This window comes from Actinoplanes philippinensis (genome assembly GCF_900113015.1).
GTDB classification, from domain to species: Bacteria; Actinomycetota; Actinomycetes; order Mycobacteriales; family Micromonosporaceae; genus Actinoplanes; species Actinoplanes philippinensis.
Genome location: NZ_FONV01000002.1, coordinates 225,442 through 281,703, shown reverse-complemented (window position 1 = coordinate 281,703; position 56,262 = coordinate 225,442). Strand labels below are relative to the sequence as shown.

At 71.5% G+C, this 56,262-nt stretch carries 52 protein-coding genes and 2 pseudogenes (1 of these 54 only partly in view); 32 read left to right on the top strand and 22 right to left on the bottom strand.

The window, feature by feature from the left end; all coding sequences use genetic code 11:
* Positions 1 to 168: 168 nt before the first annotated feature.
* The gene (locus BM290_RS04850) at positions 169 to 1,158 is read right to left on the bottom strand and encodes a COX15/CtaA family protein (RefSeq protein WP_093610413.1); all 990 of its coding nucleotides are present in this window, start codon (positions 1,156 to 1,158) and stop codon (positions 169 to 171) included.
* A gap of 105 nt (positions 1,159 to 1,263) precedes the next feature.
* On the opposite strand from BM290_RS04850, the gene BM290_RS04845 reads away from it, so the two are divergent.
* From BM290_RS04845 to BM290_RS04775, 15 genes are all read left to right on the top strand, one after another.
* Entirely contained in the window at positions 1,264 to 1,989 is a 726-nt protein-coding gene (locus BM290_RS04845) for a helix-turn-helix transcriptional regulator (RefSeq protein WP_093610411.1), read from the top strand.
* Positions 1,986 to 3,407 carry a Fe-S cluster assembly protein SufB gene (gene sufB, locus BM290_RS04840; protein WP_093610409.1) on the top strand — a complete coding sequence of 474 codons (1,422 nt, stop codon included), beginning with the start codon at positions 1,986 to 1,988 and terminating at the stop codon, positions 3,405 to 3,407. The genes BM290_RS04845 and sufB overlap by 4 nt, the downstream gene beginning before the upstream one ends.
* Positions 3,408 to 3,457: 50 nt before the next feature.
* Positions 3,458 to 4,585, top strand: a complete 1,128-nt coding sequence (sufD, locus tag BM290_RS04835) for a Fe-S cluster assembly protein SufD (protein WP_093610407.1) — start codon at positions 3,458 to 3,460, stop codon at positions 4,583 to 4,585.
* The gene (locus tag BM290_RS04830) at positions 4,585 to 4,917 is read left to right on the top strand and encodes a Rieske (2Fe-2S) protein (protein WP_093610405.1); all 333 of its coding nucleotides are present in this window, start codon (positions 4,585 to 4,587) and stop codon (positions 4,915 to 4,917) included. Before sufD ends, BM290_RS04830 begins: the two co-directional genes overlap by 1 nt.
* Positions 4,914 to 5,672 (top strand): Fe-S cluster assembly ATPase SufC, encoded by a 759-nt coding sequence (sufC, locus tag BM290_RS04825; protein ID WP_093610403.1) that lies wholly within the window; start codon positions 4,914 to 4,916, stop codon positions 5,670 to 5,672. Before BM290_RS04830 ends, sufC begins: the two co-directional genes overlap by 4 nt.
* A gap of 10 nt (positions 5,673 to 5,682) precedes the next feature.
* On the top strand, positions 5,683 to 6,912 hold the full coding sequence (locus BM290_RS04820; protein WP_093610402.1) for a cysteine desulfurase: 1,230 nt from the start codon (positions 5,683 to 5,685) through the stop codon (positions 6,910 to 6,912).
* Positions 6,912 to 7,367: a Fe-S cluster assembly sulfur transfer protein SufU gene (gene sufU, locus BM290_RS04815; protein ID WP_093610400.1), complete on the top strand. Its 456-nt coding sequence runs from the start codon at positions 6,912 to 6,914 to the stop codon at positions 7,365 to 7,367. Before BM290_RS04820 ends, sufU begins: the two co-directional genes overlap by 1 nt.
* 292 nt (positions 7,368 to 7,659) lie before the next feature.
* Positions 7,660 to 8,103 carry a metal-sulfur cluster assembly factor gene (locus BM290_RS04810; protein WP_373871029.1) on the top strand — a complete coding sequence of 148 codons (444 nt, stop codon included), beginning with the start codon at positions 7,660 to 7,662 and terminating at the stop codon, positions 8,101 to 8,103.
* 78 nt (positions 8,104 to 8,181) lie between these two features.
* Entirely contained in the window at positions 8,182 to 8,937 is a 756-nt protein-coding gene (locus BM290_RS04805) for a maleylpyruvate isomerase family mycothiol-dependent enzyme (RefSeq protein ID WP_093610398.1), read from the top strand.
* Positions 8,938 to 9,203: 266 nt separating this feature from the next.
* Positions 9,204 to 10,457: an aspartate aminotransferase family protein gene (locus tag BM290_RS04800; RefSeq protein WP_093610396.1), complete on the top strand. Its 1,254-nt coding sequence runs from the start codon at positions 9,204 to 9,206 to the stop codon at positions 10,455 to 10,457.
* The gene (locus BM290_RS04795) at positions 10,454 to 11,518 is read left to right on the top strand and encodes a zinc-dependent alcohol dehydrogenase (protein ID WP_093610394.1); all 1,065 of its coding nucleotides are present in this window, start codon (positions 10,454 to 10,456) and stop codon (positions 11,516 to 11,518) included. Before BM290_RS04800 ends, BM290_RS04795 begins: the two co-directional genes overlap by 4 nt.
* Positions 11,511 to 12,584: a glycosyltransferase family 2 protein gene (locus tag BM290_RS04790; RefSeq protein ID WP_093610392.1), complete on the top strand. Its 1,074-nt coding sequence runs from the start codon at positions 11,511 to 11,513 to the stop codon at positions 12,582 to 12,584. The genes BM290_RS04795 and BM290_RS04790 overlap by 8 nt, the downstream gene beginning before the upstream one ends.
* On the top strand, positions 12,581 to 13,360 hold the full coding sequence (locus BM290_RS04785; RefSeq protein ID WP_177319579.1) for an inositol monophosphatase family protein: 780 nt from the start codon (positions 12,581 to 12,583) through the stop codon (positions 13,358 to 13,360). Before BM290_RS04790 ends, BM290_RS04785 begins: the two co-directional genes overlap by 4 nt.
* Positions 13,341 to 14,915: a glycosyltransferase family 2 protein gene (locus BM290_RS04780; protein WP_093610388.1), complete on the top strand. Its 1,575-nt coding sequence runs from the start codon at positions 13,341 to 13,343 to the stop codon at positions 14,913 to 14,915. Before BM290_RS04785 ends, BM290_RS04780 begins: the two co-directional genes overlap by 20 nt.
* A complete protein-coding gene (locus tag BM290_RS04775; RefSeq protein WP_093610386.1) occupies positions 14,912 to 15,769 on the top strand; it encodes an LLM class flavin-dependent oxidoreductase in 858 nt (285 codons plus the stop codon). Before BM290_RS04780 ends, BM290_RS04775 begins: the two co-directional genes overlap by 4 nt.
* Here the strand turns inward: BM290_RS04775 and BM290_RS04770 are convergent.
* The 3 genes from BM290_RS04770 to BM290_RS04760 all read right to left on the bottom strand — a co-directional run bounded on the left by BM290_RS04770 (position 15,735) and on the right by BM290_RS04760 (position 18,580).
* Positions 15,735 to 16,487 carry an alpha/beta fold hydrolase gene (locus tag BM290_RS04770; protein ID WP_093610384.1) on the bottom strand — a complete coding sequence of 251 codons (753 nt, stop codon included), beginning with the start codon at positions 16,485 to 16,487 and terminating at the stop codon, positions 15,735 to 15,737. The two genes, BM290_RS04775 and BM290_RS04770, sit on opposite strands and share 35 nt — an antisense overlap.
* A 52-nt stretch (positions 16,488 to 16,539) precedes the next feature.
* Positions 16,540 to 17,835, bottom strand: coding sequence for an MFS transporter (locus tag BM290_RS04765; RefSeq protein ID WP_239143381.1), 1,296 nt, complete (start codon positions 17,833 to 17,835; stop codon positions 16,540 to 16,542).
* A gap of 61 nt (positions 17,836 to 17,896) precedes the next feature.
* Positions 17,897 to 18,580, bottom strand: coding sequence for a histidine phosphatase family protein (locus BM290_RS04760; protein ID WP_093610382.1), 684 nt, complete (start codon positions 18,578 to 18,580; stop codon positions 17,897 to 17,899).
* A gap of 274 nt (positions 18,581 to 18,854) precedes the next feature.
* On the opposite strand from BM290_RS04760, the gene BM290_RS04755 reads away from it, so the two are divergent.
* Positions 18,855 to 19,454, top strand: coding sequence for a LysE family transporter (locus tag BM290_RS04755; RefSeq protein ID WP_093610380.1), 600 nt, complete (start codon positions 18,855 to 18,857; stop codon positions 19,452 to 19,454).
* Between the two features lie 93 nt (positions 19,455 to 19,547).
* On the opposite strand, the gene BM290_RS04750 is transcribed toward BM290_RS04755, so the two are convergent.
* Positions 19,548 to 20,228: a DNA alkylation repair protein gene (locus BM290_RS04750; RefSeq protein ID WP_093610378.1), complete on the bottom strand. Its 681-nt coding sequence runs from the start codon at positions 20,226 to 20,228 to the stop codon at positions 19,548 to 19,550.
* A gap of 86 nt (positions 20,229 to 20,314) precedes the next feature.
* Between BM290_RS04750 and BM290_RS04745 the strand changes: the two genes are divergently transcribed.
* Positions 20,315 to 20,947, top strand: a complete 633-nt coding sequence (locus BM290_RS04745) for an acVLRF1 family peptidyl-tRNA hydrolase (RefSeq protein ID WP_093611189.1) — start codon at positions 20,315 to 20,317, stop codon at positions 20,945 to 20,947.
* Between the two features lie 13 nt (positions 20,948 to 20,960).
* Here BM290_RS04745 and ypfJ read toward each other — a convergent pair whose 3' ends face one another.
* Positions 20,961 to 21,863 carry a KPN_02809 family neutral zinc metallopeptidase gene (gene ypfJ / locus BM290_RS04740; protein ID WP_093610376.1) on the bottom strand — a complete coding sequence of 301 codons (903 nt, stop codon included), beginning with the start codon at positions 21,861 to 21,863 and terminating at the stop codon, positions 20,961 to 20,963.
* 202 nt (positions 21,864 to 22,065) lie between these two features.
* Between ypfJ and BM290_RS04735 the strand changes: the two genes are divergently transcribed.
* The 5 genes from BM290_RS04735 to BM290_RS04715 all read left to right on the top strand — a co-directional run bounded on the left by BM290_RS04735 (position 22,066) and on the right by BM290_RS04715 (position 27,254).
* A complete protein-coding gene (locus tag BM290_RS04735; protein WP_093610374.1) occupies positions 22,066 to 23,670 on the top strand; it encodes an ABC-F family ATP-binding cassette domain-containing protein in 1,605 nt (534 codons plus the stop codon).
* A 405-nt stretch (positions 23,671 to 24,075) separates the two neighbouring features.
* The gene (locus BM290_RS04730) at positions 24,076 to 24,303 is read left to right on the top strand and encodes a helix-turn-helix domain-containing protein (RefSeq protein ID WP_020510159.1); all 228 of its coding nucleotides are present in this window, start codon (positions 24,076 to 24,078) and stop codon (positions 24,301 to 24,303) included.
* Complete coding sequence (locus BM290_RS04725) at positions 24,300 to 25,091, top strand: enoyl-CoA hydratase/isomerase family protein (protein ID WP_093610372.1); 792 nt, start codon at positions 24,300 to 24,302, stop codon at positions 25,089 to 25,091. Before BM290_RS04730 ends, BM290_RS04725 begins: the two co-directional genes overlap by 4 nt.
* Positions 25,092 to 25,163: 72 nt before the next feature.
* Positions 25,164 to 27,032: an ABC transporter ATP-binding protein gene (locus BM290_RS04720; RefSeq protein WP_093610370.1), complete on the top strand. Its 1,869-nt coding sequence runs from the start codon at positions 25,164 to 25,166 to the stop codon at positions 27,030 to 27,032.
* Positions 27,033 to 27,254: a hypothetical protein gene (locus BM290_RS04715; RefSeq protein WP_093610368.1), complete on the top strand. Its 222-nt coding sequence runs from the start codon at positions 27,033 to 27,035 to the stop codon at positions 27,252 to 27,254. It abuts the gene before it with no gap.
* Between the two features lie 25 nt (positions 27,255 to 27,279).
* On the opposite strand, the gene mug is transcribed toward BM290_RS04715, so the two are convergent.
* From mug to BM290_RS04690, 5 genes are all read right to left on the bottom strand, one after another.
* Positions 27,280 to 27,768, bottom strand: a complete 489-nt coding sequence (gene mug / locus BM290_RS04710; RefSeq protein ID WP_373871026.1) for a G/U mismatch-specific DNA glycosylase — start codon at positions 27,766 to 27,768, stop codon at positions 27,280 to 27,282.
* A 431-nt stretch (positions 27,769 to 28,199) separates the two neighbouring features.
* Complete coding sequence (locus BM290_RS04705; RefSeq protein WP_093610366.1) at positions 28,200 to 28,961, bottom strand: SDR family oxidoreductase; 762 nt, start codon at positions 28,959 to 28,961, stop codon at positions 28,200 to 28,202.
* Positions 28,942 to 29,721 (bottom strand): helix-turn-helix domain-containing protein, encoded by a 780-nt coding sequence (locus BM290_RS04700; protein WP_093610364.1) that lies wholly within the window; start codon positions 29,719 to 29,721, stop codon positions 28,942 to 28,944. The genes BM290_RS04705 and BM290_RS04700 overlap by 20 nt, the downstream gene beginning before the upstream one ends.
* Before the next feature lie 160 nt (positions 29,722 to 29,881).
* Positions 29,882 to 30,610 carry an SDR family oxidoreductase gene (locus BM290_RS04695; protein ID WP_239143380.1) on the bottom strand — a complete coding sequence of 243 codons (729 nt, stop codon included), beginning with the start codon at positions 30,608 to 30,610 and terminating at the stop codon, positions 29,882 to 29,884.
* Positions 30,611 to 30,650: 40 nt separating this feature from the next.
* On the bottom strand, positions 30,651 to 31,229 hold the full coding sequence (locus BM290_RS04690) for a TetR/AcrR family transcriptional regulator (RefSeq protein ID WP_093610360.1): 579 nt from the start codon (positions 31,227 to 31,229) through the stop codon (positions 30,651 to 30,653).
* 164 nt (positions 31,230 to 31,393) lie between these two features.
* Between BM290_RS04690 and BM290_RS04685 the strand changes: the two genes are divergently transcribed.
* A complete protein-coding gene (locus BM290_RS04685; RefSeq protein WP_093610358.1) occupies positions 31,394 to 32,047 on the top strand; it encodes an HAD family hydrolase in 654 nt (217 codons plus the stop codon).
* Between the two features lie 149 nt (positions 32,048 to 32,196).
* The gene (locus BM290_RS04680) at positions 32,197 to 33,114 is read left to right on the top strand and encodes a serine protein kinase RIO (protein ID WP_373871025.1); all 918 of its coding nucleotides are present in this window, start codon (positions 32,197 to 32,199) and stop codon (positions 33,112 to 33,114) included.
* 39 nt (positions 33,115 to 33,153) lie between these two features.
* Here BM290_RS04680 and BM290_RS04675 read toward each other — a convergent pair whose 3' ends face one another.
* Positions 33,154 to 33,399: a DUF2630 family protein gene (locus BM290_RS04675; RefSeq protein ID WP_093610356.1), complete on the bottom strand. Its 246-nt coding sequence runs from the start codon at positions 33,397 to 33,399 to the stop codon at positions 33,154 to 33,156.
* A 13-nt stretch (positions 33,400 to 33,412) separates the two neighbouring features.
* A complete protein-coding gene (locus tag BM290_RS04670) occupies positions 33,413 to 34,126 on the bottom strand; it encodes a hypothetical protein (protein WP_143133618.1) in 714 nt (237 codons plus the stop codon).
* A gap of 31 nt (positions 34,127 to 34,157) precedes the next feature.
* Here BM290_RS04670 and BM290_RS04665 point away from each other — a divergent pair, with 31 nt between their 5' ends.
* Positions 34,158 to 34,748: a sugar O-acetyltransferase gene (locus BM290_RS04665; RefSeq protein ID WP_093610352.1), complete on the top strand. Its 591-nt coding sequence runs from the start codon at positions 34,158 to 34,160 to the stop codon at positions 34,746 to 34,748.
* Entirely contained in the window at positions 34,745 to 35,113 is a 369-nt protein-coding gene (locus tag BM290_RS04660; protein WP_093610350.1) for a hypothetical protein, read from the top strand. The genes BM290_RS04665 and BM290_RS04660 overlap by 4 nt, the downstream gene beginning before the upstream one ends.
* 92 nt (positions 35,114 to 35,205) lie before the next feature.
* On the opposite strand, the gene acnA is transcribed toward BM290_RS04660, so the two are convergent.
* On the bottom strand, positions 35,206 to 37,983 hold the full coding sequence (acnA, locus tag BM290_RS04655; protein WP_177319612.1) for an aconitate hydratase AcnA: 2,778 nt from the start codon (positions 37,981 to 37,983) through the stop codon (positions 35,206 to 35,208).
* A gap of 207 nt (positions 37,984 to 38,190) precedes the next feature.
* On the opposite strand from acnA, the gene pulA reads away from it, so the two are divergent.
* Entirely contained in the window at positions 38,191 to 41,376 is a 3,186-nt protein-coding gene (gene pulA, locus BM290_RS04650; RefSeq protein ID WP_093611181.1) for a pullulanase-type alpha-1,6-glucosidase, read from the top strand.
* Positions 41,377 to 41,501: 125 nt separating this feature from the next.
* Positions 41,502 to 42,026 carry a DUF6174 domain-containing protein gene (locus tag BM290_RS04645; RefSeq protein ID WP_239143379.1) on the top strand — a complete coding sequence of 175 codons (525 nt, stop codon included), beginning with the start codon at positions 41,502 to 41,504 and terminating at the stop codon, positions 42,024 to 42,026.
* Positions 42,027 to 42,161: 135 nt separating this feature from the next.
* Here the strand turns inward: BM290_RS04645 and BM290_RS04640 are convergent, their stop codons facing one another.
* The 4 genes from BM290_RS04640 to BM290_RS04625 form a co-directional block, all read right to left on the bottom strand.
* Positions 42,162 to 43,121, bottom strand: coding sequence for an alpha/beta hydrolase (locus BM290_RS04640; protein ID WP_093610346.1), 960 nt, complete (start codon positions 43,119 to 43,121; stop codon positions 42,162 to 42,164).
* 53 nt (positions 43,122 to 43,174) lie between these two features.
* Positions 43,175 to 45,895, bottom strand: coding sequence for an ATP-binding protein (locus BM290_RS04635; RefSeq protein WP_093610344.1), 2,721 nt, complete (start codon positions 45,893 to 45,895; stop codon positions 43,175 to 43,177).
* Between the two features lie 20 nt (positions 45,896 to 45,915).
* A complete protein-coding gene (locus BM290_RS04630; RefSeq protein ID WP_093610342.1) occupies positions 45,916 to 47,385 on the bottom strand; it encodes an aminopeptidase P family protein in 1,470 nt (489 codons plus the stop codon).
* An 81-nt stretch (positions 47,386 to 47,466) separates the two neighbouring features.
* Positions 47,467 to 48,000, bottom strand: coding sequence for a superoxide dismutase family protein (locus BM290_RS04625; RefSeq protein WP_093610340.1), 534 nt, complete (start codon positions 47,998 to 48,000; stop codon positions 47,467 to 47,469).
* Between the two features lie 93 nt (positions 48,001 to 48,093).
* Here BM290_RS04625 and BM290_RS04620 point away from each other — a divergent pair, with 93 nt between their 5' ends.
* Positions 48,094 to 49,035 carry a carbohydrate kinase family protein gene (locus tag BM290_RS04620; RefSeq protein ID WP_093610338.1) on the top strand — a complete coding sequence of 314 codons (942 nt, stop codon included), beginning with the start codon at positions 48,094 to 48,096 and terminating at the stop codon, positions 49,033 to 49,035.
* Positions 49,036 to 49,322: 287 nt separating this feature from the next.
* Here the strand turns inward: BM290_RS04620 and BM290_RS04615 are convergent, their stop codons facing one another.
* The 4 genes and pseudogenes from BM290_RS04615 to BM290_RS04600 form a co-directional block, all read right to left on the bottom strand.
* Positions 49,323 to 49,715 carry a thioesterase family protein gene (locus tag BM290_RS04615; protein WP_093610336.1) on the bottom strand — a complete coding sequence of 131 codons (393 nt, stop codon included), beginning with the start codon at positions 49,713 to 49,715 and terminating at the stop codon, positions 49,323 to 49,325.
* 267 nt (positions 49,716 to 49,982) lie between these two features.
* Positions 49,983 to 51,371, bottom strand: a pseudogene (locus BM290_RS04610) (PH domain-containing protein); the annotation flags it as partial.
* A gap of 260 nt (positions 51,372 to 51,631) precedes the next feature.
* Positions 51,632 to 52,147, bottom strand: a complete 516-nt coding sequence (locus BM290_RS04605; RefSeq protein ID WP_093610334.1) for a PH domain-containing protein — start codon at positions 52,145 to 52,147, stop codon at positions 51,632 to 51,634.
* 9 nt (positions 52,148 to 52,156) lie between these two features.
* The gene (locus BM290_RS04600; RefSeq protein ID WP_093610332.1) at positions 52,157 to 52,378 is read right to left on the bottom strand and encodes a hypothetical protein; all 222 of its coding nucleotides are present in this window, start codon (positions 52,376 to 52,378) and stop codon (positions 52,157 to 52,159) included.
* 356 nt (positions 52,379 to 52,734) lie between these two features.
* On the opposite strand from BM290_RS04600, the pseudogene BM290_RS04595 reads away from it, so the two are divergent.
* The 3 genes and pseudogenes from BM290_RS04595 to BM290_RS04585 form a co-directional block, all read left to right on the top strand.
* Positions 52,735 to 53,841: pseudogene (locus BM290_RS04595) on the top strand (AAA family ATPase); the annotation flags it as partial.
* 497 nt (positions 53,842 to 54,338) lie between these two features.
* The gene (locus BM290_RS04590; RefSeq protein WP_093610330.1) at positions 54,339 to 55,352 is read left to right on the top strand and encodes a DUF58 domain-containing protein; all 1,014 of its coding nucleotides are present in this window, start codon (positions 54,339 to 54,341) and stop codon (positions 55,350 to 55,352) included.
* Positions 55,349 to 56,262, top strand: partial view of a VWA domain-containing protein gene (locus BM290_RS04585; protein WP_093610328.1) — the 5' portion only. The gene runs 37 nt beyond the window's last position; the window shows 914 of its 951 coding nt (coding positions 1-914); its start codon is at positions 55,349 to 55,351; the stop codon falls past the right edge of the window. Before BM290_RS04590 ends, BM290_RS04585 begins: the two co-directional genes overlap by 4 nt.

Genomic DNA, 56,262 nt, shown 5'->3' with positions numbered 1-56,262 from the left:
GGGAGTGGGCCGTGGCCGGGGCTGGTTTGTGCGGGGAACTGGGGCCGTGCCTGTGTCGGGACTGGGGCCGGGGTCGAGGGCTGAGGACGGGTAGGGGTGGGGCCTCTGGGGCGGGGAGCGGGGGTGGGGAGCGGGGGCGGGGAGCGGGGAGCGGGGAGCGGGCGCGTGTCAGGAAGCGGGGACCGGCTCGGCCGTGCCGGCTGGGGTGGGCGTGGGCGTGGCGGGAGCCACCGCCGGCCGGGTGCGCAGTGACCACAGCACCGACAGGGTGGCGACCCACACCAGGCCGGAGCCGAGCATGTGGGCGGCGACCAGGGCGACCGGCAGGTGGGTGAAGTACTGCACGAAGCCGATCAATCCCTGGCCCATCTCGACCCAGAACAGCGTCGCCGCGGCGCGGACGGCGGAGGGTGGGGCGTCGACGGCGCGGAGGGCGAACCACAGGGCCACGGTCAGGCCGATCAGCAGGAAGACCAGGTCGGCGTGGACCTGGGAGATCTGCTGGGGGTCGAGGTTGTTGCGCTTGGCGCCCTGATCGCCGGAGTGGGGGCCGCTGCCGGTCACCACCACGCCGGCCGCGATCACCGCGAGGCCGGCCGCCGTGGTCACCCATGCGAGCTGTCGCAGCGGGGCCGGGACCAGCAGGATCGGCTCGCCGTCGCCCTCGTCGACCCGGCGCCACAGCGCGAACGCCCCGGCGATCAGCGCGATGGAGAGGATGAAGTGCAGGCCGACCACCCACGGGTTGAGGTTGGTGAGCACGGTGATGCCGCCGATGACGCCCTGCCCGGGGATGCCGAGCGCGACCGCGACCGACAGCCTGACCAGGGAGCGCCGGCGGCGGGCCAGGGCGCCGAGGAAGCAGGCCACGGCGATCGCCACGAGGACGAACGTGAGCAGCCGGTTGCCGAACTCGATGGCCCCGTTGATCCCCATCTCGGGGGTCGACACATATGACTCGTCGGTGCACCGGGGCCAGGTGGGGCAGCCGAGCCCGGACTTGGTGAGCCGGACCGCCGCGCCGGTGACGATGATGCCGATGTTGGCGATCACCGAGGCCAGCGCCAGCCCGCGCAGCGAGGACCCGCACCACCGAACGGGGCGGGAGGCCAGGAAAGCGGACGCAAGGCGCTCCGTGGAGGACTTCACCCCGCGCATCGTACGCTCGCTGCTGATCTTGGTTTTTGCAGCTCCGGCAGGCGGTGGGGTGGATCACCGGGGGCCGGTTTGCAGGGCTCCCGTGAAATACGTAACGTTGGCGTAGTGAAAAACGAGGTGCTGATCCAGATCGGCGCGACGGCTCCGGCCGCCGCTGCCGACGGGCGCACCCGTGACCGTGTCGCTCAGCTCCTGCTGAAGCGTGGCGCCACCACCGCCGCCGAGCTCGGCGCCGCTCTGGGCCTGAGCCCCGCCGCCATCCGCAAGCACCTCGACGCGATGCTCGCCGAGCATCTCGTCGAAACGCGCGAGCTGCGCCAGGACAAGCCTCGGGGCCGTGGCCGGCCCGCCAAGGCCTTCGTCCTCACCGCCGCCGCCCGCGAGGATCTCAATCCGCATCACTACGACGGCATCGCCACCGCCGCGCTCCGGTGGATCTCCCAGCAGCACGGCCCGGAGGCCGTCTCGGCCTTCGCCGCCGCTCAGGTCGAGGCGCTCGAGGAGCGCTGCCGGACGGCGCTGCGCGAGGCCGGCCACGATCCGATCGCCCGTGCCGAGGCTCTCGCCGAGGTGCTGACGGCCGAGGGCTACGCTGCCAACGCCTCGACGATCGCGTCCGGCGGGCAGCTGTGCCAACATCACTGCCCGGTGGCTCACGTGGCTGCCGAGTTCCCTCAGCTGTGCGACGCCGAGACCGAAGTCATCTCCCGGCTCATCGGCACCCACGTGCAGCGCCTCGCCACCATCGCGCACGGCGACGGGGTGTGCACAACGCACATTCCCGCACGCGGTCCGCAGACCACCGCCATCACGGTTAGGACAGATACATGACTGACCAGATCGTCACTCAGGAAGAGCACCTCGCCGCTCTTGGCAAGTACGAGTACGGCTGGGCCGATGCCGACGTCGCCGGCGCCGCCGCGCAGCGCGGCCTGTCCGAGGCCGTGGTGCGCGACATCTCCGCGAAGAAGAGCGAGCCGGAGTGGATGCTCAACCTCCGGCTCAAGGGCCTGCGGCTGTTCGACCGCAAGCCGATGCCGCACTGGGGCGCCGACCTGACCGGCATCGACTTCCAGAACATCAAGTACTTCGTGCGGTCCACCGAGAAGCAGGCCACCTCCTGGGAGGAGCTGCCCGAGGACATCAAGGCGACGTACGACAAGCTGGGCATCCCCGAGGCGGAGAAGCAGCGTCTGGTCGCCGGCGTGGCCGCGCAGTACGAGTCCGAGGTCGTCTACCACGCGATCCGTGAGGACCTGGAGCAGCAGGGCGTGCTGTTCCTCGACACCGACACGGCTCTCAAGGAGCACGAGGACATCTTCAAGGAGTACTTCGGCACCGTGATCCCGGTCGGCGACAACAAGTTCGCCGCGCTCAACACCGCGACCTGGTCCGGCGGCTCCTTCATCTACGTGCCGAAGGGTGTGCACGTCGACATCCCGCTGCAGGCCTACTTCCGGATCAACACGGAGAACATGGGCCAGTTCGAGCGGACCCTGATCATCGCCGACGAGGGCTCCTACGTGCATTACGTCGAGGGCTGCACGGCGCCGATCTACTCCTCCGACTCGCTGCACTCCGCGGTCGTCGAGATCATCGTGAAGAAAAACGCCCGGGTGCGTTACACGACCATCCAGAACTGGTCGAACAACGTGTACAACCTGGTCACCAAGCGCGCCACCTGCGAGGAGGGCGCGACCATGGAGTGGATCGACGGCAACATCGGCTCCAAGGTGACCATGAAGTACCCGGCCGTCTACATGACCGGCCCGCACGCCAAGGGCGAGGTCCTGTCGATCGCGATGGCCGGCGAGGGCCAGCACCAGGACTCCGGCGCCAAGATGGTGCACGCCGCGCCCAACACGTCGTCCACGATCGTCTCCAAGTCGATCGCCCGCGGCGGAGGGCGTACGTCGTACCGCGGCCTGGTCCAGGTCCTGGAGGGCTCGTCGCACTCGAAGAGCACCGTCAAGTGCGACGCGCTGCTGGTCGACACGATCTCCCGGTCCGACACGTACCCGTACGTCGACATCCGTGAGGACGACGTCAACATGGGCCACGAGGCGACCGTCTCCAAGGTCAGCGAGGACCAGCTCTTCTACCTGATGAGCCGGGGCCTGACCGAGGACGAGGCGATGGCGATGATCGTGCGCGGCTTCATCGAGCCGATCGCCAAGGAGCTCCCGATGGAGTACGCGCTGGAGCTGAACCGCCTCATCGAGCTCCAGATGGAAGGGGCCGTGGGTTAATCACCCGCCCCGCCCATCCCCCTGAGTAAACGCGGACCTAAAAGGACGAAATGACTACCGAGGCCATCGCCCCTCCGAGCACCAAGTCGCAGGTGCTGCGCTCCTTCGACGTCACCGACTTCCCGGCCCTCGACGGCCTGGAGGAGGAGTGGCGTTTCACCCCGCTCAAGCGGCTGCGTGACCTGGTCACCGCCACGTCGCTGAGCGGGGCGGCTCCCTCCGTGGAGCACGGCGACCTGCCCGCCGGTGTGACGGTGTCGGACGCGGACGACGTGGACCCGGTGCTCACCCCGTTCGACCGGGTCAGCGCTCTCGCGTACGGTTCGGCCGCCGGCGTCACCGTGATCGAGGTGGCGTCCGAGGCCGAGCCCGCCGAGCCGGTGGTCATCCGCCTGGTCGGCAAGGGCGGCGACGCCGCGGCCGCGCGCACCTTCGTCAAGGTGGGCGCGTTCGCCAAGGCGACGATCGTGCTGGAGCAGACCGGCTCGGTCACGCTGGCCGACAACATCGAGGTCGTGATCGGCGACAGCGCCCAGCTGACCTTCGTGACGCTCGCCGAGTGGGACAGTGACGCGGTCCAGGTGCAGCACGTGAAGTTCGTGGTCGGCCGGGACGCCCGGGTCCAGCACGTGCAGGTCACCCTCGGCGGCGACCTGGTCCGGCAGTTCACCAGCGTGGAATACGCGGGGCGCGGCGGCGACGCCGAGCTGTGGGGCGTCTACTTCGCCAACTCGGGCCAGCACCACGAGCACCGCCAGCTGGTCGACCACGCCGTGCCGGACTGCCGCAGCTACGTGGGTTACCGCGGCGCGCTGCAGGGCTCGTCGGCGCACACCGTCTGGGTCGGCGACGTGCTGATCCGGGCCGCCGCCACGGGCACCGACACGTATGAGATCAACCGGAACCTGCTTCTCACCGATGGGGCGCGGGCTGACTCCGTACCCAATCTGGAGATCGAGACCGGCGAGATCGCCGGCGCCGGGCACGCCTCCGCGACCGGCCGCTTCGATGACGAGCAGTTGTTCTACCTGATGGCCCGCGGCATCCCCGAGGGGGAGGCCCGCAAGCTGGTGGTCCGCGGCTTCTTCGCCGAGCTGATCAACAAGATCCCGGTCGAGGAGCTGCGCGAGCGGCTCGGCGACGCGATCGAGGCGCGTCTGGTCGAGGCCGGCCAGTAATGACTTTCGAGAACGTCGGACCGGCGTCGGACGTGGCGAAGGGCACCGCCCTCCAGGTGGAGGTCGACGGTGTCGAGATCGCCGTGGTCCACGCCGACGACGACCAGTTCTACGCCGTCCGTGACGAGTGCAGCCACGCCTCGGTGGCCCTCTCCGAGGGCGAGGTGGACGGGTGCACGCTGGAGTGCTGGCTGCACGGCTCCCGTTTCGACCTGCGCACCGGGCAGCCCTCCGGACCGCCCGCCTTCAGCCCGGTGGCGGTCTACCCCGTCGAGATCCGCGACGGCGACATCTACGTTTCGACGACACCTAGCAATGGAGTAGAGCCGTGAGCACCCTGGAGATCCGCGACCTGCAGGTTTCGGTGAAGCTGCCGGATGGCGAGCTGAAGCCGATCCTCGCCGGGGTCGACCTCACCATCAAGTCGGGCGAGACGCACGCCATCATGGGCCCGAACGGCTCCGGCAAGTCGACGCTGGCCTACTCCATCGCGGGCCACCCGAAATACGAGATCACCGGCGGGTCGGTGACCCTGGACGGCCAGGACATCCTGGAGCTCAGCGTCGACGAGCGCGCCCGGGCCGGCCTCTTCCTCGCCATGCAGTACCCAGTCGAGGTCCCAGGTGTGTCGGTGGCGAACTTCCTGCGTACCGCGAAGACCGCCATCGACGGTGAGGCGCCGAAGCTGCGCACCTGGGCCGGCGAGCTGCGTGGCGCCATGGAGAAGCTGCAGATGGACCCGGCGTTCGCCCAGCGCAACGTCAACGAGGGCTTCTCCGGCGGTGAGAAGAAGCGGCACGAGATCATGCAGCTCGAGCTGCTCAAGCCGAAGATGGCGATCCTCGACGAGACCGACTCCGGCCTCGACATCGACGCGCTGCAGATCGTCAGCGAGGGCGTCAACCGGGTGCGCGAGACCGGCGAGACCGGCTTCCTGCTGATCACCCACTACACCCGGATCCTGCGCTACATCAAGCCGGACTTCGTGCACGTGTTCGTCGGCGGCCGGATCGTCGAGGAGGGCGGCCCGGAGCTCGGCGAGCAGCTCGAGGCCGAGGGTTACAAGAAGTTCCTGGTGAAGGCCTGAGGGGTCACTGATGAGCTTCGACGTCGAGCGGGTCCGTAAGGACTTTCCGATCTTCGAGCGGGAGGTCAACGGCCACCCGCTGGTCTACCTGGACAGCGCCAACACCTCGCAGAAGCCGGTTCAGGTGCTCGACGTCATGCGTGCGCACCAGGAGCGGTACAACGGCAACGTGTCCCGCTCCGTGCACACGCTCGGCACCGAGTCGACCGAGGCGTACGAGGGCGCCCGGGCCCGCATCGCGACCTTCATCGGCGCGGCGAGCCCGGACGAGGTGGTGTTCACCAAGAACTCCACCGAGGCGATCAACCTGGCCGCCCACTCGCTGGGTCAGATGCTGCGCCTCGGCCCCGGCGACGAGGTGGTGATCTCCGAGATGGAGCACCACTCCAACCTGGTGCCGTGGCAGCTGCTCTGCGAGCGGACCGGCGCGACCCTGCGCTGGTTCGGCATCTCCGACGACGGGCGGCTCGACGAGTCGAACCTCGACGAACTCGTCACCGAACGGACGAAGATCGTCTCGCTGGTGCACATGTCCAACGTGCTCGGGACGGTCAACGACGTCACCCGAATCGCCGCGCGCGCCCGGAGCGCCGGCGCTCTGCTGATGCTGGACTGCTCGCAGTCGGTGCCGCACCTGCCTCTCGACGTGCAGGCCCTGGGCGCCGACCTGATCGCCTTCACCGGCCACAAGATGCTCGGCCCGACCGGCATCGGCGTCCTGTGGGGGCGGCTCGACCTGCTCGCGCAGATGCCGCCGTTCCTGGCCGGCGGCTCGATGATCGAGACGGTCACGATGGCCGGCACGACCTTCGCCCCGCCGCCCGCGCGGTTCGAGGCCGGCACGCCGCCGATCACCGAGGCCATCGGCCTCGGCGCGGCGGTCGACTACCTGACCGGGCTCGGCATGGCGGCGATCCACGAGCACGAGCAGACCATCACGCGGTACGCCCTGGACGCGCTCTCCTCGGTGCCCGGAGTGCGGATCTTCGGCCCGGCGACGATCGAGGGCCGCGGCGGCACGGTGTCGTTCGGCGTCGACGGGGTGCACCCGCACGACGTGGGACAGATCCTGGACGCGCTCGGCGTCGAGGTGCGGGTCGGGCACCACTGCGCGCGGCCGGTGTGCTCGCGGTTCAGCGTGCCCGCGATGACCCGGGCCTCGTTCTACCTCTACACGACCACGGCGGAGATCGACGCGCTGGCGCGTGGGCTCGACCAGGTCCGGAAGGTGTTCGGCTGATGCTGCTCGACGGTCTCTACCAGGAGATCATCCTGGACCACTACAAGAACCCGCACGGGCGCGGTCTGCGCGACCCGTTCGACGGCGAGGCGCATCACGTCAACCCGACCTGCGGCGACGAGATCACCGTGCGGGTGTCGGCCGATCTGGGCGACATCTCGTACGACGGTCTCGGCTGCTCGATCAGCCAGGCCTCGGCCTCGGTGTTGCACGAGCTGCTGGAGGGTAAGGACCCGGCGGCGGCCTCGGAGATCCACCACGCGTTCGTGGAGCTGATGCAGAGCCGCGGTCAGGTCGAGCCGGACGAGGAGGTCCTCGGTGACGGGATCGCCTTCGCCGGGGTGGCCAAGTTCCCGGCCCGGGTCAAGTGCGCGCTGCTGCCGTGGATGGCGTTCAAGGACGCGGCGGCGCGCGCCGGTGTGGACGTGGGCGTGAGCCCTGAGGTGAAGGCGTGACCGCCCGCGCCGAGCATGCCCGAGGAGGCACAGCATGACTGACTCTGTAGACACTGCCCGGACCGTCGCCTCGGCCCCGGCTTCCGGCGCGGCCCCCGGCGCGGGGGAAGAGGTGCCGGACTGGCTGGCCGAGGAGCGCGCCGCCGCGGCTGCGGCCGGTGACCCGGTGGAGACGCCGTCGGTGAGCGTGTCGGCCACGCCGGACGCCGCTTTCGGCGCGGACGCGCCGTCGGCCGCCGACGCCGCGGTGGGCGCGGACGCGGCCCCGGCCGACGCGGTGGCCTCGGACTCGATCTCCGGTGGCGGTCCGGCCGACGCGGTGCCCGCGGGTGTCGCGGACGCTCCGAAGGCGTCGCTTCCCGGTGGCGGTCCGGCCGACGCGGTGCCCGCCGGCGCCGCCGCGGGCAGGCCGAAGGCGTCGATCGCCGACATCGAGGAGGCGATGAAGGACGTCGTCGACCCCGAGCTCGGCATCAACGTCGTCGACCTGGGGCTGGTCTACGGCACCCACGTGGACGACGACAACGTGGTCACCATCGACATGACGCTGACCTCGGCGGCCTGCCCGCTGACCGACGTCATCGAGGACCAGACCCGCCAGGCGCTGACCACCGGCCCGGGTGGCGGGATCGTCAACGACTTCCGGATCAACTGGGTGTGGCTGCCGCCGTGGGGCCCCGACAAGATCACCGACGACGGCCGTGACCAGCTCCGGTCGCTCGGCTTCAACGTCTGACCAGGTTTCGCACGGCACAGGGGGCGGTCCGCGATCATGCGGCCGCCCTTTGTCGTACCCCGATGATAGAAACCGGGTATGACTTCGACACCGCCTTTTCCCGAGCTGCTCGCACTGATCGAGGGACGGTCGGCGGCGTTCCGGGAGGCCGTGGCCGCCGCCCCGGACCTGTCCGTCACGGTTCCGGGCTGCCCCGACTGGTCGATCACCGACCTGGTCGCCCACCTGGGCGCCGTGCACCGCTTCTGGGCCGCCACGGTGGCCGCCGGTGACGAGTCCGGCCCGCCCTCGGCCGACCGTCTTGGTGACCGCACGCCCCACGGTGACCTGCTGGAGTGGTCCGCGACCTCGACCGGGCTGTTGCTGGCCGCCCTGCGTGACGCCGGCCCCGATGCCCCCTGCTGGGCGTGGTGGGGTGATTCCGACGCCCCGCTGACGTCGTCCGCGGTCGCCCGCCACCAGGTGCAGGAGGCGGCCGTGCACGCCTACGACGCGCAGGAGTCGATCGGCCGGGCCGAGCCGCTGCCGGCCGCCGTCGCGGTCGACGGTGTCAGCGAGTTCCTCCAGGTCGGGCTGGGTTCGCTCGGCGCGTGGCCACATCGCCCGGCACGGGTGGCGTTCCAGGCGATCGAGGGCCCGTCCTGGACGCTCGATCTCTCCCCATCCGGGGCCAAGGCCGACCCACCGGCCAGCGGCGAGCCGGTCACCCGGATCCAGGCCACCGCGAGCGATCTGGTCCTGGCGCTCTACCGGCGCATCCCGCTGGCCGACGTCCGGGTCGACGGTGACCGGCCGGTCGCCGAGCAGCTCACCGAGTGGAGTAAGTCGGGTTAGTCAGAATTCCCACTGACGCGGGCCGGGCTGCACTCCCGGTCCGCGTTTTTCTTTGCAACGACTCGGCAATTTCGGCTTGTCATCCCGGAAACGTGATGGCGACTTAACCGTCTTTTCCAATTAGCGGTGACGAGAGGCACATTGACTTGTATCAGCAGCTCAGCTCATCCCAAGGGTCCACTTAACCGGTTCAGGGCTTGACGCCTATCTCCACTCCTGGCCACTGTGGACAGCGCCCCATTCAAGGCGACGCGGAAAGGCGACAAATGAGTTCGAGCATCGTCTCCAGGCCGGTCACCGGCCTGCCAGACTACGTCGGAGACGGGATCTACCTGCACGTCCGTGGCGAACGATTCATCGACTGCGCGTCCGGGACGTTCAACGTCTCGCTCGGCTATTCGGCGCCCGAGATCATCGAGGCGCTGCACGGCCAGCTCGACCGGGTCGCGCATCTCTCCTCCGAGTTCACCCGCGACCGGTCGGCCGAGATCTTCGCGCTGATGCGTGACGACCTGCCGCCGCACATCGGTGCTTTCTGGTTCCGCGACGTCACCGGCTCCGGCGCCAACGAGGCGGCCATCCGGATCGTGCAGAAGGCGACCGGCCGGTCCGACATCGTGTCGCTGTTCCTGTCGCACCACGGGCAGAGCGCCGCCACGACCGGGGTGTCCGGCAACGCGTTCCGGCAGCGCAGCTTCTCGTTGCCGTTCGCGCACTCGGTCAAGATCCCCGGGCCGGATTGTGCGAACTGCTTCTACGGCCAGCTCCCGGGCAGTTGCGCGATGCTCTGCGCCCGGCGGCTCGAGGACTTCGTGGAGTATGCGTCGAGCGGCCGGGTGGCGGCCCTGGTCGTCGAGCCGATCATGGGTAACGGCGGCAACATCGTCCCACCCCCGGAGTGGTTCGGGGTGCTCCGCGAGACCTGTGACCGGCTGGGCGTCCTGATCATCGCCGACGAGGTGCAGACCGGCTTCGGGCGTACCGGATCGTTCTTCGCCTCCACCGGCTACGCCGCCGCCCTCCGCCCCGATGTCATCACGTTCGCCAAGGGCGCCGGCGGCGTCGGCATCCCGGTCGCCGGGGTCCTGATGCGGCCCGAGCTGGACGTCCTGGAGCCGTGGGAGCACTCCAGCACCTCCGGCGCCAACCCGCTCGCCCTGACCGCGCTCGAGGAGACGATCCGGTATCTGCGCCGGCACCGGATCCTCGACGAGGTGCGGGTCACCGGTGACCGGCTGCACCGCGGCCTGCTCGCGCTGTCCCGCTCCTTCCGGGAGATGACCGGGGTTCGCGGCGTCGGGCTGATGCAGGCCTTCGACCTGCCCACCAGCGTCGACGTCGAGCAGTTCATCGCCCTGGGCCGGCGGCACGGGCTCCTCCTGCGCGGCAGCCGCTACGGCTTCGGCCGCACCGTCAAGGTCCGCCCGCCGCTGATCATCACCACCGAGCAGGTCGACGATCTGCTCGGCCGCCTGCACGAGACCCTGCGGTCCTATCAGAGGGAGGCCATGCGGCCGTGAAAGCGCTCAAGTACCGAGGCCCGTGGGACGTCGAGCTCAGCGAGGTCCCCGATCTGCACGCGACCGGCGAGGACGACGTGGTCGTCGACATCAGCTATTGCGGCGTCTGCGGCACCGACCTGGGCATCGTCTCCGGGTCGTACCCGGTGGCGGTTCCCGGCGTGACCCTCGGCCACGAGGCGAGCGGCATCATCGCCGAGATCGGCCCGGCGGTCACCTCGGTCGCCGTGGGGGACCGCGTGGTGATCAACCCGACGCCCTTCTGCGGCCGCTGCCGGATGTGCCGGACCCAGCGGATCAACCACTGCGTCGGCAAGCACGGCACCGAGAGCGGCGTCAGCTACGACGGGGCGTATGCCGGGAGGTACCGCACCACCTCGGCGTTCGTGCACCGCGTGCCGGACGACGTGTCGCTGCGCGCCGCGGCCCTGACCGAGCCGCTGAGCTGTGTGGTGGCCGGCGCTCGCAAACTGCAGCCGCCGTCGCTGAGCGCGTACACCTACGTCTTCGGGGCCGGGCCGCTCGGCCTGCTCTACACCTGGGTGCTGTCGCTCAAGGGCCTGACCCCGGTGCTGATCGAGCACTCGCCGGCCCGGCTGGAGTTCGCCCGCGACCGGCTGCCCGACGGCACCGCCGCCTACGCGAGCCTGGAGGAGGCGCGCAGCAAGTACTTCAACGATCCCGCCGCTCCGATCGACATCGTCGTCGACACCACGTCGGCGCTGCTGGAGGACCTCTTCCCGCAGATCGCGCCGGGCGGGACGTACATGTCGATCGGTCTCAAGGAGAGGATCGCGTCGATCGACACGATGCTCCTGGCCGACCGCAGCCTGTCGGTGATCGGCTCGATCGACTCGCTGCACGGCTCGTTCGACGAGGCCTTCCACCTGATCACCAGCGGTCGGGTCCCGGCCGAGCGGCTGGTCAGCCACGTGGTCCCGCTCGACGGGTTCCGCACCGGGTTCGCGGCGCTGGGCTGCGACATCGACGCCCGCCGGTTCGGGCCGGCCGAGCAGGCCAGCTGCAAGGTGCTGATCAGTCCCGGCGGCGGCGATGAGTGAGCCCCGGATCAGCGTCGTCATCCCGTATCGGAAGCGGGCCGCCAACCTGCGCCTGGCCCTCGCCGCGCTCGCCGAGCAGACCCTGCCGGCCGGCGACGTCGAGGTGGTGCTCGGCGTGCTCGACGACGACGGGGAGCACGCGGCCGTCTGCCGCGAGTTCCCCGGCCTGGACGTGGTCACCGTGTCGTCGGCCCGGCCCTGGCAGGTGGGGCTCGCCCGCAACCTGGCGTTGCGGCAGGCCCGCGGCGACGTCGTGGTGCTGATGGACGTGGACATGGTGCTGCCGTCCCGCTGCCTGGAGGACCTGTGGGACCGCCACTTCGCGTACGGCCAGCGGATCTGCGTGGTCGGGCAGATGATCGACTACGACAACAACACCGGTGACGTCACCACCGTCGACGTGCGGCCCTACCAGCACTATCGCAAGATCCTCGACGACCTGTGGACGACCGGGACGGCCGGCCACGACCCACGGATGACCGCCGATCACGTGATCCCCTGGTCGTTCGCGTGGACCGCGCTGATCGCGCTGCCCCGTGACCTGGCCGGGGAGTTCGACCCGGCCTTCCACGGTTACGGGGTGGAGGACCTGGAGTGGGCGTACCGGGTGGCCCGCGGCGGCACCCCGATCGTGATGGGCCGCGACTTCTTCGGCGTGCACCTGCCCCACCTGCGCGACGTCGCCGCCAACCGCCGCACCGAGGCCCCCAACTACCGCTATTTCCTGCGCAAATGGCCCGGCCTCGATGTCGAGCTGGCGTGCGCGTTCGGCGACTTCGAGGCCAACGAGCGCTACCTGGAGCTTCGTCGCGCCGCGGGCGGGCTCACCGTCGTCCACGGCCGGGTCGACGGCCGGACGCATCTGATGGTCGGTGTGCCGGCCGGATCCGGCGCGTCACTGCCCGCCACCGCGACCGACGTCGAGGTCCTGCCCCTGGTCGGCCTGGCGCTGCCCTGGGCGGACGGCAGCGTCGACCGGAGCATCGTCCTCGAGCCGATCGGCGCGCTGCCCGAGCCGTACCGCGAGCGGGTCCTGGCCGAGGTCCGCCGGGTGAGCGCCGGATGACGCCGGTGGAGGAGCTGCTCGACGTCGCGGTGACGGCCGCCCGTGACGGCGGGCGGGTGATCCGTGCCGCCGCGGCCGTCCAGGCGGCCGGTCATAAGTCCAGCGCCACCGATCCGGTGACCGAGATCGATCTCGCGAGCGAGGCGGCGGTCACCGCCTGTCTCGCGGCCGCACGGCCGCACGACGGCTTCCTCGGCGAGGAGGGCACGGTGCGGGCGGGGACGTCCGGCTTGCGGTGGGTGGTCGATCCGGTCGACGGCACCACCAATCTGTTGTACGGGTCACCGCACGTCACCGTCAGTGTCGCGGCGGAGGAACAGCTCCCGGACTCCTCCTGGCGGGCCGTCGTGGGGGTCGTCCACGACCCGTACCGCTCCGAGACTTTCACCGCCGCTCGTGACCGGGGCGCCCGCCTCAACGGCACACCCCTGCGGGTCAACGATCCGGTGCCCCTCGACCGTGCCCTCGTGACGACCGGTTTCGCCTACACCTCCGCGGCACGCGCACGACAGGCGCACACCCTGGCCGGGCTGTTGCACCGGGTCCGCGACATCCGCAGTCACGGCAGCGCCGCCCTGGAGCTGTGCTGGCTCGCGGCCGGCCGCTGCGACGCCTACTACGAGGACGAGCTGGCCGCCTGGGACTGGGCGGCCGGCGCGCTGATCGCCACCGAGGCGGGCGCCACCGTCACCACCCTGGGCACCGGCGTGCTCGCGGCCGGCCCCGCACTCCACCCCGAGCTCGAAAGGTTCGCGCATGTCTCCGTACCGCGTTGAACAGGTCGCCGACCGCGACCCGCCGCATCTGCCGATCCTCTTCGTGGTCTTCCTCACGCTGGTCCCGGTATTCGCCGTCTGGCGGACCGCGGTGGTGAACTGGGCGGTCTGGTACGGCCCGGTCGCCTGGGCCGCCGAGATGTTCGCGGTCGTCACCACGACGATTTTCGTGATCTCGCTGCGCCGCCGCACCCGCCCGCTGCCCCGCGTCGTGACCGGCCCCGTCACCCGGACCGTCGACATCCTGATCCCCACCGTCAACGAGCCCGCCGGAGTGCTGGAGCCCACCGTGATCGGCGCGCTGCGGGTGCGGGGCGTGCGCGACGTGATCGTCCTCGACGACGGCAGCCGCACCGAGGTCCGCGAGATGGCGGCCCGGCACGGCGCCCGCTACCTGCCCCGGGCCACGAGCGAGGGCGCCAAGGCCGGCAACCTCAACCACGGGCTGGGCGTGACCGACGCCGAGTTCGTGGTCACCCTCGACGCCGACCACATCCCGCTGCCGGAGTTCATCGAGCGCACCCTCGGCTACTTCGACGACCCGGAAGTCGCCGTCGTCCAGTCGCCGCAGTCGTTCTACAACACCGAGTCGTTCACCTTCCGGCGGCGGCACGGGCGTGACGGCGGGTGGCACGAGCAGGAGATGTTCTACGGCGGGGTGCAGCCGACGAAGAACAGCGCGAACAGCGCCATCTACACCGGCACGTCGGCGATGCTGCGGCGGTCCGCGCTCGACGAGGCCGGCGGGTTCGCCGAGGACACGTCCACCGAGGACATTCACACGTCGTTGCGGCTGCACGCCCGCGGCTGGAAGTCGGTCTATCTGGAGCAGCCGCTCGCGTACGGGCTGGAGGTCAACAATCTGCGGCAGTACTACGGGACCCGGCGGCGCTGGGCGATCGGGAGCCTGCACCTGCTGCTGCGGCACCGGGACTCGCCGCTGATCGCCCGCGGGCTGACCTGGCGGCAGCGGCTCAACTACCTGAGCGCCATGGTCGCGCACTTCCAGGGGCTGAACCGGCTGCTCTTTCTGCTGGTCCCGATCGCGGCTCTGACCACCGGGGTGGCGCCGGTGCGTGGGCCGTACGCCGTCTATGGTCTTGCCTTTCTCGGTTTCACGGTGTTCTCGATCTGGACCGTCGTCCGGTTCGGCCGTGGGCACTACCACATGCTGCACAGCGAGGCGTTCGCCGTCGCCGACACGCTGCCGATGCTCGCCGCCCTGCCCGCGGCGGTCTTCGGGGAGAGGCAGTTCGGGGTGACCGACAAGCGGGCCCGGCGCGGCGCCGACGCCCGGCTCAAGTGGGCCTATCGGGTGTTCGCGCTGGCCGAGGTGTCGGCGCTGGGGTTCGCGGTGATCCGGCTGATCCGGGGCGAGCACGTGGTGATCGCGGCGTGGTCGGCCGCCTTCCTCAGCCTGAGCGCGGGCTATGTGCTGGCATTCCTGGTAGGTATGGAACGGTACGAACGCCGTCCGGTCACACCCTGGTACGCGACGTTGTCACCGGACCAGCTGTATCGGCGGATCACCGACGAGGAGAGGGTGCCGGCATGAACGTGGGGGCCATCGCTCTGCCTCAGCTGCCTCCGGAGCGTTTCCGGGGCGTGGTCGAGGCGGCCGAGGAGGCCGGCCTCGAGGAGCTGTGGCTGTGGGAGGACTGCTTCCTGACCAGCGGCGTCGCGACCGTGTCGGCGGCGCTCGCCTGGACCGATCGGCTGACGGTCGGGGTCGGACTGCTCCCGGTGCCCTTGCGCAACGTGGCGATCGCCGCGATGGAGCTCGCCACCCTGCACCGGCTCTTCCCCGGGCGGGCGCGCATCGGCGTCGGCCACGGCGTGCAGGACTGGATGGGTCAGGTCGGCGCCCGTGCCGGGTCCCCGATGACGCTGCTCCGCGAGCACGTCACCGCCCTGCGCGAGCTGCTCGCGGGGGAGCGGGTGACGGTCGACGGGCGGTACGTGCACCTCGACGGCGTCGCCCTGGACTGGCCGCCGACGGCGGCCGCGCCCGTCCTGGTCGGCGCCTCCGGCCCGAAGACCCTGCGGCTGGCCGGCGAGATCGGCGACGGCGTGATCATCAGTGCGGGCAACACCCCCGATGACGTACGGGCCGCGCGCGCCGTGATCGGCGACAGCCCTCTCGTCGTCTACCTGCACACGGCGACCGGTCCGGGCGCCGCCGAGCGGCTGGAGGGGGAGCGGGTCCGCTGGGGTTACGACACCATCGAGGACCGTGCCGTCTCGGGGGACGCCGACGCGGTCGCCGAGCAGGTGGGCCGGTGGGCCGAGGCCGGCGCGGACACGGTGGTCCTGCAGCCGGCCCCGGACGATCCCGATCCGGAGGGCTTCGTTCGGTTCGCCGCGACCGTGGCGACTATCCGGCGAGGAACTCCAGCAGCAGCGCGTTGACCGCGCCGGGCCGTTCCAGGCTGGGCAGGTGACCGGCCCAGTCCAGCTCGACGTGCCGGGCGTCCGGCAGCACACCGGCCAGGTGGACGGCGATCTCCCGGAAGTCGGGCAGGTCGTGGGCGCCGGTGACCAGCAGGGTGGGCGCGGTGATCCGGGACAGGTCCGGCTCGGTGCGGACCGGTTCGTATGCCACGTCCTCGGCGGCCAGCTGCACGTCGAAGGCATGCCGCTGCATGACCCGGACCAGCTCGCGGGTCTCGTCGCCGGCGTCCGGGCCGACCCACAGGCCGACGTTCAGATCGACGGCGCCGGCCACGTCGCCCGCCTCCAGCAGCGCCTCCTCCCGCTCGTCGAAGGCCTGCAGCTCGGGGCCCGCCTCGTGGCCGCGCAGCGCGGTGCAGAGCAGGGCCAGCGCGGTCACCCGCTCGGGCCATCGGGCGGCGAACTGCAGCGCCACCCGGCCGCCGCCGGACGCGCCGGTCAGCGCGGTCTCCGTGATGCCGAGATCGTCGAGGAGCGCGGCGATCGCGCCGGTCTCGTCGAAGGGGCCGGCCGGCACCGGTGTGTCGCCGTGTCCGACGAGGTCGAGGCGCACCACCCGGCGGCCCGCGGCGGCGAGCGCCGCCACCTGGGGATCCCACATCCGGCGGTCGCAGACGGTCGAGTGCAGCAGAAGTACGGCCGGCCCGTCGCCGGTCACGTCATAGGCAAGAGTCATCGCGCCGACCGTAGCCCGTCCGCGCGTACCGCGGCACGTGCTTTTCCGGTCCTCAGGCGGCGACCATCGCCGGTTTCGCCTCCGGCCGGGGGCGGGCGTCGAGTTCGCGCCAGGCCGGGAAGAGGAACGGGGACATCGTGACCGCCAGATAGCCGACGGCGGCGATCAGCGCGGCGGCCTGCAGCCCGAACCGGTCCGTCGCCCAGCCGCCGATCACGCCGCCGAACGGGATGCCCGCCCAGGAGACGGCGATCAGCACACTGATCACCCGGCCCTGCAGGTGGGTGGGGATCCGGCGGTACACCTCGGCCATCAGGATCGGGTTCACCGTCGAGATCAGCGCGCCCGCGATCGCGGCCGTCACCAGAACCGTCCACACACGATCGGCGAGGGCCAGCGCCAGCAGCTGGGCGGGGCCGCCGATGAAGAAGCACACCCCGAACGTCAGCCGCCGGGGCAGGCGCGGGGCGACCACCGTGTACAGGATGTTGCCGGCCACCGCGCCCAGCCCGAACGCGGTGCCGATCACCCCGAGCGCGGCCGGACCGTGCGGGCCCTCGCGCACCCACACCGGCACGAACACCGTCGCGAACGCCTGATCGAACATGTTCGTGGCGAACAGCATCGCCATCACGCCGAGGATCAGCCGGTCCGAACGTACCCAGCGGAATCCGTCGCGCAGGGCGTCCGCATACCCCTGATGCTCGCACTCGGCCAGCGCCGCGGCGTCGGCGCAGCCGACCCGCACCAGCAACCCGATGATGATCGCGCTCGCCGCGAACGACAGCGCGTCGAAGAGCAGCACCGCGGCCGGGCCGAACGCGGCGATCAGCACCCCGGCCAGCGGCAGGCCGACCAGCGTCGAGGCGCGGCAGACCCCGTCGTACATCGCGGTGCCGCGCTCGGTGGAGAGTCCGGCCGCCGCGATCGTGCGTGGCAGCAGCGCCCGTTTCGCCGCGTCGCCGAACCCGCGCAACGCCCCGGCCAGGGCGATCAGCAGGATCAGCGCGCTCAGCGACACGCCCTCCCAGTGGGCGACCAGCGGAATGCCGGCGACCGCGAGAACACTCGCGGTGTCCGCCGCCACAGCGGTCGGGCGTGGCCCGACGCGGTCCACGATCGGGCCACCGATCAGCCCGGCCAGCACATACGGCAGCATCTCCGCGAGACCGGCCAGGCCGGCGAGCATCGCCGAGTCCTGCGTGGTCAGAACCAGCCACGGTACGGCCACGAAGGTGATCCGGCTGCCGAGCATGGAGAGCGCCTCGGCGGTGAGAAGAGCGCCCAGTTGGCGGTTCACCGTGACGGGCGGGCGAGCCGGCCCGCGAGGGGAAGTGACGACGGGCACGATCCGAACCTAAGTTTCCGGACCGGCCAAAGCAAGACAGCCATCGATGTCTTGAGGTGCGTCACGCCGGCGGCAGATGGTCGATCGTGTTGTATCTGTCCAGCCTGAGCACCCCTGACGAGTCGACGAAACGAGTGATCGAGGCATTGCGCACATTTCCCGACTCCTTCTCCACGGCGATCACCTCATCCCAGCTCAACTGCTCGATCACGGCCCGCATCATCAGCACCACCGCGTCGTGCGCGACCACGATCACCCGCTCACCCGGGTGGCCGGCGCGCAGATCGTCCAGAAAGGACTTGAGCCGGACCGCGATGTCCGCGAACGACTCGCCGCCGGGTGGCGCGTACTCGAACTCGCCCGTCCGCGCCCGCCGCGCCGCCTCGTCCGGGAACCGTGCCGCCACCGCCGCCCGCGTCAGCAGCTCCAGATCGCCCATCAGCCGGTCCACGAGCCGGTCGTCGGTGGTCGGCGCCGGGAGATCCAGCCCGTCCGCGGCGATCCGCCACGTCTCGCGGGCCCGCAGATACGGCGACGTGATCACCACCTCGGGCCGGCGATCCTCCGGAAGGGAGGCCAGCCAGCGGCCCAGCGCCGCGGCCTGCTCCTCACCCGTCCCGGTGAGTGGGACCTCGGCGTCGCGGCCACTGACGGCGGCCTCCATCAGCCCTTCCGCGTCGGCGGCCGGAAAAGCGACATTGGCCAGGCTCTGCCCGTGCCGGACCAGAATCAGTTCAGCGACCATGATCCGACCCTACCGACCGGACCGCCCTCCGGTCACGCTCCGGCATCGATACCGGACCTCCCGTGATCAACAGCCGCTCCCGCCGACCGGGTGGCCGGCGAAGTGGGCTCCCGGTCGTCGGGCTCGGAAAATCGCTGGCCGGGCCGCGCCGGTGTGGACAGGATGTGGGCGTGACCGAGTTGAAGCCGTACACCGCTGTCTCTGCCGCTGTGGCCGATCGGGCCGCGCGACAGCAGACGGCCGCCCACCGGACGGCGGGTTCACGGCAGCGGTCATGAGCGGGGCGTTCCTGGCCGGCGTGGTCGCCGGCTACGGCATCGCCGTGCCCGTCGGCGCCATCGGCGTCCTGATCGCCGGACTCAGCGCACGCACCTCCCTCCGGATCGGCGCGGCCGCCGGCCTGGGCGCGGCCACCGCCGACGGGATCTACGCGCTGATCGCGGTCGCCGGCGGAGCGGCAGTGGCGGGCGTCGTCGCGCCGGTGGAGACACCGCTGCGCCTGCTCGGCGCCGCGGTCCTGCTCGTCCTGGCCGGATGGACCACGTGGGGAGCCATCCGCCGGCCCGGCGTCACACAACGGGACGAGCGTCCGGCGACGGCGCTCCGGGCGTACTCCGGGGTCCTGGCTCTGACGCTGCTCAACCCGGCCACCGTGATCTATTTCGCGGCCCTGGTCCTCGGCAGCGGCGGCGCCGGAGGCGGCGTCTGGTTCGTGATCGGCGCCTTCCTCGCCTCGGCCAGCTGGCAGCTGCTGATCGCCGGAGGTGGTTCCCTGATCGGCCGCCTCCTCACCAGCGACCGGGGCCGCCTGATCACCGCCCTCGTCTCCAGCACCGTGATCGCGATCCTGGCCGTCCGTCTCCTGACCACCTAGAGACGGCCCGAAGCCCTGACCTCACTTGCGCGGTCAGGGCTTCGGGCGTCGGCTGCTGCTCGCCGCGACCCGCCCGAAGCCGGCCGTCCGGGGTCACAGATGCTTGGCGGCCTCCCGGATCGACAGCGGGGACAGGGTGCCGGCGTGCGCCGCCAGGAAGGCCCGGACCGCGCCGGGATCGGTGCGCGCGTGCTGCCGCAGCGCCCACCCGATCGCCTTGCGGACGAAGAAGTCGCGGTGTGACGCCTGACGGGCGCAATACCCGAACAGGCGCGCGGTGTCGGTCGCCTCGCGGTAGTGCAACTGATACAGGATCGCGGCGCGGATCTGCCACATGTCCGCCGCCTCGGACCACTCGTCCATCCGGGCGGTGAGGGCCGGGTGGCGGCGGACGAGATCGGCGACCACGTGGGTGGCGAGCGGATCCACAGTGTCCCACCAGGATTTCCGGGTGATCAGCTCGGCGACGGTGTCGAGGAGGGCCGGGCCCGCGACCCGGGCGTGGGCGGTCAGATAGTCGCAGGCGAACTGCTGGAACTCACGCTCCTCGCGAGCCCAGCAGGCCAGCGCCACCTCGCGCAGGTCGGTCTCGGCGGGTGGCGGCAGACCGGCCAGGGCGGCGCGTGCCAGGGCTCGGCGGACCCCGCTGGCCAGCCCGAAGAACGGGAACCGGGCACGCATGTAGGCGGCCATGCCGACGGCCCGCTCCGGGTCGCGGGCCTGCTCGAACGAACCGGCGAGCCGGTCCACGAGAACTGCCGCGAGGTCGCTCATGCCCGCATCCTGCCACCGGGGTACGACAGCGACCCGGCATCCGCCGGATACCGCGAACATGCGGGCGTCGCCGTAGGGTGGTCGGCGTGGGGGAACGTGCGGCTGCCGGCGGTGGGAAGTGGGTCGATGTCGCCCCGGAGCGGCTGCCCCGATGGCTGGAGAACTTCGCGGCGCGCCATGGCCCGTACACCGCAGAGGGTTTGACGGTGATCGCCGCGGACGGTGCGTCGGCGACGCTGCAGGAGCCACCGGGTGTCTCGCCCGTCCCGGCCCTGGCCGAGTTGATCGACGCGGCGCGAGCGCCGCGGAGGCTGGGGCTGCTGCTGGCGCGCAAGGGCGCGGTCGCCGTCGGCATCGCTGACGGCGGCGAGCTGGTGGCGTCCAAGGTGGACACCCATTACGTGCAGGGGCGGACGGCCGCGGGCGGCTGGTCGCAGCAGCGCTTCGCGCGCCGCCGGGACAACCAGGCGAAAGCGGCGTCGGCGGACGCAGCCGGCATCGTCGGGCGCATCCTTCTCCCGGAGGTACGGTCGTTGGCCGCCGTGGTGGCCGGTGGGGACCGTTCCGCTGTGGACACGATCCTGTCGGCGCCCCAGCTGGCGGCGGTGGCCGCGTTGCGTGCCGGTCGACTGCTCGACGTGCCGGAGCCGCGGCATGCCGTCCTGGTGACGGCGGTCGCCGCGGCCCGTGCCGTGCCGATCCTGATCCGCGAGCCCTGACGCGCGGGGCTGCTCAGAGGGTGGTGGCGCTGAAGGTGTCGCACTGCTTCGGATCGCCGGACTCCCAGCCGACCCGGAACCAGCGCTGGCGCTGCTCGGACGTGCCGTGGGTGAACGCGTCCGGGTTGATCTGGCCGCCGCCGCGCTTCTGGAGGGTGTCGTCGCCGATCTGGCCGGCGGTCTGGATGCCCTCCTGGATGTCGGCGTCGGTGAGGCTCTTGAAGATCTTGTCGCCGTCCTTGTCGACGGTGTTCGCGGCGGAGTGCGCCCAGGCGCCGGCGTAGCAGTCGGCCTGCAGCTCCAGCTTCACCGACTCCTGGTTGGCGTTGCCGGGGTCGCGTTCCTGGCGGCGGCGCATCTCCGCCTCGGTGCCTAGGACGTCCTGGACGTGGTGGCCGTATTCGTGGGCCAGCACGTACGGCTGGGCGAACTCGCCGGGAGCGCCGAGCTCCTTGGAGAGCACCTGGTAGAAGGTGAGATCGATGTACACCTTGTCGTCGGCCGGGCAGTAGAACGGTCCGACACCGGAGTCGGCGGTGCCGCAGCCGGTGGTGACCTGGTTGGAGAAGATGCGCGTGGCGGCGGGCTTGTACTGCTCGCCGAACGACTCGGGGAGCTGCTGCTGCCAATAGCGCTGGATCGATGTGACGTAGAGCCCGTTGCGGCACTCCAGTAGCTTGGTCCGCTCCTGGTCGTTCGAGCACTTCTCGGTCGAGTTGCCGGGCGGTGCGCTGTTGTCGCTGCCCAGCGTGTTGATCCCGAAGTAGCCGCCGACCAGGGCGATCACGAGGGTCACCACGATCCCGGCGAGACCGCCGCCACCGATCGGCAGGCCGCCGATGCCGCCTCCGCCGCCCGATCCGCGGACGTCCTCGATCGAACCGGGGTCGATGTCGGCGCGTTCGTTGAGTTCCATGTCGTCTCACCTTCAGCACGGTTGCCCGCCGATTACCCGATGATCTTGTGAATTAATCGGGTGGGAGGTGCCGCGCGGCGCCCGGTAAGATGGCCGGGTGCTGCTCTGCGAAGGCTGACCTGCCCCGGCGCCGACCGTCAATCCGATGGCCGGCGCTTTTCTGCGCCCTGAGTCAGCCGTCTCACCGAGAGCGAGAATTTTCATGATCACCGCCACCGGACTGGAACTCCGCGCCGGCGCGCGCATCCTCATCTCCCCGACCACGCTGCGGGTGCAGCCCGGCGACCGGATCGGCCTGGTCGGCCGCAACGGCGCCGGCAAGACCACCACGCTCAAGGTCCTCGCCGGCGAGGGGATCCCGTATGCGGGGACCGTCGAGCGGACCAGCGAGATCGGCTACCTGCCGCAGGACCCACGGACCGGCGATCTGAACGTGACCGGCCGCGACCGCGTCCTGTCGGCGCGTGGCCTGGACACCATCCTCGCCGAGATGCAGAAACTCGAGGTGCAGCTCGAGGAGAGCTCCGAGGACAAACTCGTCCGGCGGTACGGCCAGCTGGAGGATCAGTTCTCCGCGCTCGGTGGGTACGGCGCCGAGGCCGAGGCCGCCCGGATCTGTGCCAATCTGGGCCTGCCCGAGCGCGCCCTGGCCCAGACGATCGGCACGCTCTCCGGTGGCCAGCGCCGCCGGATCGAGCTGGCCCGGATCCTGTTCGCCAACTCCGGGCAGAACGGCAAGGGCATCCTGCTGCTCGACGAGCCGACCAACCACCTCGACCAGGACTCGATCGCCTGGCTGCGCGGTTACATGGCGCAGCACAAGGGCGGCCTCATCGTGATCAGCCACGACGTCGAGCTGCTCGACGCGGCGGTCAACAAGGTGTGGTATCTCGATGCCAACCGGTCGGTCGTCGACATGTACAACATGGGCTGGAAGACGTACCTCGAAGCCCGCGAGACCGACGAGCGCCGCCGCCGCCGCGAGCGGGCGAACGCCGAGAAGAAGGCCGGCGCCCTGATGGCGCAGGCCGACAAGATGCGCGCCAAGGCGACCAAGACGGTCGCCGCGCAGAACATGGCGCGCCGCGCCGAGAAACTGCTCGGCGGCCTCGAAGAGGTCCGGACCTCGGACAAGGTGGCCAAGGTCCGATTCCCGAGTCCGGCGCCGTGCGGCAAGACGCCTCTCACTGCGACAGGCCTCTCCAAGTCGTACGGGTCACTCGAGATCTTCACCGACGTCAGTGTCGCGGTGGACCGTGGTTCCCGCGTGGCGATCCTGGGGCTGAACGGCGCCGGCAAGACCACCCTGCTCCGCATGCTCGGTGGCCTGCTCGAACCGGACACCGGTGAGGTGCGTGCCGGGCACGGGCTGCGGCTGGGCTACTACGCCCAGGAGCACGAGACGCTGGATGTGGACCGGACGATCCTGGAGCACATGCGCAGCGCCGGCTCCGAGCAGACCGACACCGAGCTGCGCAAGATCCTGGGCGCGTTCCTCTTCTCCGGTGACGACGTGGACAAGCCGGCCGGGGTGCTCTCCGGTGGTGAGAAGACCCGTCTGGCCCTGGCCACCCTGGTCTGCTCGGGCGCCAACGTGCTGCTGCTGGACGAGCCGACGAACAACCTCGACCCGGTCAGCCGGGAGCAGGTGCTCGACGCGATCGCCAACTACCCGGGCGCGATCGTGCTGGTCACCCACGACGCGGGCTGCGTGCAGGCGCTCAAGCCGGACCGGGCGATCCTGCTGCCCGACGGCGACGAGGACGCCTGGAGCGACGACCTGCTGGAGCTCGTCGAGCTGGCCTGAGGTCCGATCGCCGTCGATCCTCAGTTGTCAACTGGTGCCCACACAGACAGTGCGATGTTCGGGCGTATGCCGACAGGTCGGGCAGGCGCCGGACGGCTCGTCGCAAGGTCGAGTGTCACGCCATGGAGCGATCACAGCACTCTCCGGAGCGATCGAGGCGGTCCCCTCGATCCAGTGTTTTCGCAGGTGATCGATGGTCTTGGGCGACCGCCCCGGAGGGTGGAAATGGGTGGCGAGAGGCTGCCGGCAAACTGTCTGACATTGATGCCCGTGGTAACCGTCAAGTTCCTGACAGTAATAAATGGGCACGTTCACGGGGGCTAGATGCCTGGCGCATGATCGTCCGAGACGGTGTAATAGGTGGGACCGTATCTGACCGCACTGTCTGCGACGTGAGGATTCAAGATGGCAGCCACTGGCACAGCTACCAGTACTGAGAAGGGTCGTCGAATCGTCGGTAGCGAGCGGCAGTCGCTCGCCAAGGACCTGGTGAAGCGTTACACCGGCGGCGAGAGCATCCGCGCGCTGGCCGCCTCCACCGGCCGTTCCTACGGATTCGTACACCGCGTGCTCACCGAGTCTGGCGTGCAGTTGCGCCAGCGTGGTGGCGCCCGCCGCCGCAAGAAGGCGTGACGGCCGGGAACGCCGGGCCCACCACCACCGACGAGGTAGGCGTTCGCTACGAACAGGACGGGCCGGTCGCGACGGTGACGTTGTGCCGGCCCGACGTTCTCAATGCTCAGACTCCGGCGATGTGGACGGAGCTCGGCAACATTTCCCGGAAATTGCCGGGCGACGTCCGGGTCGTCATTGTCCGAGCCGAGGGACGCGCGTTTTCCGCGGGCCTGGATCTGTCGGTGGCCCGCGGCGACGGCGATTCTTCACTGTCCCGGCTGGCGCAGTTGTCGGCGACCGAGTGCGCGGATCGGATTGCCGGGTTCCAGACGGCGTTCACCTGGCTGCGCAGTCCGTCCATTGTGACGATTGCTGCAGTGCAAGGACACGCGATCGGCGCCGGCTTCCAGTTGGCGCTCAACTGTGACATGCGTGTCCTCGCCGACGATGCGCGGTTCTCGATGGCCGAGGTCACCCTCGGGCTCGTTCCCGATCTGGGCGGCACGAAGCGGCTCACCGAGCTGGTCGGGCCGTCCCGGGCGCTGGAGATCTGCGTCACCGGCCGGCGGATCCCGGCCGACGAGGCGGACCGGATCGGCCTGGCGACCACCGTCGTCGCCCGCGCCGAGCTGGACGCGACGGTGTCCGACCTGGCAGCCGCGGTGCTCGCGGCGGATCGGGGAGCGGTCGCCGAGATCAAGGCCCTGCTGGCGGGTGCGCCCCTGCGGTCGTACGCGGAGCAGGATCGGGCCGAACGTGAGGCCCAGACGCGGCGCCTCAGCGAACTGCTGGGCTCCGGGGAGTAGATCACCTCCCGGGATTGTCGTACCCACGGGGCAGGATGTGCTCTGCCCGTCGAACGGCGCCCGGGAGGTGACATGTCCACGAGCTGGAGCATGCTGCGCTCGATTCAGAATGCGGATCGGGTCAGTCGGCATCAGGTGCGCAAGGGCACCGCCCGCCGGATCGTGCGGTTCGCCGTGCCGTACCGGCGTGACATCACCGTCTTCCTGCTGACCGTGGTGCTGGCCGCCGGCATCGGGGTCGCCACGCCGCTGCTCGCCGGCCACGTGATCAACGCGATCACCGCCGGCGGTGACGGCGCCGCCGGGGCGGTCGTCCGGCTCGCCCTCGTCATCGCGGCGCTGGCGGTCGCCGACGCGCTCCTGTCGCTCGCCCAGCGGTGGTATTCGGCGCGCATCGGCGAGGGCATCATCCTCGACCTGCGGACCCGGGTGTATGACCACGTGCAGCGGATGCCGCTGCAGTTCTTCGCGCGCACCCAGACCGGCGCCCTGGTCAGCCGGCTCAACAACGACGTCGTCGGCGCGCAGCGGGCGTTCACGTCGACACTCTCCGGCGTGGTCAGCAACGTCATCCAGCTGGCGCTCACGGCCGGCGTGATGTTCACCCTGTCCTGGCAGATCACCGCCCTCTCGCTGCTGCTCCTGCCGGTCTTCATCGTGCCCGCCCGCCGCGTGGGCAAACGGCTCGCCGAGATCACCCGCGAGTCGTACGACCTGGACGCCAAGATGAACGCGACGATGACCGAGCGGTTCAACGTCTCCGGCGCGCTGCTGGTCAAGCTTTTCGGGCGGCCGGACACCGAGGCGGCGCGATTCGGCGAGCGCGCCACCCGCGTCCGCGACATCGGCGTCCAGCAGGCGATGTTCTCGCGCACCTTCTTCGTCGCGATGCTCCTGGTCGCCTCCCTCGCGCAGGCTCTGACGTACGGTCTGGGCGGCTGGCTGGCGGTCCGCGGCAACGTGTCGGCCGGCACCGTCGTCACCCTGGCCCTGCTGCTCACCCGGCTCTACGGTCCGCTCACCGCGCTCAGCAACGTCCGGGTCGACGTGATGAGCGCGCTCGTCTCCTTCGACCGGGTCTTCGAGGTGCTCGACCTCGAGCCCGGCATCGCCGAGCGACCGGACGCCGCCCCGATCCCCGCCGGCTCCGGGCGCATCGAGTTCCGCGACGTGCGCTTCCGCTACCCGAGCGCCGACCAGGTTTCCCTCGCCTCCCTGGAGGACGTCACCGCCCTCGACCGCACCGAGCAGGAGGAGGTGCTCACCGGTCTCGACTTCACCGTCGAGCCGGGGCAGATGGTGGCCCTGGTCGGCCCGTCCGGCGCCGGGAAGTCGACAACGTCGATGCTGGTCTCCCGCGTCTACGACGTGACCGGCGGGTCGGTGCTGGTCGGCGGGGTCGACGTCCGCGACGCCACCCTCGAGTCGCTGCGGGACACGGTCGGCGTGGTCACGCAGGACTCACATCTCTTCCACGAGACGATCGCCGAGAACCTGCGGTATGCGCGACCAGGCGCCACCGAGGAGCAGATGTGGGAAGCCCTCACCGGCGCACGCATCGCCGCGCTGGTCAGAGCGCTGCCCGACGGGCTCGACACGGTGGTGGGGGAGCGGGGCTACCGGTTCTCCGGCGGTGAGAAACAGCGCCTTGCCATCGCCCGGTTGCTGCTCAAGCAGCCGTCGATCGTGATCCTCGACGAGGCCACCGCCCACCTCGACAGCGAGTCCGAGGCGGCGGTGCAGCGGGCCCTCGCCGAGGCGCTGCGCGGGCGGACGGCGCTGGTCATCGCGCACCGGCTGTCCACGATCCGGGAGGCCGACCAGATCCTGGTCCTGGAGAAGGGCCGGATCGTCGAGCGCGGCCGCCACGAGGACCTGGTCGCGGCGGGCGGCCTCTACGCCTCGCTGTATCGGACGCAGTTCACGGAGGCGGTGATCTGAATGGCGTACCTGCTGACCCTCGCGGTTCTCGCGATCATCTGCCTGCTGCTGATGCGTTTCGCCGGCTGGGCCCGGCGCAAGGGAATCGGCGGCGGGGTGATGGGCCCGATCGACGAGGCGTGGCACCCGTCGGCGGACCGGTTCCGGCGCGAGATCGCGGTACACGAGCAGCGGGTCCTGCCACCCCGCCCGGGCGACGACCTCGACCGGGGCCCGGCCTGAGCCCGCGCCGTCGGGGGCGGCCGGGTCAGCCGGTGGCGGCGGACCGTAAGGCGGCGAACTCGGTGATCAAGGCCGGGAGCTGGAAGTGGGCGTTCAAGCCGCTCGGGTTGGGCAGCACCCAGACCGGAACTCCGGCGATCCGGTCGTCCTGTGGTCCCAGGCGTGCCTTCGGACGTCCGAAAGCCGCGCGATAGGCGGTGATGCCCAGGATCGCGAGGTAGCGGGGGCGCAGGCGGCCGACCCGTTCGGTGAGCCGGGCGCCACCCGCGATGAACTCCTCGGGGGAGAGTTCGTCGGCGCGGGCGGTGGCGCGTTCGACGACGTTGGTGATGCCCAGCCCGAGCGCGGGCAGGAGGTGCTGCTCGGACGGGTGCAACAGGCGGTCGGTGAAACCGGAGCCGTGCAGCGCCGGCCAGAAACGGTTGCCCGGGCGGGCGAAATGGTGGCCGGTCGCCGCCGAGTAGAGGCTCGGGTTGATGCCGGAGAACAACACCAGCAGATCCGGCCCGGCCACGTCGGGGAGGGTACGGTCGGCGGCTGCCGCCAGTTCGTCCGCGCTGGGCCGATCGGCGCCCGGCCGCCTGTCGGTCTGCCTGCCCGCGACCGGCGTGGGCCGATCGGCGCCCGGTCGCCTGGCGGTCTGCCTTCCTGCGACCGGCCCGGGTTGTGCGGTGTCCTGCTGTTTGGTGGTCTGGCGGTTTGTGACGGTCCCGGGTTGTGCGGTGTCTCGCTGCTTGCCCGTCTGCCGGCCTGCGACCGTCCCGGGCCGTGCGGCGTCGCCGGCAGGCGCAGCGGCGGACGAGGCAGGCCCGTCGGCCCTAGCCGGGGCCGGGTCGTCGGTGGGCCTGCCGGCGGCCGACGGTGCCGGGCCGGGGGCCGCGGCGGTCGGTGCGGGGACCTCGCTGCCGGTGGGTGACGAGGTGGGGCTGCCGGCGGGGCGATCGGTCACAGGGTGCGGAGGGCGCCGCCGTCGACGGCGACGGCCACGCCTGTCACATAGCTTGCGGCCGGCGACAGCAGGAACGCCGCGGCACGGCCGAACTCGGTCGGCTCGCCGATGCGGCGCAGCGGGATGCCGGCGGCCACCGTTTCCGCGGCGGCGATCGGGTCGGCGGCGGACTCGAAGAGTTCGCGGCTGCGGTCGGTCATGAACCGGCCGGGCAGGACGCTGACGACGCGGATGCCGCGCGGGCCGAACTCGTCGGCCATGTCCTTCGCCACCATCGCCAAGCCGGGGCGCAGACCGTTGGAGAGGCCAAGACCGGCCAGCGGCGTCTTCACCGAGGTGGACAGCACCAGGCCGATCGCGCCGCCCTCGGGCAGCGCCGACGCGAACGTCCGGGCGGCGCGCACCGAACCGAGGAACACCGTCTCGAAGGCGCTCGTCCACTGGTCGTCGCTCATGCTCGCCGCGCTGCCGGGTGTCGGGCCGCCCACCGAGATCAGCGCGCCGTCGAGGCGGCCGAACTGCTCCTGCGCGGCGTGCACCAGCTCACGAGGGGTGCTCGGATCGGACAGGTCGGCGGTCACCCCGAGAGCGTGCTCCGGACCGCCGAGCGCGGCCACCGCCTCGGTGACCCGGTCGCCGTCACGGGAGGAGACGACCACCTTCGCGCCGTCGCCGACGAGCGCCTGCGCGGTGGCGAACCCGAGACCACGCGAGGCCCCGGTGAGGATGTAGACACGATCAGCGAGCCCAAGGTCCATGTCCTGATCCTGCCATCTCCCGCCGCAGCGCTGCCGCCGTGGCCGCGTCGGCGGGCAGGAACGCCTCGATGGCCAGCTCGGACAGGGTCACGTCGCGCGGGGTGCCGAGCACGCTGGTGATGCTGAAGAAGTTCAGGCCGTCGAAACGCAGCGGAACGACCAGGCCGTCCGGTTCGGCGGTGACCTCGCCGCCGGGGTATCCGGCGAGTTCGGCCCGCAGATCGCGGAGCACCGGGTCGCCGGTCGCCGCGGCCTGCCGGTCGAGGCGGTGCAGGACGTGCGTACGCCACTCGGCGAGGTTGCCGATCCGGGGCGCCATGCCGGCCGGGTGCAGCGCCAGGCGCAGGACGTTGACCGGTGGGGTGAGCAGTTCCGGCGCGCATCCGGCGGTGAACCGGGCCACCCCGTCGTTGGCGTCGACCATCGTCCAGTGCCGGTCCACCAGCACGGCCGGGTGCGGCGCGTGCCCGGCGAGCACGGTGCGCAGCGCGGCCAGCACGTCGGCCAGCGGCGGGCCGTCCAACTCGGACTCCGGGTAGGCGGGCGCGAACCCGCCGGCCAGCAGCAGCTCGTTGCGGGCCCGCAACGGCACGTCCAGCTCCTCGGCGAGGCGCAGCAGCATCCGGCGGGTCGGCCGGGACCGCCCGGTCTCCACGAACGACAGGTGCCTGGTCGACACCCCGGACCGGCCGGAGAGATCCAGCTGGCTCATCCGCCGGGTGTCCCGCCAGCCGCGCAGCATCCTGCCCACCTCGCTCATGTCCGCCGAGGGTAGGTAGCGCCCGGGCGCCGCGCCATCACCGGCGAGGTGATCGACGGCGCTGCCCGCGCGGGCGGGGACGGTGGGTCGCCTGCGGCGGAACTCCCGGGAAGGCGGGATCCGGCCCGCCCACCCGACGGGAAGGAGCGGAGGCGGCCGTTCAGGCGAGGGTGTGGCCGCCGTTCACGGCGATGCGCTCGCCGGTGATGAAACGGGACTGCTCGGAGGCCAGGAAGGCGACCACGTCGGCGACCTCGGACGGGGTGCCCATCCGGGCCAGGGGCACCTCGCGCCGGTAGTCCTCGACCTGGTCGGCGGGGACGTCCGCGTGGCGTTCGACCGGGATCCAGCCGGGGGCGACCAGGTTCACGGTGATGCCGAGCGGGCCGAGCTCCCGGGCCCAGGTGCGGGTCAGGGAGAGCTGGGCGGCCTTGGCGGCGCTGTAGGCGGACATCCCCGGGGCGGAGCGCTCGGGAAGGTCGGAGCCGATGTGGATGATGCGGCCGCCACCGAGGCGACGCATGTCGGGTACGGCCGCCCGCATCAGCAGTGTCGGGCTCTTCACGAAGAACAGCAGCTGGTCGAGGTGGTCCTGCCAGGTGAGGTCGAGCGCTGCCCGTACCGGCTGAGGTCCGGTGGCGTTGGGGATCAGGACCCGGACCGGACCGAGAACGTCCCGGACCGCGGGGAGGAGGGCCGCGACGGCGGCCTCGTCGGTGGCGTCGGCGCGGAACGCGGCGGCCGTGCCACCGGCCGCGACGATGTCGGCGACGACGCGGTCGGCGCCCTCCGGATCGGGCAGGTGGTTGACCGCGACCGGCCATCCGCCGGCGGCGAGCCGGCGCGCGATCGCCGCGCCGAGCCCGCGCGACGCCCCGGTGATCAGCACCGATCCGGGTGATTTCGGGGAAGGTCGGGTGGCCGGCATGTCAGTGGCGGCGGACGGCGTCCTCGACCACGTCGAGGACGGCGGCGAGCTCCCCGGCGGGGCGGCCGGTGGCCAGATGGAGGACGAGACCGTCGTACGCCAGCTCGAGGAACTGGGTGAGGACCTCGACGGGCACGTCCTCGCGGAGGACGCCGGCCTCACGCTGGCGCTGGAGGCGCTCGCGGGTGGCGTCGGCGATGGCGGCGGAGCGCTGGGCCCAGCGTTTGGCGAAAGCCGCATCGGTACGCCGTCGGTGCGCCACCTCCAGCTGGGTGCCGAGCCAGCCGGCCGTGTCGCCCTCGCTGTTGCCGGCGCGTTCGAGCAGGTCACGCATCACCTGGACGAGACCGTTGCGGGCGACGGTCTCAGCCATCCGGGCGGCGTCGTCCTCGGCGACGGCGAGGAACAGATGTTCCTTGTCACGGAAATGGTGGAAAATCGCGCCGCGTGACATGCCGGTGGCCTCTTCGAGCCGGTGGACCGTCGCGCCGTTGTATCCGAACCGCGCGAAGCACGTGCGGGACGCGCTGAGGATCTCCTGGCGTCGGGCATCGAGCTGGTCCTGGCTCACTCTGGGCACACCGTTGATCGTGTCATGGGCCAGGACTTTCTTGCAATCCGTACGTACGGCTTACTAGAGCCGGGTGTCCCTCGATCGGATGATGCGAATTTCGTCATGCTCTCAGTGCTTTGTTAACACTCCTGGACTGTTCGCTTCCGGGAGTGCTCACGTAAAGTGCCCGCGTGCCTCTAGTCTTCCTCGCTCTGGACGACACCCTGCTCGACCGCAGTGGTGCGTTCCGGCTGTGGGCGAAGGGGTTCCTCGATGAGATCTCGGCGCCACAGGACGATCTGGAGTGGCTGGTCGGGGTCGACGCGGACGGTCTGACCTCCCGGTGGGACCTGGCTGACCTGATCCGTGACCGCTACCGGCTGCGGATCTCCTCGATCGACCTGGTCGACGAACTGAACGGTGGGCCACTCACCTACGAACGCCTCGACCCGATGATCGGTTGCGCGCTGGAGATCGCCGGCGACGCGGGGCTGGTGCCGGTGGTGGTCACGAACGGGCCGGCCGAGCAGCAGGACGCCCGGATCCGGCGGACCGGACTGGACCGGTATGTCGCCGACTGGGTGATCTCCGAGGAGTGCGGGGTGAGCAAGCCGAACCCGCGGATCTTCGCGATGGCCGCCCAGCGGGTCCGCATGCGGCTGGCCGGGGCCTGGGTGGTCGGTGACAGCCCGGAGGCCGACATCGGCGGCGCCGCGGCGCTCGGTCTGCCCAGCGTGTGGCTGCACCGCGGGCGTGAGTGGGTGGACAACCGGTTCGCGCCGACCCATGCGGTCGGTAACGTGATCCAGGGCCTGTCCGCGATCATGGCGGCGCGCTCGAAATAAATCGGTTGCGCCCGCCGCGGTGATCGGAAAGAGTGGGCGCGCTGTAACGAGAACCCGACGAGAGAGAAGGGGGTGGACCTCATGGCCGTCTTTGTGATGCCTGCTGTCCCCGCTTCCCCGAAAACTTCTTTCTCCGAGGAGAACCTCCAGTGCGCGAGCACGACTCTTACGGCTCCACCACCATGCGCGGCAAGCGCCGCAAGTTCGACGACGACGATCCCACTTTCGTAAAGCGCGGCCGGATCGAGCCGGCTCTGCAGGAGGACCCGGATCTGCCCGAGGAGGGCGACCGCTGGTCCACGTGGGACGGCGCTCTGCACGGCCCCGAGCCCCGGCCCGACTGGGTGCGTACCGAGTACGGCGCGGTCGACACCGAGCTGGGGATGCTCAAGACCGGTAAGGAAGCCGACGTCTTCCTGGTGCGCCGGGCGATCCCGGGCACCGACAAGATCAGCATGCTGGCCGTCAAGCGATACCGCGACGGCGACCACCGGATGTTCCACCGTGACGCCGGTTATCTCGAGGGACGCCGGGTCCGCCGGTCCCGTGAGATGCGGGCGATGAACAACCGGACCGCCTTCGGCAAGGAGATGATCTCCGGGCAGTGGTCGGCGGCCGAGTTCGGCGCGCTCGGCCGGCTGTGGCAGATCGGGCAGGAGAGCGGCCTGGTCTGCGTCCCCTACCCGGTCCAGCTGATCGGCACCGAGCTGATGATGGAGTTCATCGGCGACTGGGAGACCGGCGAGGCGGCGCCACGGCTCGCCCAGGTGCGGGTCGACCAGGATCAGCTGGCCGACCTGTGGCGGCAGATGACCGACGCGCTGTCGGTGCTGGCCCGGGCGCAGGTCGCGCACGGTGACCTGTCGCCGTACAACACGATGGTGCACGACGGGCGGCTCGTCATGATCGACCTGCCGCAGATCGTGGACGTCATCGCCAACCCGCGCGGTGGCGAGTTCATCGCTCGTGACGTGCGCAACGTGGCGGGCTGGTTCCGCTCGCGGGGCCTGGAGACCGACGAGGACGCGCTGATCGAGCGCCTGCACTTCGAGGCGGGACTGCGCTGACGGCCGGCCGGAGCCGGGGCCCCGAGGCCCCGGCTCAGCTCACTGAAGGTAGTTCTCCACCTCGGAGACGCTGTGAGCCTGCTCGCCGTCCGGATCGTGGCCGACGTCACGGGCCGCCCGGCGGCGTCGCAGCAGGTCCCAGCACTGGTCGAGCGACTCTTCCAGGTCCTTGAGGCGGGTGTGCTCCTCGTCGGACGAGATCTTGCCCTCGCTCAGCTGGCGGCGCAGCTGGTGCTCCTCGTCGACCAGTTCGTTGATCCGGCCGAGCACTGTCTTGTCATCCATTCCCGAAGCCTATTCACCACACCGGCTCCGGTGGCACACCGCCTGGTGTGTCCGGTAGCCCGAGTCCGGAACGCATCTCCGCGATGTCGTCCCGGAGCCGATGGAACAGCGCCGGCGGGTCGTCGGCGAGCGCGCCCAGTGCCGCGGCCCGCCGGCCCAGGTCGTGCTCCCACGCCACGGCCAGCCGGTCCGGCCGGATCCGGTCGAAGTGCTTCCGCGCCAGCGCGGCTTCGCCGCTGAGCCCGGCCGCCGCGCCGGTGTGGAAGGCGTGCCACCACGACGTGGCGTTGATCCGGCTCTGCCGGGCGGACAGCACGCGCGCCACGTCGGCCGGGGTGGGGATCTCCTGCCGCAACTGCTCCACGCGCCGCCGCGCGATGCCGGTGACCTGCTCCAGATCGGTGGCGAACTGGTCGTCGCGGACGTGCCGGACGGCCTGCACCCACACGTGACCGTCCTGGCGCCGCTCGGTGGCGAAATCGCCGGTGTCCTCCCGCCAGTACACCGGGCCGCCCAGGTCGTAGGTGAACTCCGGCATCGGGCCCCACAGGAACTTCGCGGCCACCGCCAGCCGGGTGTCCCCGCCCCGCGCCCGTTCGAGGACGACGAGGAGCAGCCACCAGCCGCGATCCTCGACCCACGTGCGGGTGCGGTTCTGCCGGCGCAGTCCGAGGGGACGCAGCGCCGCCTGTGCCGCGGCGACGACCATCTGATCGGGGGTGGGCATCGATCGACCCTAACGGGGATAGGGTCGGCCGGTGACGCTTGACGCTCAGAGAGAGCACATTCTCTCCGGCCGGATGTACAACGACCTCACCGCGGAGCTGGTGCAGGCGCGGGAACGGACCGTGCTGCTGACGAATGAGTACAACGACAGTTTCGGCAAGCCGCAGGCGGAGCGGGAGGCGATCCTGCGGCGGCTGCTCGCATCGGTGGGTGAGGGGTGTCACTTCGAGCCGACGTTCCGGTGCGAGTTCGGGTTCAACATCAGCATCGGGGACGCCTTCTACGCCAACTTCGACTGCGTGATGCTCGACGGCGGTGGGATCACCATCGGTGACCACGTGCTGTTCGGGCCGCGGGTCGGGATCTACACGTCCAACCACGCGATCGACGCGGCCGAGCGGGCCGCCGGCGCCTGCTATGCCAAACCGGTGACGATCGGTGACAACGTGTGGATCGGCGGCGGGGTCACCATCAATCAGGGCGTGACCATCGGGGACGGCGCGATCGTCGCCTCCGGCAGTGTGGTCACCAAGCCGATCCCGGCCGGAGTGATCGCGGCGGGTGTCCCGGCCCGGGTGCTGCGCGAGATCACCGACGCCGACAAGACCGGCTTCCAGCCGTGACCCGGGACGGCCGGGCCGATCCGGTCACCATCCTCGCGGAGGTCAGCGACCGGGACGGCCGGGCCCGCGCCTTCGAGGTGTGGTGCTACAAGGCGGGCAAGGCAGGCTGGACGGTCGTCGTCGAGTCGACGTCGTTCGACACCGACGGCGACGAGTGCGGAGTCGTGCACGTCGAGGGGCTGCGGTATCGGATCCGGCACGGACCGCGGCTGCGCCGGCACGTCTACCACGTGGACTCGCCGTTGCATCCGATCGCGGTGGCCGTCAACCTGACCACCGGCGGCGATGCCGGGGGACCGGTCACGCATCGCGTCGAACTCACCCATGCGGCCTGGGCAGAGCCGATCATCTCCGGTACGGGGTGAGCGCCTCTTGCGTGTGGCGGGGGCGCGTGGACCGTACCCCCATGGAAAAGCCCGCCTCCCGGAACCGGGAAGCGGGCCTTGACCAGGAACTGTCAGCTGCGAAGCATCTTGCGCAGCACGTACTGCAGGATGCCGCCGTTGCGGTAGTAGTCGGCCTCGCCGGGCGTGTCGATGCGGACGACGGCGTCGAACTCGATGCCGGTGTCCGTGGTGACCTTGACCGTGCGCGGCGTGGTGCCGTCGTTGAGCTCGGTGACGCCGGCGATCGAGAAGGTCTCGGAGCCGGTGAGGCCGAGGGACGCGGCGGTCTCACCCTGGGGGAACTGCAGCGGCAGCACGCCCATGCCGATCAGGTTGGACCGGTGGATGCGCTCGTAGCTCTCCGCGATGACCGCGCGGACGCCGAGGAGCATGGTGCCCTTGGCCGCCCAGTCGCGGGAGGAGCCCGAACCGTACTCCTTGCCGGCCAGGATCACCAGCGGGACGCCGGCCTCCTGGTAGGCGACGGAGGCGTCGTAGATGGTGGTCTGCTCGCCGGTCAGGTGGTTGAGCGTGAAGCCACCCTCGACGTTGTCCAGCAGCTGGTTGCGCAGCCGGATGTTGGCGAACGTGCCACGGATCATGACCTCGTGGTTGCCGCGGCGCGAGCCGTAGCTGTTGAACTCGGCGCGCGGGACGCCGTGCTCGGCGAGGTACTTGCCGGCGGGCGAGTCCGGCTTGATCGAGCTGGCCGGGGAGATGTGGTCGGTGGTGACCGAGTCGCCCAGCTTCGCCAGCACGCGGGCGCCGGTGATGTCGGTCACCGGGCTCGGGTCGGCCTGCATGCCCTCGAAGTACGGGGGTTTGCGGACGTAGGTGGAGTCACCGGACCACGCGAAGGTGTCACCGGTCGGCGTCGGCAGCGACTGCCACTGCTCGTCGCCGGCGAAGACGTCCTGGTAGGCGGTGCTGAAGCCCTCGGCGCCGATCGCCTGCGCGATGGTGTCGTCGATCTCCTGGTTGGACGGCCAGATGTCGGTCAGGTAGACCGGCTCGCCGTCCGAGCCCGTGCCGAGCGGCTCGGTGGTGATGTCGATGTCCATCGAGCCGGCCAGGGCGTAGGCCACGACCAGCGGCGGCGAGGCCAGGTAGTTCATCTTGACGTCCGGGTTGATCCGGCCCTCGAAGTTACGGTTGCCGGAGAGGACGCTGACCGCGGTCAGGTCGTTCTCGTTGATGGCCGCCGAGACCTCCTCGGGCAGCGGGCCCGAGTTGCCGATGCAGGTGGTGCAGCCGTAGCCGACCAGGTTGAAACCGATCTTGTCGAGGTACGGCGTGAGGCCGGCCCGGTCGTAGTAGTCGGAGACGACCTTGGAACCGGGGGCCAGCGTGGTCTTCACCCACGGCTTGCGGGTCAGGCCCTTCTCCACCGCCTTCTTGGCGAGCAGCGCGGCGCCGATCATGACCTGCGGGTTCGACGTGTTGGTGCAGGACGTGATGGCGGCGATCACGACCGCGCCGTGATCCAGCTCGTAGGTCACGCCGTCGTCGCCCTTGACCACTGTCGGCTTCGACGTGCGGCCGGCGGCACCCAGGGCGGCGCTGAACGCGTGCGGCTTGTCGGCCTCGTCCTCGACGCCGTTGGCGGGCGCGTCGGACGCGGGGAACGACTCCTCGCTGGCCTCGTCGGCGTGGCCGTGCGGGGCGGCGTAGTTGGGCAGCGCGTCACGGAACGCGGACTTCGCCTCGCTCAGCAGCACGCGGTCCTGCGGGCGCTTCGGGCCGGCCAGCGACGGGACGATCGTCGAGAGGTCGAGCTCCAGCTTCTCGCTGTAGTCGGGCTCGGCGGCCGGGTCGAGCCACAGGCCCTGGCGCTTCGCATACGCCTCGACGAGCGCGACCTGCTGCTCGGTGCGGCCGGTCAGCTTCAGGTAGTCGATGGTCTGCTCGTCGATCGGGAAGATCGCGACGGTCGAACCATACTCCGGCGACATGTTGCCGATGGTCGCCCGGTTGGCCAGCGGGACGGCGCTCACGCCGGGGCCGTAGAACTCGACGAACTTGCTGACCACACCGTGCTTGCGCAGCATCTCGGTGATGGTGAGCACCAGGTCGGTGGCGGTGGTGCCGGCCGGGGCCTCGCCGGAGAGCTTGAAGCCGACGACCCGCGGGATCAGCATGGAGACCGGCTGGCCCAGCATGGCGGCCTCGGCCTCGATGCCGCCGACGCCCCAGCCCAGCACGCCCAGGCCGTTGACCATGGTGGTGTGCGAGTCGGTGCCGACGACGGTGTCCGGGTACGCCTGGCCGTTGCGCTCCATGATCGTCCGAGCCAGATACTCGATGTTGACCTGGTGCACGATGCCGGTGCCGGGCGGGACGACCTTGAACTCGTTGAACGCGGTCTGGCCCCAGCGCAGGAACTGGTAGCGCTCACGGTTGCGCTGATACTCCAGCTCGACGTTGCGCTGGAAGGCGTCCTCCCGGCCGAACAGGTCGGCGATGACCGAGTGGTCGATGACCAGCTCGGCCGGGGCGAGCGGGTTGACCTTGGTGGGGTCGCCGCCCAGGTCCTTCACGGCCTCGCGCATGGTGGCCAGGTCGACCACACAGGGAACGCCGGTGAAGTCCTGCATCAGCACCCGTGCCGGGGTGAACTGGATCTCGACACTCGGGTCGGCACTCTGATCCCAGCTGCCGAGCGCGTTGATGTGGTCGGCGGTGATGTTCGCGCCGTCCTCAGTACGCAGCAGGTTCTCCAGGAGGATCTTCAAGGAGTAGGGCAGGCGCTCGTGCCCCTTCACCTTGTCGATCGTGAAAATCTCGTAGCTCGCGTCTCCGACGCGCAGCTCGCTCTTCGCACCAAAGGTGTCGAGGCTGGCCACCGTCATCTCCTTCACACCCAGCGACTGGAAGTCAAGTCTTTCGCACCGAAAGGGCGACCTCTTGATTAGGTATGCCTAACTCTCGGTTGTGCGTCTTCGGTAAACCGTACGTCCGTCTTGCTAGCGGCTGCAAGGCGGGTCCCACGCGACGATCCTCGCAGCCTGTCCTCGGGACACCCGGAAAATGTCGTATCCCGCTGGGATGATGTGCCGGTGACGACGATGGAGATCATTGCGAGCCCGCCGGCCACCGCCACCACCCGGCCGCAATGGCTGATCGTGCACTATCACCGGCCCGACGGTGACTACGCCGACTGGGTTCTGCACGCCTGGGGCGACCTCGCGCCCGGCGCCGATCGGCGATACCCCGACGGCGCCCCGTTCGCCGGGGAGGACGCGTGGGGCAGGTTCGCCTGGGTGCGGCTGGCCGACGACGCGAAGGAGGTCGGCTTCCTGATCCTCGGCCGGCAGGGCGCGAAAGACGTCGAGGCCGACCGGTGGGTGACGCTGAGTGAGGGCAGTGAGATCTGGGTCACCGCTGGTGAGCGGCGTGTCGGCACCGAGCCGCCGGAGCTGCCGCAGCCCGGCGAGGAGACCGTGGTGATCCACTACCGGCGCCCCGGCGGCGACTACGCGGGGTGGGGCCTGCACTGCTGGGAGGGCGTGCCGGTCACTGAGAAGACCCGGTGGCACCGGCCGCACATGCCCACCCGTTTCGACGCGTTCGGGGCCGTCTTCGAGGTGCGGGTCCGGCCGGACGCGGTCGGGCTGCGCTATGTGCTGCACCGGGGCGAGGAGAAGGATCTCGCCGACGACCAGCGCCTCGACCTCACCGTGGCCCGCGAGGCCTGGCTGGTCGCCGGGGTCGCCCAGCCGGTCCGGCCGGATGTCGGGACGCTCGGCCCCGAGATCGACCCGGCCCGGGCGTATGCCGTCTTCATCGACCGGGGGACCGTCGCGCTGCCGGAGTGGTTCGCCTCCCGCGCGGTGAGCTTCACCCTCGGCTCACTGCCCCTGGTGCCCCGGCCCGGCGGCCTGTTCCAGGAGCAGAGCCGCCGTTTCCCGCACCTGCGCGCCTACCGGGCGTTCGCGGTGCGTGAGCTCGGCGACGTGGCTCTCGGTGAGATGCTCCGGGGCCGGCTCCTGGTCGCCGGGCACGACAGCGCGGGCGAGGTGGTCGCGCTCACCGCCGTGCAGCTGCAGGGCGTCCTCGACGACCTCTACGCGAGCGCCGCCGGCGCCGAGCTGGGCCCGGTCGTCGACGACCAGGAGAGGCCGCGCCTGTCGGTCTGGGCGCCCACCGCCCGCACCGTGGAGCTGGAGCTCTTCCGCGAGCCCGGCGAGGAGCCGCGGGTGCTGGCGATGGAGCGTGACGACGTGACCGGTGTCTGGTCGATCACCGGCAAACGCAAGTGGATCAACAGGTGGTACAGGTTTCGCGTCCAGGTGTGGCAGCCGGCCGCCCAGCGCATGGTCACCACCAGCGTCACCGACCCGTATTCGGTGTCGCTGGCCACCGACTCCACCCACAGCCAGCTCGTCGACCTGTCCGATCCGGCGCTCTGCCCGCCCGGCTGGGCCGACGCGGTCCGGCCCGAGGCGGTGCCACCGGCCCGGATGCAGATCAGCGAGGTGTCGGTTCGTGACTTCTCCATCGCCGACGTGACGGTGCCGGCCGACGAGCGGGGCACCTATCTGGCGTTCACCCGCCACTCCTCGGCCGGCATGCGCCACCTGAGGTCGCTCGCCGAGGCCGGGCTCACCCACGTGCACCTGCTGCCGGTCAACGATTTCGCCACGGTGCCCGACCGGCGGGCCGACCAGGCGGCGCCCCTCTGCGACCTGGCGTCGTTCCCGCCCGACTCGACGGAGCAGCAGCGGGCCGTCATGGCGGTGGCCGACACCGACGGTTTCAACTGGGGCTACGACCCGTGGCACTGGACCACCCCGGAGGGCAGCTACGCCACCGACCCGGCCGGCACGGCGCGGATCGTGGAGCTGCGCGCGGCGGTGGCGGCGCTGCACACGGCCGGCCTGCGGGTGGTCCTCGACGTCGTCTACAACCACACCATGGGCGACGGGCTGGACAGGTTCAGCGTCCTCGACCGGATCGTCCCCGGCTACTATCACCGGCTGCTCGCCGACGGCAGCACCGCCGAGTCGAGCTGCTGCCCCAACACCGCCACCGAGCACACCATGATGGGCCGGCTCGTCGTCGACTCGCTCGTCACCTGGGCCCGGGAGTACCGGATCGACGGCTTCCGGTTCGACCTGATGGGCCACCACCCGCGGGCCAACATCCTGCAGGCGCGGGCGGCCCTCGACCGGCTGCGGCCCGACATCGCCCTCTACGGCGAGGGGTGGAATTTCGGCGAGGTCGCGTATGACGCCCGGTTCGCCCAGGCCACCCAGGTCAACATGGCCGGCACCGGGATCGGCACGTTCAACGACCGGCTGCGCGACGCGATCCGGGGCGGCGCGGCCTTCGGCGACGACCCGGCGGTGCGCGGCTTCGCGACCGGGCTCGGCGCGGCCGTGCCGCTGTGGCTGCACGACCAGATCAAGGTGGGGCTCTCCGGGGCACTCGCCACCTTCCGGTTCGTGGCCCATGACGGCGTCGAGCACAGCGGCGCGCAGATCGGCTACCACGGCGCGCCCGCCGGTTACGCCCATCAGCCGGGCGAGGCGGTCAACTATGTGGACGCCCACGACAACGAGATCCTGTATGACGCGATGGCCTTCAAGCTGCCACCCGGGATCTCCCAGGTCGACCGGGCGCGGATGCAGGTCCTCGCGCTGTCGCTGGTGGTGCTGAGCCAGGGCGCCGCGTTCGTGGCGCTGGGCACCGAGCGGCTCCGGTCGAAATCGCTGGACCGTAACTCGTACAACTCCGGTGACTGGTTCAACCAGATCCGCTGGGACCCGGCTCTCGGCAACGGGTTCGGGGTGGGGCTGCCACCGGAGGCCGACAACGGCGACAAATGGGACTGGGCCCGGCCGCTGCTCGGGGACCCGGCGCTCGTCCCGTCGCCGGATGTGATCGAGCTGGCCGCCGAGCGGTATCGGGAGTTGCTGCGGATCCGCCGATCGTCGCCGGTCTTTGGGCTGCCCACCGCCGAGGAGGTGGAGCGGCGGCTGACTTTCCCGGCCGGCGGCCCGGGCGAGCAGCCGGGCGTGATCGTGATGTGCCTGGACGGCAGCGGCCTGGACCCGCACTGGGCCCGCCTCGTCGTGGTGTTCAACGCCACCGACGGCACGGTCCGTCCGGCGATCCCCGGGCCGGACCGGTTGCGGCTGCACCCGGAGTTGACCGGCTCGATCGACCCGGTGCTGCGGGCGGCCACGGCGTTCGAGGTGCCGAGGCGGTCGGTCGCGGTGTTCGTGGACGACATCCCCTGAGCGGCCGGGCGACGTCGACGTGGCGCCGGGCGACGTGGGCGGGGCCGGCAGGGCGTGGTGGCCCGGCCGGGATGGTGCGGCATCCCCTGACCGCCGGGCTGCGGCGCTGCGCTACATTGCGCCGCGTGAGGCGTCGAGCGGAGGTAGTGGTGCGGGTAGAGCGTGCCCTGTGCGCGTTGATGGTGGTCGGGCTGGTCGGCGGCTGCACCTCGTCCGGGGACGACAAGCCGAAGATCGAGGACCCGAGCCCGGCCGTCGCCGCGTCGGCGCCGCCCTGGACTGAGCCGGCCGCCTACAGCTTCACGCTGACCCGCGGATGTGAGTCGACGCCGGTCGGTGAGTATCGGGCGACCGTCAAGGACGGCGTGCTCAGCGCCGCCGAACGGGTCGGCGCGGTGGCCGTGGTGCCGTCCGCCTCCGCCGAGGTGGATCTCGGCCCGGTCACCGAGGGGCAGCAGGGCGAGGAGATCGACGTTCCGACACTCGGTGAACTGGTCGCCATGGCGGAGACCGCGGGCGAGGACGGTGCCGAGGTCGCCACCAAGTACGACACCACCGACGGCCACCCGGTCCAGGTGAAGATCAACGTCGAGGACGATCCGGCCGCCGCCGAATGCTGGAACGTGACGGAGTACAAGCCGGGGTCCTGACGCCGGTCCGTGAGCGCGGGGCCGGGCCGCCGGGCGTGGGCGCGGGGCTGGACCGCCGGGCGTGAGCGCGGGGCCGGGCCGCCGGGCGTGAGAGCGGGGCGGCGCGTGGGAAGCCGCCGCCCCGGAGGCGATGCGTCAGGGGTGCAGGGCGTCGCGCAGGAAGTCGCCGCCCTGGCGGGTCGCGGCCTTTGCGGCGTGGGTGTCCTTGAGCGCGTTCAGCAGCACGAAGTCGTGGATGATCCCCTGGTAACGCACGGCCGTCACGTCCACACCGGCGGCGCGCAGCTTGGCGGCGTACGCCTCGCCCTCGTCGCGCAGCACGTCCGCCTCGGCGACGATGACCAGCGCCTTCGGCAGGCCCGCGAGGTCCTCGAGAGTGGCCCGCAGCGGTGACGCGGTGATCTGCGCCCGCTCCGCCTCCTCGGTCGTGTACTGGTCCCAGAACCACTGCATGCCGTCTCGCCGGAGGAAGTAGCCCTCGGCGAACTGGTGGTACGAGTCGGTGTCGAAGTTCGCGTCGGTCACCGGGTAGAACAGCAGCTGCGCGGTGATCGCCGGGCCGGAGCGCTGCTTCGCCAGCAGGGTCAGGGCGGCGGTCATGTTGCCACCGACCGAGTCGCCGGCGACCGCGATGCGGGTGGCGTCCAGGTCGTGCTCGGCGCCGTGCGTGGCGACCAATTCCAGGGCGGCGTACACCTGCTCGACGGCGACCGGGTAGCGGGCCTCGGGGGAGCGGTCGTACTCGACGAAGACGGTCGCCGCGTTCGCGCGGACGGTCAGCTCCCGGACGAGGCGGTCGTGGGTGTTCGCGTCGCCGAAGACCCAGCCGGCGCCGTGCGTGTAGATCAGCACCGGCAGCGGCCCGGTCACCCCGGCCGGGCGCAGGATGCGTACCTTCACCTCGCCGGTCGGGCCGCCCGCGAAGGTCAGGTCCCGCACGTCGGCGGCGGGCGTCTCGACGCCGGTGCCGTCCTGCACCGACTCGACCGCCTTGCGGCCCTCCTCGGGACCCAGGTCGAACAGGTACGGCGGGTTCGCGGTCGCCTCGACGAAGGCCTGCGCGGCCGGTTCGAGGACGGGCTTCGGGTAGCTCATCGGATCCTCCTGAAGATCGGTCGAGGACCAGCCAACCGTGGATCAGTGCGAGATCAGTGCATTTCCGATGCACTCATGATCCGGTCCACCGTGGCGACGAAGCGATCCACGTCCTGGCCGAGAGCCTGCCGGTAGGCCGGCCCGTGGCGGCGCATCAGGTCCTGGAAGGTCTCGCCGGCGGCCCGTGCCCGCTCGTGATCGCCCAGACGGTCGCTGGCCTCGGCGAGGAACGCGTAGATCGGCAGCCGGATGTGGATCTCGCCCGGCGGGACGTGCTCGGCCGCCCACCGGGCCATCGCGGCGGCCTGCCGGTGATCGCCCATCAGCAGGCAGATCTCGGCGAGCCGGGTCGCCGCGTTGTTGCGCAGGTCGTCGAGGCCGGTGGCGAGGGCGATGTCGAACGCCTCCCGGGCGAGCGCCACCGACTCGGGGAGCTGCCCGTCGTCCTGCAGGGTCCGGGCGAGCGCGTCGATGCAGTACACCAGGACGGTCGGCTCGCCGGTCAGCCGCGCGGCCCGGACCGACCGGCGCAGCAGGGGCAGGGCCTGCTCGCGGTCCTCCCCGGCGAGGGACAGTCCCAGGTTGCGCAGCACGTGCGCCTGCCCGATCACGTCGTCCGCGCGTTCGGCGATGTCCAGCGCCCGGCGCAGCAGCAGCCGGGAGACCGCCGGGTCGGTGGGGCTCTCGACGAGGGCGGCCTCGCGCAGCATCGCGGCCTCCAGCACCGGCTCGCCGAGGTCGCCGACGACGTCCAGGACCCGCCTGGTCTGCTCGCGGGAGTCCGAGTACGGCTCGGCCCTGGCGGACCGGACGGCCCGCAGGTACAGCACCGTCAGCACGGCCTCCCGGTGGTGGCCGTGCAGCAGGGCCAGGTCCACGATGCAGGCGAGGGCGGCCTGTTCCCGGGCGTACCAGCGCAGGGCGTCGCCGAGGTCCGCCATCGGCGTGGGCGTCAGGCCCGGCGACGCCGGGCCGAGCGGGGCGATCTCCGGACGGCCGAAGGTCAGGTACGCGGCGCGGGCGTCGCGCAGACAGTGCTCGACGAGCCGCCGGACCGCGTCGGCGCGTTCGTCGCCGAGCAACTCCCCGGCGTAGGCCCGGAGCAGGTCGTGCAGGGTGTACCGCTGTCGTCCCGCCTCGGTGATCATGTTGGCCGCGCACAGTTCGGCGAGCGCGGCGCGGACGGCCGGCCCGGTCCCGGCGATGCTGGCCGCCGCCTCGACCGGGATCTCCGGCCCGGTGTGCACCGAGAGCAGCCGGAACAGCCGGGCCGCCGGCGGGCTCAGCGCCAGGTAGGACCAGGACAGCGCCGATCGGACGTCGTCGTGCGGCTCACCGGTGGTGAGGGCGTCCAGCCGGGCCTGTGAGGCCAGCTCCTCGACCAGGTCGGCGAGCTTGAGTTCGGGCCGGACCGCGGCGTGGGCCGCGGTGATCGACAGCGCCAGTGGCAGTCCGGCACAGAACCGGACGAGGTCGGTGGTCGCCTCCGGCTCCGCGGCCGGCCGGGGCGCCCCGATCCGCTTCGCGAGCAGGTCGCGGGCGCCCGCGTCGCTGAGCCGGCCGACCGGGACCGCCTGGGCGCCCTCGTGCGCCACCAGGCCGGCGAGGCGGTTGCGGCTGGTCACCAGCACCAGGCAGCCGGGCGCGCCGGGCAGCAGCGGGCGGACCTGCTCGGAGTCCCGCGCGTTGTCCAGCAGGATGATCATGCGCCGGTCGGCGACCGCCGAGCGGAACCGCGCGGACCTGGCGTCGACGTCGTCCGGCAGCTCGGCGAGACCCACCCCGACCGACTCGAGGAGCGTGGACAGCGCGTCGGCGGGCAGCACCACGCGGCCGCTCGGGTCGAAGCCGCGCAGGTTGACGTGGAGCTGCCCGTCCGGGTAACTGGGTGCCAGCCGGTGCGCCCAGTCCACCGCGAGGGCGGTCTTGCCGATCCCGCCCATGCCGGTGAGCACCACGATGCCGGCGCTGTGGTCGGGCAGCTCACCGCGGTCGACGAAGCCCGCCACCCGGCGCGGCAGCTGCGCCGGCCGGGGCGCCGGCGGGGTGTCCGGCTCGTCGTCGGCGAGCGCGGCCAGATGGGCGGCCCGCAGCTCGGCCCCCGGGTCGGCGCCCAGCTCGTCGGCGAGCCGCCGGCGCACCTCGTCGAAGAGCACCAGCGCCTCGGCCCGGCGGCCGGCCGCGGTCAGCAGGCGGATGATCCGGGCCTGCAGCGGCTCGTGCAGGGGCGCCGACGCGGCGATCCGCTGGAGCAGGGGGAGAAGCCGGGGCTCGGCCCGATCGGCGGCCTCGACCGCGATCTGGATGCGCTCCTGCTCGAGGGCCACGAACGCCGGATGGGTGAGCACCTCGGCGTCCAGCCCGGCGAAGGCCGGCTCCTGAACGATCTCCAGGGCCCGGGTCGCCGCGCCGGGAGTGTCCAGCAGGGCGCGCACCGCCATCAGGTCGCTGCTGCGCGCATCGGTGGCCAGGCGGTAACCCTGGCCGGCGGGCAGCACCCAGCTCCCGGTGGCGCGGCTCGCCAGCTCCGGCTCGAACAGCCGCCGGGCCTGCCCGACCAGCCGGTGCAGCTGGTTGACGGCGCTCGGTGACGGCTCGGCGCCCCAGATCAGCTCGATCAGGGTGTCCACCCCGACCGTGCCACCGCGGGCTGCGAGCAGCGCGGCCAGCAGGATCCGCAGCCGGGGCGCCCCGATGTCGACCTCGGCCCCGGACCGCCACATGCGGAGCCCGCCGTAGGAACGCAGCCGCACGGCGGGCTCGGTGGTGCTCATGTGACGATCCTGCCGGACGGTCACCCCGGGAGGCGAGGACCCGCCTCCCGCTGCGACGCGAGCCACTGCTCGACCTCGCCGGAGGCGCGCGGCAGGCCGGCCGACAGGTTGCGGCAGCCGTCCGCCGTCACCAGCACGTCGTCCTCGATCCGCACGCCGAGGCCACGAAGCTCCTCCGGCACCAGCTCGTCCTCCGGCTGGAAGTACAGGCCCGGCTCGACGGTCAGCACGTAGCCCTCCTTGAGCGGGCCCTCCCGGTACGCCTCGTTGCGCGCCGCCGAGCAGTCGTGCACGTCGATGCCGAGCATGTGGCCGAAGCCGTGCAGCGTCCACCGCCGGTAGACGGTGGAGTCGTCGGCCATCGCCTCGTCCACGCTCACCGGCAGCAGGCCGAGGTCGTGCAGGCCCTCGGCGAGCACCCGCATGCAGACCTTGTGCACGTCCTTGAAGACCACACCCGGCTTGATCGCGTCCATGCCGGCCTGCTGCGACGCATACACGATGTCGTAGACCTGCCGCTGCAGCGGCGTGAACGTCCCGTTCACCGGCACCGTCCGGGTCACGTCGGCGGTGTAGAGGTTGTTGCCCTCCACACCCATGTCCATCAGCAGCAGCTCGCCCGGCTTGGTCACGCCGGTGTTGCGCACCCAGTGCAGGATCGTCGCGTGCGAGCCGGCGCCCACGATCGAGGTGTAACCGACGTCGTTGCCGTCGTGCCGGGCCCGCAGCCCGAACACGCCCTCCAGCAGCCGCTCCTTGACGCTCCGGTCGGCCGGCAGGATCCGGGCCACGTCCTCGAAGCCGAACACCGTGGCGTCGATCGCGGCCTGCAGCTGCGCGATCTCCCACTCGTCCTTGACCAGCTTCAGCTCGGAGATCACCCGGGCCAGCTCACGATCGCGCGGCTTCGTCCGGTCCGGCTCGTAGGCCAGCACGGCCCGGTCCACATTCGCGTCGAAGCCGCGCAGCACCCTGGTCCGGCCGGGAGCCGAGCCGGCCAGCGCCGGGCCCAGGTCGCCCAGCGGCGCGGCGGTCAGCCCCAGCTCGGTCGACTTCTCCGACAGCGTGTGCGTCCGCCCGACCCAGAGCTCGCCGTTGCGGTCGCGGAAGAAGCGGTCGCTGTCCTTCGAGTTGCGCTGCCGCGTGTAGAGCACCGCGTCGTGCCCCGACCCGCTCGGGTGCAGGACGAGCACACTGTCCGGGTCGCGGTCGCCGGTCAGGTAGAAGAAATCGCTGCCCGGGCGGAAGTGGTAGTCGGTGTCGTTGGCACGCACCTTCTCGTTGCCGCTCGGGATGATCAGCGTCTCGCCGGGGAACGCCTCGGAGAGCGCGTTACGACGTTTCGCGTAGTTGGGCACCTCGGGCAGGGGCGTCACGGCCAGGGGATCCTCCCGCCAGCCCTGGCGCATGAAACTCAGGAAGGCCTCGGGGAAGTCGGGGTCGTGCGACTCCGTCTTCGGTGCGGGCTGGGCGCCGCTGTTCTCGGCCATGTGGGGTGCCTCCGTTCTCGGTGCCCCCGACGTTACCGCCGAAGCGCCGGGCCCGGCAGAGCCGGTCCCGGCACCATCCGGTCACGCCAGGGTCAGGCACGCCAGCCGGGCGCCGGCCGTGCCCGCCGACCCCGCCGCGGTGTGCGTGTGCTCGGCGTGCAGCACCAGCGACCGCGGCTGCCGGTCGTCGGCGAACACCCAGTCCTGCGCGCTGACCGCCCGGCCGACCCCGTTACGGTCGGCGGTGAAGTCCAGCCAGATCTCGTTGCGCGGGTTGGCGTAGGCCGGATCGGTGGACGGGCGGCCCGGCCCGGCGGCGGGGTCGGGGCGGTGCTGATAGTGCGGGCCGGCCGCGGCCGGATCCTGCCCGCACGCGCTGGTGTGCAGGTGGGCGCCGTACGGCCGGCCCGGCGTCAGCCCGGTCGCGAGCAGGTTCACCCGTACCCCCTGATGGTTTTGAAAGATCTTGACCGTGGCCCGCGCGCCGGACACGACCGCGGCGGTGTCATAGGTGACGGCACGCGCGCCGTCGCGCCAGGTCTTGAAGGTCCCCTCGGAGACGGGCGCGGGCGTCAGCAGGAGCGGCGCCACCATCGCCAGCACTAACGTATTCATCCGCCGATTGTCGCAAATTTACAGAAATCGCCCTGTTGATCGGAGGGGCCTGGCCCACTTGGGACGTCCGCCGCGGGATGAGAGGGTGGGATCGTGGGCTACGCGATGGTGATGGGTGAGGCGCTGATCGACCTGCTCGAAGCGGACGTCGACGGCGAACAGGTCTACCGGCAGGCGATCGGCGGCGCGCCCTTGAACGTGGCCGTCGGCATCGCCCGCCTCGGCGGCGACGCGCGGTATGCGGGCAGCCTCAGCACCGACGTCCTCGGCGACCGGATGTCCGCGTTCCTGCAGGCCGCAGGCGTCGACGGGCAGGGCGTGCGCCGCGTCGGCGTGCCGACCACCCTCGCCGTCACCACCTTCGAGGGCGCCGAGCCGACCTTCACCTTCTACGGCGAGCCCCCGTCGTATGCGCTGCTCACCCCGGCCGACCTCGACCTCCCGCTGATCGCCGGGGCGGACGTCCTCTACACCGGATCGATCAGCCTGCTCCGCGAGCCGTTCCGGGCCGCCGCCCGCGCCGCCTGGTCCGCCGCCGACGCCGGCCCGCTGCGGGTCTTCGACCCGAACGCGCGGCCCACCCTGCTGCCCGACACCGCCGCCGTGGACGCGCTCCGCGACCTCACCGAAGAGTTCTTCGCCACCGCTGACCTGGTCAAACTCAGCTCGGCCGACGCCATCGTCCTCTACGGCGAGCACGACCCGGCAGCCGCCGCGGCCCGCATCCTCGCCCTCGGCGCCGGCGCGGTCGTCGTCACCTGCGGCTCCCGCGGCGCACACGTCGCGGCCGCCGACGGCGCCACCGACATCCCCGCCCCCCTGGTCGAGGCGATCGACGCCACCGGCGCCGGCGACTCGGTGATGGCCGCCCTGGTCAGCCGCCTCCTCACCGACGGCCGCCCGGCCGGCCTGGACGCGTGGGCGGGCCACGTCCGGTTCGCCCTCTCGGTGGCCGGCCTCGTCTGCGAACGCCAGGGTGGCGCCACCGCGATGCCGACCCCGTCCGACTTGCGGGACCGCTGGGGAGATCTCTGATCCCGTACGGCCACGCCGGGCCCCGAGCCCACCCCGCGACGCGGGGTGCACACCGGGCCGCGGAGCGCCGCACGGGCTGAGGCCGCTGGTCACCGATCGATCCGCGTTCCGTGCCATACCCCTGCGCTACCGTCCGCCCCCGACCGAGACCGGCTGGTCGGACAACCGGCCCCACCTCGCCGCGCGGTCCGCCGGTTGGTGGCCTCATGGCGTGACAGCCGGTAGGGCCTTGCGGCGTGACAGTCGGTCAGGCGCATTGAAGCCGAACTCGTCGCGGTGGCAGCCGCTCAGTCGCCGAGGGCGCGGGCGATGAAGCGCTGCCGATCGAGGAGGACCCGCTCGATGCGGACCTCCGCGACGAGCGTCTCACCGTCCTGGACCGTCACCTCGAACAGAAGCTTGCGCCCGTCCACCTTGGTCAGCGTGGCCTGGGCGGCGACGCGGCGGCCGATCGGACTCGGCGCCCGGTGCTCGATGTCGACGCGGCTGCTGACGGTGGTGACACCGCCGGGGATCTGCCGGGCGGTGGCGGCGACCGTCGCGGCCTCGGCGAGCGCCAGCAACCGGGGCGTCCCGAGAACCGGCACGTCACCGGAGCCGAGGGCCTGCGCGGTGTCGGCCTCGGTGACCGTCAACTCGACCCGGGCGCTGAGACCGGGCGCGAAATCCGGAAGCTCCATCTCCAAAGCTTAAGACCGTTCGGGCCGCTGCCAGTACGTCTCATCGTCCGGTTCGCTGAACGGCTGCCCGGCCGCGCCGGGCGGCGCCACGGCGGGCGGCACGAAGCCGGGCGGCGCTACGGCTGGCGGCACAAAGCCGGGCGGCGGCACGAAGCCGGGCGGCGCCGCGGCGGGCGGCACGAAGCCGGGCGGCGCGACAAAAGGCGGCATGACGCCGGGCGCAATCGCGGCGGGCGCCGCGGGACCCGGCGAGTACGCGACCGCGAGCGCGTCACGAGCCCGACGGGATCGAGCCGCCAGCTGATCGGCGATCGCGTACGCCTCGGCCAGATCCCGGTCGCGGGCCTCACCGGCGCGGCCACCCGCGGTGTCGGCGTACACGGTGGCGAGCCCGAGCCGTCGCTGGAGCGGACCCTGGACGACCCGGACGCTCTGCAGCCGCGCGTACGGCACGAGCGTCATCTCCCGGGTGAGCCGCCCGGAACGGCTGACGAAGACCTGGTCGGTGAGCCCGGCCCCGTAGAAGCGCAGCCCGAACGGGTGCAGCCACCGCGCCCGCAGCGGCGGCGGTGACGTGGCGAGGCCGGTCAGGTCGACGCCGGGCAGGGCGGTGGCGACGAGGGCCCGGGCGGCGGCCAGGTCGCCGACCGGCATGAGACGGTCGGAGCGGTGGTCGTCGCCGGGCTCGGGGCCGGAGACGCCGGCGATGTCGAGGGTCAGGTGCAGCCACTGTTTGGCCCGCCACAGCAGTGGCCAGGTGACCCGCACGGTCTGCACCCGGTGCGGCGGCAGGACCTGGCTGCGCGTCTCGGTGAGCCCGTAGTGCAGGACCAGCCGTTCCCCGCGGAACAGCCGGAAGTCCCAGTCGCGCAGCACCCGGCGGATGGGCTGCAGCAGCACACCGGCCATCGCGGTGACGGTGCTGGCGATGCCGATGAACGTCCAGGTGCCCTCCATCACGAACTGTGTGATCACCCACGCCACCCCGAGCGGCAGGAAGAACGCCTGCGGGGTGAGCAGCTGGCTGACCAGCAGATCCTGATTGCGAACCTGGAAGAGCGGCACCTCGGCGGCGGTGCTGCCGGGGCTGGGCGCGGCGGCGACGGCGGGCGCCCGCCCGGACAGCGACAGCAGCCGTTCCCGCAGGACGCCGGCGTCCCGGACGGTCAGGTACGCCAGCGGCGCCTCGGTCTTGCTGCCGCCGACCACCTCGAGCCGCAGCTCGGCGAGGCCGGTGAGCTGGGCGAGCAGCGGCCGCCGCACCTCGACGGCCTGCAGCCGGTCGAGCGGGATGGCCCGGTTGCGCCGCCACAGCAGCCCCTCGGTGATCCGCAGCTCCCGCCCGACGACGTGATACCCGGTGTTCCACCACCCGATCGCCGAGACGATCACCACGGCGACGGCGAGCGCCAGCACGATCAGCGCGAAGTCGGTGGCCCCGACCTCACCGAGCGTGTTCCAGGACAGCGCGGCCACGATCACCGCGATGCTCTTGGCGCCTTTCAGCAGCGGGCTCAGCGGATGGAGCCGCTGACGCGCCTCTTCTGCCGCGGCCCCGGTCGTACCCCCTGCATCTGCCGCGCCGGCGGTTTCCCCCACCGACGGCAAACCATCATCCGGTACGCCCGACGCGCCCCCGCCGCGCGCAAGAGGCATCGACGGGTCCCCGGCGCCGGCCGGGCTCCCGAGGTGTCCCGGAGGCGTCGCCGAGCCCTCGGCATCGGCGAGAGGTGAACCGTCACCACCCGCTTCCGCCGTCGCGCCGAAGGCGGCCGGGCGTGGATCGTCCGGGGTGAGACGGCTGCTGCCGGGCTGCGGGCCGCCAGGAACGGAGTCACCGGCGGCGGCCGGGAGGGGGCCGCCCGCGTCCGGACCGCCGGGGACGGCCTGCGGGGGCTGGGGGAGTCCGGAGCTGGTCACAGGCCCTCGGCCCGGTCCTCGCCGAGGGCGGTCAGCCGGTCGCGCAGGCGGGACGCCTCGTCCGGTGGCAGGCCGGGCACCCGGGCGTTGCTGGCGGCGGCCGCGGTGTGCAGCTGGACGGTGGCGAGCCCGAAGGCCCGCTCCAGGGGCCCGGCGGTGACGTCGACATACTGCATCCGCGCATACGGCACGATGGACAGGTGCCGCACCAGCAGGCCGTGCCGGACGAGCAGGTCGTTGTCGCGCTCGGCGTAACCCCAGGCGCGGACGGCGCGGGCGGCGACGACGGCCCGCCACACGGTCAGGGCCAGCACCGCGCCCATCCCGTACAGCCAGGGCGCCCCGCCGACGATCAAATACCCGGCGAGCAGGCCGCCGAGCAGCACCACGGTCCAGATCGCGATGCCGATGAGATGGACGGTGATCAGCCGGCTGGAGACCGGCCGCCAGTCGACGGTGCCGGGCCACGGCTCAAGGGCATCGACAACGATTGGCGCGGACGGCTCGCTCACAACTAGAGCCTAGGAGACGACCGCACCGTCCGACGAGGCGAAGGGAGTGACCTCACGCAGGAAGCCACGCGCGTCGAGGAACGAACTCAGGCTCGCCCGGTGATCACCGCAGGCCAGCCACGTTTTCCGGCGCTCCGGCGTGTGGATCTTCGGATTGTTCCAGAGGAGTTGCCATTCGGCGGCCGCCCGGCAGCCCTTGGACGAGCATTGGGGTGAGAAATCCTCGACCATGCCGTAACCCTACGGCTGGGAGATGAAAGCTTGAGCGCCGGGCGGCCACGGGGGAAGCCGCCCGGCGACGATGCAAATGCTACACGCTTCCCAAGGTCGCGTGAGTACCCGGTGACGGTGCCCGATCCGGCGGATCGCGCAGAAAGATCCACACCTTCGGCCCATGGCATCCTGGGCTGCGAAGACATCTGAATCCGGCGATGATGACGTCCGGATGACGACAGCGGTCCCTATGCTGCCGTGCAGTACGGACGTGGGGTTCTTAGGAACCTCCCAGCCGGGTGCTGTTGTCTGTCGTGTAAGTCTTGACAGTCGGCGTAGAAGAGCCGGCGTTTCTCGACCGTTGTGGAGGACCGGTGGCGCAGCCCAGCACGCCCGATACCGAGACCAGCGCCGACGCCGGCGCGCCGGTGCCGCCCGCGCAGGACGCGTCGCAGCTCGAGCGGGCCATGTTCGAGGTCAAGCGGGTCATCGTGGGCCAGGACCGGATGGTCGAGCGGATGTTCGTGGCGTTGCTCGCCCGCGGCCACTGCCTGCTGGAGGGTGTGCCCGGCGTGGCCAAGACCCTCGCGGTGGAGACGCTGGCCAAGGTGGTCGGCGGCACGTTCTCGCGGGTGCAGTTCACGCCCGACCTGGTGCCCGCGGACATCGTCGGCACGAGGATCTACCGGCAGTCGACCGAGCAGTTCGATGTCGAGCTGGGCCCGGTGTTCGTCAACTTCCTGCTGGCCGACGAGATCAACCGTGCTCCGGCAAAGGTGCAGTCGGCGCTGCTCGAGGTGATGGCCGAGCATCAGGTGTCGATCGGGGGCAAGAGCTACGACGTGCCCGACCCGTTCCTGGTGATGGCCACGCAGAACCCGATCGAGCAGGAGGGCGTCTACCCGCTGCCCGAGGCGCAGCGTGACCGGTTCCTGATGAAGATCCTGGTCGGTTACCCGACCGACGCCGAGGAGCGGGAGATCGTCTACCGGATGGGGGTGAGCGCCCCCGAGCCGAAGCAGATCTTCACCCCGGCCGACCTGCTGGCCCTGCAGCGCCGCGCCGACCAGGTGTTCGTGCACAACGCCCTGGTCGACTACACGGTCCGTCTGGTGCTGGCGACCCGTGCCCCGGCCCAGCACGGCATGCCCGACGTGGCCCAGCTCATTCAGTACGGTGCGAGCCCCCGCGCGTCGCTCGGCATCGTCCGGGCCACCCGCGCCCTGGCCCTGCTGCGCGGCCGTGACTACGCGCTCCCGCAGGACGTGCAGGACATCGCGCCGGACATCCTGCGTCACCGTCTCGTCCTGAGCTACGACGCGCTCGCCGACGACATCCCGGCCGACCACATCGTGGCCCGGATCATGCAGATGGTCCCGCCGCCGCAGGTGTCGTCGCGCCAGGGCTCCCCGAACGGCCAGACCGCCCCACCGGCCGTGCCGGGCCACCCGGGCCACCCCGGCGGCGGCCAGCCCGGTCAGCCGGGCCAGCCCGGTCAGCCGGGCCAGCCCGGTCAGCCGGGCCAGCCGGTCTTCGGCCCGCCCGGCCAGCCGATCCCGGCCCATCCCGGCCCGCTGACCCCGGTCGCCTCCGGCCAGCCACCCGTCGCCCAGTTCGGGGCGGGCACACCCGGAGCCCCCGCCCCGACCGGCCTGTCCGGTTTCTCCGGCCCGTCCGGAGCCTCCGGAGCGCCTGGCCTGTCCGGAGCCCCGGGTCCGTCCGGAGCCCCGGGAGCGCCTGGCTCGTCCGGACTCCCTGCAGGCCCGGGAGCGCCTGGCCTGTCCGGAGTCCCGGGTCCGTCCGGAGCCCCGGGAGCCCCGGGAGCCCCGGGAGCGCCGGGAGCGCCTGGCTCGTCCGGAGCGCCGGGTCCGGCCGGGGCGCCTGGTTCGTCCGGAGCGCAGCCGACCAGCGGCGTCCCGGCCACCTTCGACAGCCGGCCCCCGCAGCCGGGTGGCTCCGGCGGCTGGCCGAGCCAGTCATGACCCCGCCGGCCGGCGTGACGCCCGTCGCCCCCGACGAGGCGGCCCGGGCCGAGGCCGTCCTGGCCAAGCTGCAGCTGCTCGTGACCCGCAAGCTCGACGGCCTGCTGCAGGGCGACTACGCCGGGCTGCTCCCGGGCCCGGGCAGCGAGGCGGGCGAGTCCCGGGAGTACCGGCCCGGCGACGACGTGCGGCGGATGGATTGGCCGGTGACGGCCCGTACCACGATGCCGCACGTGCGCCGGACGGTCGCCGACCGCGAGCTGGAGACCTGGCTGGCCGTGGACCTGTCGGCGAGCCTTGACTTCGGCACGGCGAAATGGCTGAAACGGGACCTGGTGATCGCGGCCGCCACAGCGATGGCTCATCTCACCGTCCGGGGCGGCAACCGGATAGGCGCTGTGGTGGGCACCGGTTCGGGCGTACCGGCGAAGGGGTCGTCCGGGAGCTGGTGGCGCCGTAAGGCGGCCGCGGCGGCCGAGCCACCACCCTCGGCCCCGGTGTTGCGCCTGCCCGCGCGGCCCGGCCGGAAGGAGGCGCAGGGCCTGCTGCGGGCGATCGCCGGGACTCGGATCCGCCCCGGCCGCGCCGACCTGGGCGCTCTGATCGACATGCTGAACCGGCCACCCCGGCGGCGCGGCGTGGCCGTGGTGATCTCCGACTTCCTGGCGCCGGTGGAGGGCTGGGCCCGCCCGGTGAAGAAGCTGGGGGTGCGCCACGACGTGCTCGCGATCGAGGTGGTCGACCCGCGTGAGCTGGAGCTTCCGGATGTCGGGGTGCTGACCCTCGCCGACCCGGAGTCCGGCGCGCTGCACGAGGTGCAGACGTCGGACGCGAAACTGCGCCATCGGTATGCCCAGGCCGCCGGCGAGCAGCGTGCCGCGATCGCCCGTGCGCTGCGTGCGGCCGGCGCCAGCCACCTGCGGCTGCGCACCGACACCGACTGGCTGCTCGACATGGTCCGCTTCGTGGCCGCTTCGCGCCACGCCCGTACCCGAGGGACCACACGATGATCCGTTTCCTGGAGCCGTGGTGGCTGCTGACCCTGCTGCCGGTCCTGGCGATGGCCGGGGCGTATGTCTGGCGGCAGTTCCGCAAGCGGCAGTACGCGATGCGGTTCACCAACGTCGACCTGCTGCGCACGCTGGCGCCGAAGGGCCTGGGCTGGCGCAAGCACGTGTCGGCGGCCGCGTTCCTGCTGATGCTGGGCGCGCTGGCGGCGGCGACGGCCCGCCCGTCGGTCGACACCGAGGAGCCACTCGAACGGGCCACGGTGATGCTCGCCATCGACGTGTCGCTGTCGATGCAGGCGGAGGACGTGGAGCCGAGCCGGATCGAGGCGGCGCAGGAGGCGGCGAAGGCGTTCGTCAACGAGCTGCCACCCAGTTACAACCTGGGCCTGGTGTCCTTCGCGAAGGCGGCGAACGTGCTGGTCGCCCCGACCAAGGACCGGTCCTCGGTGCTCTCCGCGATCGACGCGCTGACGCTGGCCGAGGCGACCGCGACCGGTGAGGCGGTCTTCACCTCGCTGGACGCGATCCGGACGGTCCCGTCGGACGGCGCGGACGGCGCCCCGCCGGCCCGGATCGTGCTGCTCTCCGACGGTTACCGCACGTCGGGGCGGTCGATCGAGGACGCGGCGACCGCAGCGGCGCAGGCCAACGTGCCGGTGTCGACGATCGCGTTCGGCACCGACACGGGTGTGGTGGACATTCGCGGCTCGGTGCAGCGGGTGCCGGTGGACCGGCTGTCGCTGCAGGATCTGGCCGAGCAGACGAAGGGCTACTTCTACGAGGCGGCGTCGGTCAGCGAGCTGAAGCAGGTCTACGAGGACATGGGCAGCTCGATCGGGCACCGGACCGAGCCACGCGAGGTGACGCAGTGGTATGCCGCGATCGGCCTGCTGCTGGGGCTGGCCGGCGC

Excerpts from the sequence above, each read along its gene's own strand:
- sufB (WP_093610409.1), top strand. The coding sequence starts at position 1,986 with ATGACTGACCAGATCGTCACTCAGGAAGAGCACCTCGCCGCTCTTGGC.
- BM290_RS04700 (WP_093610364.1), bottom strand. The coding sequence starts at position 29,721 with ATGAGCGAGGTGGGCAGGATGCTGCGCGGCTGGCGGGACACCCGGCGG.
- BM290_RS04850 (WP_093610413.1), bottom strand. The coding sequence starts at position 1,158 with ATGCGCGGGGTGAAGTCCTCCACGGAGCGCCTTGCGTCCGCTTTCCTG.
- BM290_RS04735 (WP_093610374.1), top strand. The coding sequence starts at position 22,066 with ATGATCACCGCCACCGGACTGGAACTCCGCGCCGGCGCGCGCATCCTC.
- BM290_RS04780 (WP_093610388.1), top strand. The coding sequence starts at position 13,341 with ATGTCTCCGTACCGCGTTGAACAGGTCGCCGACCGCGACCCGCCGCAT.
- sufD (WP_093610407.1), top strand. The coding sequence starts at position 3,458 with ATGACTACCGAGGCCATCGCCCCTCCGAGCACCAAGTCGCAGGTGCTG.
- BM290_RS04635 (WP_093610344.1), bottom strand. The coding sequence starts at position 45,895 with ATGAGCACCACCGAGCCCGCCGTGCGGCTGCGTTCCTACGGCGGGCTC.
- BM290_RS04670 (WP_143133618.1), bottom strand. The coding sequence starts at position 34,126 with ATGCCCACCCCCGATCAGATGGTCGTCGCCGCGGCACAGGCGGCGCTG.
- BM290_RS04790 (WP_093610392.1), top strand. The coding sequence starts at position 11,511 with ATGAGTGAGCCCCGGATCAGCGTCGTCATCCCGTATCGGAAGCGGGCC.
- BM290_RS04775 (WP_093610386.1), top strand. The coding sequence starts at position 14,912 with ATGAACGTGGGGGCCATCGCTCTGCCTCAGCTGCCTCCGGAGCGTTTC.
- BM290_RS04675 (WP_093610356.1), bottom strand. The coding sequence starts at position 33,399 with ATGGATGACAAGACAGTGCTCGGCCGGATCAACGAACTGGTCGACGAG.
- BM290_RS04630 (WP_093610342.1), bottom strand. The coding sequence starts at position 47,385 with ATGGCCGAGAACAGCGGCGCCCAGCCCGCACCGAAGACGGAGTCGCAC.
- BM290_RS04600 (WP_093610332.1), bottom strand. The coding sequence starts at position 52,378 with ATGGTCGAGGATTTCTCACCCCAATGCTCGTCCAAGGGCTGCCGGGCG.
- BM290_RS04760 (WP_093610382.1), bottom strand. The coding sequence starts at position 18,580 with ATGGTCGCTGAACTGATTCTGGTCCGGCACGGGCAGAGCCTGGCCAAT.
- BM290_RS04800 (WP_093610396.1), top strand. The coding sequence starts at position 9,204 with ATGAGTTCGAGCATCGTCTCCAGGCCGGTCACCGGCCTGCCAGACTAC.
- BM290_RS04730 (WP_020510159.1), top strand. The coding sequence starts at position 24,076 with ATGGCAGCCACTGGCACAGCTACCAGTACTGAGAAGGGTCGTCGAATC.
- BM290_RS04785 (WP_177319579.1), top strand. The coding sequence starts at position 12,581 with ATGACGCCGGTGGAGGAGCTGCTCGACGTCGCGGTGACGGCCGCCCGT.
- BM290_RS04755 (WP_093610380.1), top strand. The coding sequence starts at position 18,855 with ATGAGCGGGGCGTTCCTGGCCGGCGTGGTCGCCGGCTACGGCATCGCC.
- BM290_RS04705 (WP_093610366.1), bottom strand. The coding sequence starts at position 28,961 with ATGGACCTTGGGCTCGCTGATCGTGTCTACATCCTCACCGGGGCCTCG.
- BM290_RS04805 (WP_093610398.1), top strand. The coding sequence starts at position 8,182 with ATGACTTCGACACCGCCTTTTCCCGAGCTGCTCGCACTGATCGAGGGA.
- ypfJ (WP_093610376.1), bottom strand. The coding sequence starts at position 21,863 with ATGGAACTCAACGAACGCGCCGACATCGACCCCGGTTCGATCGAGGAC.
- BM290_RS04750 (WP_093610378.1), bottom strand. The coding sequence starts at position 20,228 with ATGAGCGACCTCGCGGCAGTTCTCGTGGACCGGCTCGCCGGTTCGTTC.
- BM290_RS04770 (WP_093610384.1), bottom strand. The coding sequence starts at position 16,487 with ATGACTCTTGCCTATGACGTGACCGGCGACGGGCCGGCCGTACTTCTG.
- BM290_RS04720 (WP_093610370.1), top strand. The coding sequence starts at position 25,164 with ATGTCCACGAGCTGGAGCATGCTGCGCTCGATTCAGAATGCGGATCGG.
- BM290_RS04640 (WP_093610346.1), bottom strand. The coding sequence starts at position 43,121 with ATGAGCTACCCGAAGCCCGTCCTCGAACCGGCCGCGCAGGCCTTCGTC.
- BM290_RS04830 (WP_093610405.1), top strand. The coding sequence starts at position 4,585 with ATGACTTTCGAGAACGTCGGACCGGCGTCGGACGTGGCGAAGGGCACC.
- BM290_RS04715 (WP_093610368.1), top strand. The coding sequence starts at position 27,033 with ATGGCGTACCTGCTGACCCTCGCGGTTCTCGCGATCATCTGCCTGCTG.
- BM290_RS04615 (WP_093610336.1), bottom strand. The coding sequence starts at position 49,715 with ATGGAGCTTCCGGATTTCGCGCCCGGTCTCAGCGCCCGGGTCGAGTTG.
- BM290_RS04625 (WP_093610340.1), bottom strand. The coding sequence starts at position 48,000 with ATGAATACGTTAGTGCTGGCGATGGTGGCGCCGCTCCTGCTGACGCCC.
- BM290_RS04820 (WP_093610402.1), top strand. The coding sequence starts at position 5,683 with ATGAGCTTCGACGTCGAGCGGGTCCGTAAGGACTTTCCGATCTTCGAG.
- BM290_RS04590 (WP_093610330.1), top strand. The coding sequence starts at position 54,339 with ATGACCCCGCCGGCCGGCGTGACGCCCGTCGCCCCCGACGAGGCGGCC.
- acnA (WP_177319612.1), bottom strand. The coding sequence starts at position 37,983 with ATGACGGTGGCCAGCCTCGACACCTTTGGTGCGAAGAGCGAGCTGCGC.
- sufU (WP_093610400.1), top strand. The coding sequence starts at position 6,912 with ATGCTGCTCGACGGTCTCTACCAGGAGATCATCCTGGACCACTACAAG.